Below are 48,981 nucleotides of genomic sequence, written 5' to 3'. Positions count from 1 at the left end.
ATCACCAGATCAGCACCGGCAAGCGCGTTGAGATCAACACTGACTGTGCAATTTGCTCGCTGCTGTTCTAGCGCCTGTTCACTGAGGCGGCCGGACTGAAACTGCTTGTTCAGCAGTGCTGTGATGCGGACAAGACCGGCATCTGCCGCTTCCTGTGTCGGCTCATAGCCGATAAGCTGATAGCCAGCGGCAAGGGCCGCAACCGCAATTGCCGAGCCCATCATACCCGTGCCGGCAATGCCGATTGTAGCAACCGGCCGTGGCACTGTACCGGCAGGCAGATCATGCTTTCCGGCTTCGCGTTCGGCAAAAAACACATGCCGCAAGGCTTTAGCTTCATCGCTTTCACGAAGGCGCAGAAATGTGGCGCGTTCTTCGGCCAAAGCTTGTTCGGCAGAGAGTGTTGCCGCCAGTGATACCAGACGCACGGCCTCGGTAGGGGCTAAACGTCCACGCGCTTTGGCAAGAATTTTTGCCGCTGTCTGTTCAGTGTTTGCAGGCTGAACAGACAAAGCCAATGTGCGGCGGGGTTCTTTGCCCGTATGGTACTGTGCTGCCTTTTGTGCCGCATAAGTCAGGTTCTCAGGTGTTGTGATTTCATCAATCAGGCCATTCTGCAGCGCTTCCTGTGCGGAAATAGTTTTGCCCGATGCGATCATGTCGATTGCAACATCAAGGCCGGTCAGCCGTGGCAGACGTTGGGTTCCGCCCGCACCCGGCACAAGCCCGAGTTTTACTTCTGGCAGGCCGAATTTGGCCTTTTCAACAGCCAGCCGGTAATGGCAGGCGAGGATAATCTCGCACCCGCCGCCAAGAGCAGCACCATTAATGGCGGCAATCACCGGCTTAGCGGATGCTTCAATCCGTGCTGTCACCTGTGGCAAAGTCGGCTTGCTCGGCGGCAGATCAAACTCTTTGATATCCGCACCGGCAGCAAAGAATTTGCCTGCACCACGCAGAGTGAGCGCGCGGATCTCGGCAGACTTCTCCGCCAAGTCCAGCACCTGCATTAGTCCTTCGCGGATGGCGGCTGAAATCGCGTTCACCGGTGGATTTGCCAGTGTGAGATGCAACACACCATCCTGCACCACACCGGTAACGGCAGATGAAAAACTGATCGGCTGCTGCGTGTCAGAAGGGCTGTGCATTATATGTCCTGTCCGGATTTTCAGTCGCTTACTCAGGCAATTACTTCAGTCTGGCACGACAGCTGTGGCCTGAATCTCGATCTTGGCACGATCTTCAATCAGCCCTGCCACCTGGATCGCCGCCATCGCCGGAAAATGTTTGCCGATCACATCGCGATAGGCCTGACCAAGGCCACGCATATTGGCTTTGTATTCCTGCTTGTCGGTGAAATACCAGGTCATGCTGGTAATATGTTCCGGCCCTGCACCATCTACTGCGAGAATGGCGACGATGTTTTTCAGGGTCTGGTGAACTTGCTCGACAAAATCATCGGTTTCAAATTCACATTGTTCATTCCAGCCGATCTGGCCACCGATAAAAATGGTGCGCCCGCGTGCCGAGATGCCGTTGGAATAGCCGATCGGGGCAACCCAGTTATCCGGCTGTAAAATCTTATGCATGAACTGTCTCCAGATGATTGAGAAGCGCGGCGCGGATATCATCGGGCCATGCGCGGGCTTTATGAGTTGTGCTTGAGGTGGCGACGAGCTTGTGTTTCGCCGTCCATAACAGATCGCCATTGGCGCGCACTTCATGGTCGAGCGAGAGCGAACTGCCGCCAACCGCAGTGACTTTAAGCGTGGAGTCCAGCAGGTCGGCATGGAAGCCGGGTTTTACAAAAGTCAGATCAAGCCGCACTGTTGGTGTTGCGATTTTCCGGTCATGATTGAGGCTTTTCCAGTCCGCGCCGATTGAGGCGAAGAAGTCTTCCAGAACCCCGATCAGAATATTCAGATAAGACGGAAAATAAGCGATGCCCGAAGGATCGCAATCGCCGAACCGCAAGGGTTTTGTGGTGTGAAAAGCCATGATCCGCCCTTTAAACCGTTTTCAGCAATTCGCGGGCGATAATCAGTTTCTGAACCTCTGTCGCCCCTTCATAAATGCGCAAGCTACGGATTTCCCGATAGAGCTTTTCGGTAATTGCACCGCTTTGCACACCACGTCCGCCAAACATCTGTAAAGCGCGGTCAATAATCATCTGGGCAGATTCCGTCGCAGCCATTTTCGCCATCGCCGCCTGTTGCGTGGTTGGCAGTTTCTGCACATCGCGACGCCATGCGGCGCCGTAGGTCAGCAGAGTTGCGGCCTCCAGTTCTGTCGCCATATCGCCAAGCGCTGCCTGTGTTAGTTGCAGATCGCTGAGTGTTGCGCCAAATATCTGCCGGTTACGCGCATGGTTGAGAGCTTCATCCAAGGCGCGGCGGGCAAAGCCAAGGGCGGCGGCTGCCACGGAAGCGCGGAAAATATCCAGCGTGCGCATGGCAATTTTAAAACCTTCGCCGCCTGCACCCAAACGCCGTGAAGCGGGGATACGGCAATTCTCAAAACGGATTGTAGCGAGCGGATGCGGCGCAATCACCTCAAGCCGCTCAGCAATAGAAAAGCCCGGATCAGTGGCATAGACCACAAAGGCCGAGATGCCGCGTGTGCCCGCAGCTTCACCTGTGCGGGCAAAGACAGTGTAAACATCCGCGATGCCGCCATTGGAAATCCAGGTTTTCTCGCCGTTGAGAATATAATCATCGCCGTCCTGTGCTGCGGCGCATTGCATGGCGGCGACATCGGAACCGGCTTCTTTCTCCGACAGGGCAAAGGCAGAAAGCCATTCGCCGGAAGAGATTTTTGGCAGAATATGCTGCTTTAATGCATCCGATCCGGCAAGGCCGATCGCGCCGGTGCCAAGCCCCTGCATGGCAAAGGCAAAATCCGCCAATCCGTCATGCCATGCCAGTGTTTCGCGCGCCAGACAGACCGAGCGGGAGTCAATCTCGGTCTTGCCGCTGTTGCCCGTAACACTATCGAGCAATCCGGCTTGCCCAAGCAGTTTCACCAGTTTACGGCAGGCAGCATCTGTGTCGTGGTGATCGATGTTTTTTAAAACACCGGATGCGGCAAATTCATCGAGTTTTTGTGCGAAGTCGCGTTGCTGCTGCTCAAAAAACGGTAGTTCCAGGTGTTCATGAACGGGGGCTTCGCGGCAAGCTGTATCTGACATGGTTCAGTTCCCTTCAAATTCAGGGCGGCGTTTGGCGGCAAAGGCCTCAAATGCACGGCGGAAATCCTGTGTCGCCATGCAGATGGCCTGCGCCTGCGCTTCCGATTCAATCATTTCATCAATACCCATCGCCCATTCCTGAGCCAGCATGGTTTTGGTAATGCCATGTGCAAAATAAGGGCCGTCAGCGAGGGTTTTGGCGAGTTTTTGTGCCTCTGCCAACAGGTTTTCACCATCATGCAGATGGTTGTAGAAACCCCAGTCTTTGCCTTCGGTGGCCGACATGAAACGGCCGGTATAAAGCAGCTCTGCCGCACGACCCTGACCGATAATGCGGGGCAGAATTCCGCAAGCACCCATATCCGCACCGGCAAGGCCGACGCGGGTAAACAGGAATGCGGTTTTCGCCTCATGGGTGGCAAGACGCAGGTCTGAGGCCATTGCCAGAATGGCACCGGCACCGGCGCAAATCCCGTCTACAGCCGCGATCACCGGCTGAGGACATTTGCGCATGGCTTTTACCACATCGCCGGTCATGCGGGTGAAGGCCAGGAGTTCCGGCATCGGCATTTTGGTCAAAGGTTCGATGATCTCGAAGACATCACCGCCGGAAGAGAAATTACCGCCCGCTCCGGTCACCACTACGGCACGAATATCCGATGCATAGGCCAAATCGCGGAACAGATCACGTAGCTCCGCATAGCTTTCAAAGGTCAGCGGGTTTTTACGATCAGGGCGGTTGAGCGTGAGGGTGGCAACGCGCCCGTCTTCACTCACCTCCCACAGAAAATGCTGTGCCTGATAATTTTTAAAAGCTTTCAGATGACTGTTCATGCTGATGATTTGTTCGCTCATCCTGCCAATACCTCGCCACCGGCAATTGCAATTGCCTGTCCGTTAATTGAGGCGGCATCAGGGGATGCCAGCCATAAGACTGTGTGTGCCACTTCCTCCGGTTTAATCAGCCGGTTTTGCGGATTGGCTTTTACAAAATGCGCCAGTGCTTCTTCTTCAGAGCGACCGGTTTTTTGCATGATCTGTGCAATGGCTTCACGGATAATCGGCGTATCGGTAAAACCGGGACAAACGGCATTGACGGTAATGCCTTTTGTTGCGAGCTCCAGCGCCAAAGCGCGGGTGAGGCCGATTACACCATGTTTTGCAGCGCAATAGGCCGAGACATAGGCATAGCCGGTCAACCCTGCCGTGGATGCAATATTGATGATACGCGCATTTGTGCCATAGGCCTTCAGATCGGGCAGCACGGCCTGTGCCACCTGAAAAACACCGGTCAGATCAACCGCAAGTACCTGCGACCACATCTCGAGGCTGGTTTTTTCAAAGGGTGCGGAGGGCGCTTCACCGGCATTATTGATAAGAATACTCACGGGCCCGAAAGCCGCTTGTGCCGCCTGCAAACCTGTGCTGATCGCCTGCGTATTCGTCACGTCAAAACCGCTGGCGACAAAACAGGTTTTGCGTCCCGCAGCCTGATCGAGTTCCGCGGCCAGTGCCGCCAGAGGCTCATGCCGCCTGCCGGACAAAGTGACATTGGCACCGGACAAAGCAAAGTCACGGGCAATTGCCGCACCGATGCCACTGCCCGCGCCGGTGATTAAAACATGTCTGCCGTGGAATTTATTATTGCTCATATCCGGTCTCATTCTGGTTATTTCAGTGCGGCAGCCGCAGCGGCTTCACGAGCCAGATTGGTTTCATACTGGGTTTTGCCGGAGTAATATTGCTTCGGCCATGGCACGGAGGTCAGCCCGATTTTTGCCGCTTCATGCAATACCCAAGCGGGGTCTGCGAGATGCGGGCGGGCCACGGCGCAAAGATCGGCACGCCCTGCGGAGATTACCGAATTGGCGTGATCGGCTTCCGATATCGCACCAACAGCAATTGTCGGGATGCCTATCTCATTGCGGATTTTGTCTGAAAACGGGGTCTGGAACAGACGGCCATAAACCGGTTTTTCATGTTTAACGACCTGACCGGACGAACAGTCGATGAGATCGGCACCGGCATCTTTAAACAACTGCGCAAAAATTGCTGCATCATCAGGCGTATTGCCGCCTTCCGCCCAGTCATGGCAGGAGAGACGCACCGAAATCGGCTTATCCTGCGGCCAGACCGCGCGAATGGCCTTGAACACTTCCAGCGGAAAACGCGCACGATTGGTGTGGCTGCCTCCATATTCATCTTCACGCTGATTGGTCAGCGGCGAGAGGAAACTGGAGAGCAGATAACCATGTGCGGCATGGAGTTCCAGCCAGTCTGCGCCGGTACTTGCGGCAAGCTCAGTCGCGCGCACAAAATCAGCAATTACCCGATCCATATCTTCGCGCGTCATAGGCTTCGGCTTCTGGCTGTTGACCAGATAAGGCTCAGCCGAGGCCGAAATCAGTGGCCAGCCGTTTGCTTCATCAACCGGCTGGTCAATGCCCTCCCATGCGGGTTTGGTAGCGCCTTTGCGCCCTGCATGACCCAGCTGAATAGCCACTTTGGCATCGCTGTTCTGATGCACAAAATCGACGAGACGCTTCCAGCCGTCGCGCTGCTCTTCGTTCCACAGTCCCAGACAATTCGGAGTGATACGCGCATCAGGGGAAACGCAGGTCATTTCCGCAAAGATCAGACCGGCACCGCCGAGTGCACGGGAACCGAGATGCACCATATGGAAATCATTGATCAGACCATCGGTTGCCGAATACATCGCCATCGGCGACATGACGATACGGTTCGCCAAGGTTACACCGCGCAGCTGATAGGGCGTGAACATCGGTGGCACATGACGTGTACTGCTGTTGCTCTCTACCGGCAGGCCTGATTTTTTGGCAAACCAGTTTTCATAGCCCTGCAACCAGTTTTTATCGCGCAGACGCAGGTTTTCATGGCTGATACGCTGTGAGCGTGTCAGCATGGAATACATGAATTGCTCCGGCTCAAAATGATCCGCATAGCGCCGGCCAACCACCTCAAACCATTCCATCGCATTGCGTGCAGCATTCTGAATGCGTGCCACATCCACACGGCGGATTTCCTCATAGGTTTCCAGCGCTGCAGGAATATGACTTTTGTCATGACCGTGCAGGTTAAACTGGTTGGTCAGTTCAATCGCATCATCAATCGCCAGTTTGGTGCCGGAGCCGATGGCAAAATGAGCGGTATGGGCAGCATCGCCCATCAGCACCACATGGGAATTGCCGTTATAATGGCTCCACTTGCCGCAGATCAGCCGGTTGAAATTCAGCCATGCCGAGCCGCGCAAATGCCGCGCATTGGTCATCAGCGGTGCACCTTCCAGCACTTCCGAGAAAAGGCTCTCGCAGAAAGAGATGGAATCCTGCTGTGACATCTCGTCAAGACCATGCGCCTGATAGGCTTCTTCTGTGGTCTCGATAATGAAAGTCGAGGTCTTGTCGTCGAATTTGTAAATATGCGCCTGAAACCAGCCATGATCCGTCTTGCGGAAATCAAAGGTAAAGGCGTCAAAGAGCTTATTGGTGCCAAGCCAGATATAACGGTTTGGCCGCACGATCATATCCGGCTCGAATATATCGGCATAGCGGTGACGGATTTTAGAATTCAGCCCGTCAGAGGCGATAATCAGATCAGCATCGGGATATTGCGTATCTGCATCCACATCGGTTTCAAATATCAGCTCAACGCCCAGATCTTCACAGCGTTTTTGCAGAATATTCAGCAGTTTTTTGCGACCGATACCGACAAAACCATGACCGCTTGTGCGCTGGCGTGTGCCTTTGAACAGCACTTCAATATCGTCCCAATGGTTGAACGCGTCCTGAATTTCCGCCGCACTGGTTTCATCCCAGACCTTCATCGCTTCCATTGTCGCATCGGAAAACACAACGCCCCAGCCGAAGGTGTCATAGGGTTTGTTGCGCTCGACCACGCGGATGTGATGCTCAGGATGGTTCTTTTTCATCAACAGGGCAAAATACAGTCCGGCCGGACCGCCACCGATACAAACGATACGCATGGTCAAATTCTCCCCTTGAATGCTCTGTTTCCCGTTATACGGCCACAGTCATTTTTATGATGTGCGGTGGTATCAGGTATCGGCGCATAATTTATTTTATACTTAAAACATATGGATGGAATGGATTTGGTCAAGTGATAAATTTGCATGATGCGCTCAGCCTTGCTTGCGCAGCATGAAGCGCTGGATTTTGCCGGTTACGGTTTTCGGCAGCGCGTCGACAAAACGGACAGAGCGGGGATATTTATAGGGTGCGATCAGCTTTTTAACGTGATCCTGTAAGGCTTTGACCGTTTCAGGAGATGGCTGAGCACCATTGCGAAGCACAATATGCGCTTCAACAATCTGGCCGCGCTCTTCATCATTCACGCCGATCACCGCGCATTCCTGCACATCTGCATGGGCGAGGAGGGCGGCCTCAACTTCGGGGCCTGCGATATTATAACCTGCAGAAATAATCATATCATCTGCACGGGCGGCAAAGTGGAAATAGCCGTCCGCATCCTGAAAGAAACTGTCGCCGGTCAGATTCCAGCCATCGCGCACATAGGCCTTCTGGCGTGTATCCGCGAGGTAACGGCAGCCGGTCGGGCCGCGCACTGCCAGACGGCCAATTTCCCCGCGCGGCACTTCCTGCATATTTTCATCAACGATTTTGGCCTGATAACCGGTAACGGGCTTGCCTGTGCGGCCGGGTCCGGAATCGCCTAAACGGTTGCTGATAAAAATATGCAGCATTTCGGTCGCGCCGATCCCGTCCAGCATCGGTTTGCCGGTCTTCTCTACCCATGCCTCATAAATCGGGGCGGGCAGGGTTTCCCCCGCTGAAACCGCAATGCGCAAGGATGACAGGTCGGCACCCTCATTCATTGCCTGCAACATCACGCGATAGGCTGTCGGGGCTGTAAAGCTGATGGTCGCCTTATAGGTTTCAATCAGCTCGATCATCTTAGGCGGTGTCGCCTGTTCCAGCAGTGCCGCGGCTGCCCCGAAACGCAGCGGGAAAATGGCCAGTCCGCCCAGACCAAAGGTGAAAGCAAGTGGTGGTGAGCCGACAAAAATATCGTCCGGCTGCACATTCAGCACTTCCCTCGCATAAGTATCGGCAATCAGCAGCAGATCACGGTGAAAATGCATGGTGGCCTTCGGCTCACCGGTTGTGCCGGAGGTAAAGCCCAACAGTGCCACATCATCGCGTCCGGTTTTTACCGCATCAAAACGCACCGGCTTGTTGAGAGCCGCATGGTCAAGTTCCGCATCGTGATTGGCGGTGCCGTCAAAGCCGATCACTGTTTTAAGAAAAGGGCTTTTTGCCGCGCAAATCTGCAAATCTTCCAGCAGTCGCGTGTCACACAGCGCCAGCGAGATTTCTGCTTTATTGACGATTTTTGTCAGTTCATCTGGACGCAACATCGGCATGGAATTGACCACGACCGCGCCGGCTTTGGTAGCTGCCAGCCAGCAGGCAACCATGGCCGGATTATTGGCAGAACGGATCAAGATGCGATTACCGGGCTGCACGCCGTAATCTTCAACCAGCACATGGGCAATGCGGTTGCTCCAGTCGGTGAGTTCCTTATAGGTGCGTCGCCGCCCGTTGCCGATCAGCGCTGTATGGTCGCCGAAACCTTTTTCCACCATGGCATCGGAAAGTTCATATCCGGCATTGAGCCATTCGGGATAGGTGATGCCGCCGGATGACAGTTCCGGCCAGTCCTCAACCGGAGGCAGGTTATTTCTGGTAAAATGGTCTGTATGCGCCGTTGGTCCAAGCATTTTTTGTTCCCCTGCGAGCTTTTGCCCGCGTCGTTATTTTTTAAAAAATGGCGGCAGATGATGTGTATTTTTCGTAACGGATATCCTGATTATTCGAATGTGCTGATGCCGGTTAAGCCAGATGGTCGTGCTCGTCCTGCAAGGCCAGCGCATGTTCGATTGTGTCGATCACTGTAACCAGTTCTGCCGATTGTGCCGGTGACAGCACGCTGAAAATCTCGCTGATCCACTGCTCATGGGCTGCGGCCATGGCTTCAAACTCTTCGCGCCCCTTCTGGGTAAGGCGCACCAGCATGGCGCGCTTGTCGCCTGCAACCGGAACCCGCAAAACGGAACCATCACTGACCAGCCGTTCAACAATACCGGTGACATTGCCATTGGAAACCCGCAAGGCCGCAGACAATTCAGTCATTTTGAGGCCGCTTTCAAACCGGTACAGCGCTGCCATCACGTCGAAACGGGGCAGGGTCGTATCAAATTCCTGACGCAGTTTTTCGCGGATGACCGCTTCAACATGCTTTGTCGATTTGAGAAGTTTCAGCCAGTTGCGCAGGCTTTGCTTATCGGAAGCACGCCCGCCTGCCACTGTTTGCTGCTGGTTTTCGGCACTTTTCATGGTTTCACTCCGTTGCCGCCTGCAAAGATTTCTGCATTCGCGGGGCGACTGATTTCTTTTATGGTGTCACTTACAAAAATAATTTCAAGTATGAAATTTCATGCTTGAAATTATTTTTTATTTATGGAGATATTTGAGAGGCAGTCATGACGGAGGAACGGGGAATGCAGATCAGAGCGGCAGAACCGGTTTTAAAAACCGCGCCCGCTGAACCGGATAGTCCAGCCAATAAAGACTGGGATCTGGCCTATTCGAATGTGCTGCATGTCCCGAATTCTGCGCAATTTCCTCCGCAATGGCAGCAAAGATCACAAAGTTTTCGCGAGCAGATGCAGGCACAAAACCGGCTGATCGCTGATGTGCGCTATGGGTCGGAAGAGCGTAATCTTCTGGATATTGTGATGCCGCAGGGGCAGCCGCGCGGGTTGGTTGTGTTTGTGCATGGCGGCTATTGGGTGCGCTTTGACAAATCCTATTTCACTTATCTTGCTGCCGGTGCCGTTGCACATGGTTTTGCCGTAGCGATCCCGTCTTATACACTTTGCCCGCAAGCGAAGATCGGTGAAATTACTGCTGAAATTGGTATGGCGATTGTGCAGGCTGCATCAATGGTTGCAGGCCTGTTACATCTGACAGGGCATTCAGCGGGCGGGCATCTGGTTGCGCGTATGGGAACAGTTACGACCCCTCTGAGCCGCAGCCTGCAACAGCGCTTGCGTAAAATCGTACCGATCTCGGCGCTGAGTGATTTACGACCTTTGCTGAATCTGAAAATGAATGATGATTTCAGGCTCGATTTGGAACAGGCGCGCAAGGAAAGTCCGGCTTTGCTTGAGCCTCTGAACGGTATTGATGTGACAGCATGGGTTGGCGCGGCGGAATTGCCGGAATTTATCCGGCAAAATCAGGCGCTGGCTAATTTGTGGAGCGGTTTTGATCTCTCAATTGATGAAGTGGCGGAACCGGACAAACATCATATGAATATCATTGACGGTCTGGCAGACGCAGACCATGTGCTGACGCGCAGATTACTCTGTTTATAAGGATACAGGCTTAATTTTGCTTCGGAAATGGCAAAAGCGGAGGGAGAAGCAAAAGCAGGCTTGTAAGTAATGGCATTTTATTATTGAACTGCATAATAACAATAATCGCGAGGGAACACTGATGAAACGAATTACTCTTGGCTTATCAACGGCCTGTCTTGGTCTGGGGTTGGCATTTTCCGGTTCTGCAATGGCTGAACCTCTGAAAATCGGCATGATCACAACGCTTTCCGGCGGCGGTGCCGGACTCGGCATTGATATTCGTGACGGCTTTCTGCTGGCGGTCAAACAATCCGGCAATAAAGATGTCAGTGTGATCGTTGAAGATGATGCACAAAAGCCTGAACTTGCTGTGCAGATCGCTGACAAAATGGTGCAGAGCGATAAGGTTGATATTCTGACCGGTATCGTCTGGTCCAATCTGGCCATGGCTGTGGTGCCAGGTGTTGTTGCGCAGGATAAAATCTATGTTTCCACCAATGCCGGCCCGTCTGCGCTGGCCGGTGCCAAATGCAATGCTAATTATTTCAATGCAGCCTATCAGAACGATAATCTGCATGAAGCTGTCGGCAATTATGCCAATACCGCAGGCTATAAAAACAGCTTTATTCTGGCGCCGAACTATCCGGCAGGCACCGATGCTCTGACCGGTTACAAGCGTTTTTATAAAGGCAAACTGGCCGGTGAAATTTACACCAAAGTCGGCCAGACCGATTATGCTGCCGAGATTGCTCAAATCCGTGCTTCCGGCGCCGATTCAGTATATTTCTTCCTGCCGGGCGGCATGGGCATTGCTTTCATGAAGCAATATTCACAGTCGGGCATGACCATTCCGGTCACCGGCCCCGGCTTCTCCTTCGATCAGGATGTGCTCGGTGCGATCGGTGATGCGGCTGTGGGTGTGAAGAACTCTTCCCACTGGTCAAAAGATCTCGATAATGAAGCCAATAAAGCCTATGTCGAAGCCTTCAAAAAAGAATATGGCCGCCTGCCTTCGCTCTATGCAACACAGGGCTATGATGCAGCCAATCTGATCCTGTCCGCTGCCGCTAAAGCGAGTGTGAATGACAAGGATGCTTTCCGCGCAGCAATGAAAGCGGCGGATTTCAAGTCTGTTCGCGGCAAGTTCAAATTCGGCAATAATAACCATCCTATTCAGGATATTTATATGCGCGAAGTGATCAAGGAAGACGGTGTCCTGACTAATAAGATCGTGGCAACAAGCTTTACCGATCATCAGGACAACTATGCAAAAGACTGCAAGCTCTGATGCAACCGGATGCGGCGACAGTGTGAACTGTCGCCGCTATGCGTTCAGACTGTCTTCAGCACCGGCCGGACTGTTGCCATAACAGGTCTTCGGGCGGCATAGGTGGCTTTTTTCAAAGATATTTTATGAGAACCAATCAACAGATCGGACGCGGTTTTGTCTTCTGCACTTTTAATTGAGCAGTTACTCAACGGGTTGCAATTCGGCGTTATGCTGTTTTTGATGGCAGCCGGCCTGACCCTGATCTTCGGGGTTATGGGTGTTATCAATCTTGCGCATGGCTCATTATTTATGGTCGGCGCATTTGCCTGCGCCGTTGTGGCTGCGGCAACCGGCTCTTTCTGGCTCGGGCTCATCGCCAGCCTGATTGCCGCCGCTGCTGCTGGTGCAATCATGGAAATGGTGCTGATACGCAGATTATATAATCGCAGTCACCTCGATCAGGTTCTGGCCACCTTCGCTTTAATTCTGATCTTCTCCGATGCGACGCGCTGGATCTTTGGTTCATTCCCGCTTTATCTGGATATTCCGCCGCTTTTGCAGGGTTCTGTTACGCTGCCCGGCGGTTCGCAATATCAGTTATATCGACTGGCGATTATCGGTGCAGGTATAGCTGTTGCCGTCGGGCTGTATTTTCTCATTGCAAAAACCCGTCTTGGTATGCGCATCCGCGCCGGTGAGGCAGACCGTGAAATGATCGGCGCATTGGGCGTTGATATTGCAAAGCTCAACACGATTGTTTTTGCATTAGGTGCGGCACTTGCAGGCCTTGCAGGTGCACTGGTCGGGGCGCTGCAATCCGTACAGGTCGGCATGGGCGAGCCGGTATTGATCCTCGCTTTTGTGGTGATTGTGATCGGTGGTATCGGCTCGGTTAAAGGCGCGCTGGCCGGAGCAGTTCTGGTCGGCGTGGTGGATACGATGGGGCGCTTTTTGCTGCCCAAACTGTTCGCAGTCTTTATGGAGCCGTCGCAGGCCGCGACAGCGGGAACCGCGCTGGCATCTATGCTGATTTATATTGTCATGGCGATCATTCTCACGGTGCGCCCACAGGGATTGTTTGCAGCCAATGGATAATTTCACAATGTTTTTTTCATGCTGTGATGCAGTTCGAATGCTGGCAGGTAAGACATGTCAGGAGCAGGCACAATGACACGCGAAACATTGATAAGTCTGGTTTTTGCGCTGGCATTGCCAATCATTGCATTGATTGCCAATCAGATGGGCGAGATATTTTATATCTCACTGGTGACGCGTATTGCCATTCTGGCACTGGCAGCCACAGGACTTAATCTGGTGCTTGGTCTTGGCGGTATGGTGTCTTTCGGCCATGCTGCATTTTTTGGCATCGGCGGCTATATTACCGGCATTCTGGCCAGCCATGCTGCTGACGGGTCGGCGCTGATGAACTGGCCAATGACGATTTCAGGCAGTGACCAGATGCTGATTATCTGGCCTGTTGCTATGCTGGTTGCCGGTCTTGTTGCGCTGCCAATCGGAATTATCAGCCTGCGCACATCGGGCGTGTATTTCATTATGATTACACTGGCTTTCGCGCAGATGATTTATTACTTCGCGATTTCATGGCCGGCCTATGGCGGTGAGGACGGTTTGTCGCTCGCATTGCGCAATAATTTTCCCGGCGTGAATACGCTCAAACCGCTGAGCTTTTTCCTGATCGCTTACGGCGTTTTGATGGTAGTACTGTTTCTGTTTTCACGTATCCGTAATTCCCGTTTCGGTGCAGCTTTGGAGGGTGCGCGGCAGAATGAATTGCGGCTGGCTTCCGTTGGTATTGGTCCGTTGCGTATCAGGCTGGTCGCCTTTGTATTGTCAGCGATGATTACGGCACTTGCCGGTGCTTTATTTGTTGACCTCAACCGATTTGTCAGCCCGTCCATGTTGTCATGGCATATGTCGGGTGAACTGATTGTGCTGATTATTCTTGGCGGTACAGGCCGTTTGTTTGGCCCTCTGATTGGCGCAGTGCTTTATGTATTGTTTGAATTCGCACTTGGCGGGATGGTTGAGCATTGGCAGCTCTTCTTCGGACTGATCCTACTTGGTGTTGTGATGTTTGCGCGTGGCGGCATTATTGGGCTTGTTGCAGGGAAAATCCGTTATGGCTGAGACTGTTCTGGACATTAAAAACCTGCGTAAAAGCTTTGGCGGGCTGAAAGCGACCGATGATGTCAGTCTGGATTTACGCAAAGGGGAAATCCATGCGCTGATCGGGCCGAACGGAGCCGGAAAATCCACTCTGATTGGTCAAATTGCCGGTACGATTAAGCATGACAGTGGCACAATCCGTTTTGACGGGCAGGATATCGGCTTGCTTGGCGTGACACAGCGTGCGCAGTTGGGGCTGGGGCGGACATTTCAGGTGTCCTCGCTGATGCCGGAATTTTCCGCCTTGCGAAATGTCATGCTGGCTTTGCAGGCATGTCAGGGTTCCAGTTTCCGCTTCTGGAAACCGGTGATGCAGGATGCGGCTTTAAAAGATGAGGCTGCGGCCATTCTGGATCGTGTTCATCTCGGATCACGGATGCTGGTGTCCAGCGCCGAACTTTCTCATGGTGAGCGCCGCCAGCTTGAAATTGCAATTGCATTGGCTCTGCGCTCCAAAGCGCTGCTGCTGGATGAACCGATGGCCGGAATGGGGCCTGAAGGCTCCAAACAGCTGACGGCATTTCTGGACAAGTTACGCCATGAAGTGCCGGTACTGCTGGTTGAACATGATATGGATGCGGTTTTTGCTTTGGCCGACCGGATTTCCGTTCTGGTTTATGGCCGTGTGGTTGCTACCGGCACTGTGGCTGAAATCCGCAGCAATGCACTTGTGCGCGAAGCCTATCTCGGGGAGGCGGTCTGATGTTGCTGGAACTCAATCAGGTAGAGACATTTTACGGCGCTTCACAGGCACTTTTCGGAATTGATCTGCATGTGGAAAAAGGTGAGGTCGTTGCGCTGATGGGACGCAACGGTATGGGAAAAACCACCACTATCCGTTCGGTTTTCGGATTGACGCCGCTACGTCAGGGCAAGATCAGTTTTATGGGGCGCAATATCTCCGTACTGCAACCCTATCGTATTGCTCGGCTGGGGCTGGGGCTGGTGCCGGAAGGAAGGCGCTGTTTTCCAAATCTGACGGTTACGGAAAATCTGCTGGCGTCTGCCCGCAAAGGGGAGTGGACGATTGAGTCTGTCAATGAATTATTTCCCCGTTTGAAAGAGCGCAGCCAGCAACAGGCGAATACTTTATCCGGCGGTGAGCAGCAGATGCTGGCGGTTGGTCGGGCGCTGATGACCAATCCGGAATTGATCGTGCTGGATGAAGCGACCGAAGGCCTTGCGCCAGTGATCCGGCTGGAAATCTGGAAGGCTGTGCGCGAACTGAAACGGCGCGGTCAGTCCATTCTGGTCGTCGACAAAACGCTGTCGGAATTGCTGCCGGTGGCGGATCGTTGTGTTGTGCTGGAGCGTGGACGCACGGTCTGGCAAGGCATATCCGGTGAAATGACGGCCGATATTCAGGACAGATATCTCGGCGTTTAATTTGTAGTGCAAAAACGGGTCTCTCCCCGAACATATTTGTTCAGAGAGAGACTGGTAAAATCTGCCAGCCGGTGAGAATGCAGTTTAGAGCAGTTTAGCGCTCATATTCGTCGTGGCGCCGGTTCCAGACATATGGCTCAGTCTGCGGCCATCCGGCTGGTGAATCTTCCCAAAACTCCTGACGACCATAAGGAGTCAGGTCCAGATAGGTCCAAAGGCTGCCGAGATATTCGACCCCGCGTGCACCGGTAAAATAGGTGCGATAGATATTTCCACCATCCCGCAGAAAAACACTGATACCGTGTATTTCCTGCAATTTGTCCGGTGTGGCCGGATCACTTCGTGTAGCACCCATATCCTGATTAAAATCGCTATGCTGTGATGAGTACCAGTTCGGATATTGCCAGCCCATGCGCTTCTGATAGTTTTGTAGTTTTTCTAACGGTGCGCGTGAGATTAAAACGAGCGATGTATCCCGTGCGTTGAGATGTGCGGGATGGGTCATTGCATCCACAACCCATGAGCAACCGTCGCAACCCGCCCGCCATTCAGGGGCAAACATAAAGTGATAAACAATCAGCTGTCGCCGTCCTTCGAAAAGGTCTGCCAGACTCACATCACCTGAAGGTCCGGTGAAGGAGTATGTCTTGTCGATTTTAACCATCGGCAGGTGCCGTCGTTGTGCATTCAGCTGATCGCGCGCGCGGGTAAAAGCTTTTTCCCGACGGATTTGCTCTTCAAGTGCGGATTGCCATTCATTCATCGAAACAATTTCAGGCAGCATTTCAATAAGCTCCTATTGTTGATGGTCTTGTTTTAAAATCTTCTCAGATACCGGGAGATAAGGTGGACAGGCCTGTATTCCAGCACAGCTGTGATCAAGGATCAGGATGTCTGTTGTACCAGAAATGCGAGCCGTTCACCACTGTGCTAAAAGAGCTGATATTAGCGCCGGAGAATCCGGCTGTTAAACAGCTTTGATGAGTATACGGCTCTGTTTTCTGCTGTTCATTAATGTTCTGCAATATTGTAAGAGCGGCCGCTCTAAGAACCAATATAGCAAACATCCGGCAATAATCGTTGCGCTGAAGACCGCGAGGTAAATAAAATGCGGACTGAACGAAACATATGCAGATATTTTAATCATCACTTTAGAGAACAGGCCGAGAAATGCCAGATGCGTCAGATAAATCGTGTAGGAAGCATCACCGATCAGGCTGAGAATTTTAAATCTCGTAGTCCGGAGCCCGTTTTTTTCATAAGACACCGCCCCCAGAATGAGCAGGCCGAAGCTGACAGCATAAATGATCTGGAGGTGCTGATAGCTGATACCGTGATTTTCCAGAATATAGACGAAAATAAACAGGACTAAACCGGACAGAAAAGCCGGCTTGAGATTGATGTTTGTCAAACGATGAAAGGCATAAAAGGCTGCCATTCCAATAAGGAAGTTAAAATTTAACGGTGAAAAATAAGTGGTTAAAGCCGATCTTGAGCCTTCTTCGGTATATTGAAAAACTATGCCACCGGTCATCAGCCATGCAGCCAGGATAATTATACCAAATGTTCTGTTTAGAATAAGCGTTGCAAAAATCAGGTAAAATGCAAGTTCGTGAATAAGCGTCCATGCCGGTGTGATCGGTAGTTCGAAACTATCGAGACGAATTAAAAATATTGTCGATATCCAGTTGCTGAAACTTTCCGGCACAATGCTCGCGCTGCCAAATCCTAACGCCACTAAACCACAGAAGATCGCTGTATAAAGCCAATAGACAGGAAAAAGACGCGTGAAGCGTTTCAGCAGATAGTCAGAGACACGCTCCGGCTGATTGATATCTTTGTGATGTGCAAAAACAATAATAAAACCTGAAAGTACAAAGAAGAAGTCGACACCTAATTTTCCGCGATGCATAAAGTTTAAAAAAACCGCATCATTAAGATAGCGGGGACTGCCGAGCAGCAAAGAAAGGTGGAACGCAACAACAGCCATCGCAGCCAAACCACGCCCATACTGTAAAGATTTGAGTTGAATCTGCGCATTCATGGTTAGTCCTCAAAATAAAATTATACTTTGAGTTTGATTATAATATAAATTTAGATGTGAAAAGTTATTCAAATCTTTTAATAAATATTTATATATTGTAATTTAATTTATATTATAAGTATTTATCTAATATTTTAGATTTTCAGATATTAAATATAATTAATTTACTATTTTAAATAGGTTATTATTTAATCAGGAGTATTTTCATGGTGCCGAAATATATGCGTTTACGTTACAATAATATATTTGCATGCCGCTATTATAGCGGCATGCAGTTAAATATCGAGCCGGAACAACAGGAAAGAGGGTGATTAACGGCTTTTAAAACGATCCTGTGCTGTCAGTCTTATTGACAGTGGTTCAGCATCTTTCCAGCGGTAGATTTCCGTTTGGAGATAGTGCAACTCGTCGGCATAATTGTCTTCGTCAACTTCAACCCACCACGCTTTGGGGCGGCCGTCATTGCCGTCAGACCACCTGTAGCCCCGTTTTTTCAGATGATCTTTCATGTCAAAGGGACTGTTTTCCGCATAAATTCTGACCCGGGCTTTGCGGCTGGATTTGAGCAACTCAGTAAAAGGAACAGTTGCTTCCGCCCCGACCGGCCGGATCAATACTTCCAGCAATGCGTGACAATCATCGGTTGCACGGTGGCCGTTGTGAAATAATCCGCTTTGGCCAACCAGGTAACCCAGTTTGCTGCCTTCAAAACCAAATCCCGCCCATTGTACTTCCGCAACGGAACATGCCCATGCTTTGGACGCGAATAATGGGGAAAGCTTTTCGCAGAACGGTCTGTCAAATCCGGCATTATGGGCAATGATGAGATCAGCAGGTTCGATCATCGCCTCCAGTGATCGGAGATCAAGTATCTGTCCCAGCACCATTTCATCAGTGATGCCTGTCAGGCGGGTAATCTCTGCCGGAATTGGCATTGTTGGTTGCTGCATTCCGTTGAATATGCCAACCACATCGCCAAAAGCACCGTCATCATTATAGGTAAAAGCAACAGCACCGACCTCGATAATCTGATCAGTCGTATGGTTCAGTCCGGTGGTTTCTGTGTCAATGAGAATTGCAAGCCGCTCAAACGGGCTGTCTTCCCTCTTGATAACCGGGCGCGGTGTCAGTTTACGGAGAATGCGAAAACGTCCCGTTTCTTCCAGCTGCTGCGCTAGGGCCTCTTCATTTGCCGGTATAGACTTACGATTAACGACAACAGGTGGCACATCAACCGGATGGCTGGTTTTCGCGTCAAACATATCAAACTGGATTGGTTTTGAATTCATACCGTAAATCTTATCACTGGGACTTTAGAATGCGCATATTCTAATTAATCTTGGCAATTAAAGTCAAAGTCCATTTGCCAGACAGGAATGTCGGTGTTTTTTTAAAAGAAGCCTGACTGAGACTAGGCGTAATGCGTAGCTCAGTTCATTGCTGTGAGAGCAGAGATTTCCACAGAATCCAGCGCATTGAAGAAATTGCATAGCTGCTATGCAAAAATGATGACTATTAGAAAGCCGGCGAAATTTCTTTCTAACTTATTGTTTTAATTATATTTATAGAATTTTTATGTGCTGATAGTTAATGTCTATCAATTTTATATGATTAATTGACTTTATAAATTGCGCTTTAGCCTCTATACGGAGCCCAGACAATATTCTGACAGGAGTGCACAATGGCAACCGTAAACACACAGATCAAACCTTTTATCGCGCAGGCTTACCGTCAGGGTAAATTCATCTCCGTGACTGAAGAAGATGTATTGGGCAAATGGGCCGTCTTTTTCTTCTATCCGGCTGACTTTACATTCGTATGCCCGACCGAACTGGGTGACGTTGCAGATCATTATGAAGAACTGCAGAAAATGGGTGTTGAGGTTTATTCGGTTTCCACCGATACGCATTTCACACACAAAGCCTGGCATGATTCATCCGACACAATCGGCAAGATCAACTACACCATGCTCGGCGATCCGAGCGGTGTTGTAACCAACAATTTCGGCGTTATGCGCGAAGGTCAGGGTCTTGCAGACCGCGCGACTTTCATCGTTGATCCGGATGGTATTATTCAGGCCATGGAAATCACTGCTGAAGGCATTGGCCGTGATGCTTCTGATCTCGTGCGCAAGATCAAAGCCGCTCAGTATGTGCGTTCGCATCCGGGTGAAGTTTGCCCTGCAAAATGGCAGGAAGGTGAAGCGACCCTTGCTCCTTCGCTCGACCTCGTCGGCAAAATCTGACGCGCCGTAAATAATAAAACGGGCAGCTGTTTCCCGCAGCTGCCCGATTATCTGTGATAGTTTAGCAAGAGGAACTCAGTATGCTCGATACGAACTTGAAAACCCAGCTGAAGGGCTATCTGGAACGTCTGGTGCGGCCGGTTGAAATCATCGCCTATGCCGGAGATGATGCCAAATCGCATGAGCTGCTGCAACTTCTTGAACAAATCCGCGAACAGTCAGACAAGATTACGATTAAGCGCGGCGATGTGGCCGGTGCACGTGTGCCGTCTTTCGCACTGACCTCACCGGGTGAAGACATTCATCTGGTTTTTGCGGGCCTTCCGCTTGGTCATGAATTTACTTCTCTGGTGCTGGCTCTTTTGCAGGCCGGTGGTTATCCGCCAAAGGTCGAGCAGGCACTGATCGACCAAATTCGTGGCATCAAGGGTAATTTCCGTTTCGAAACTTATTATTCTCTTTCCTGCCAGAACTGCCCTGATGTTGTGCAGGCGCTGAACCTGATGGCCGTGCTTAATCCGGGTATTGAACATGTAGCTATCGACGGCGCGCTGTTTCAGGATGAAGTTGCTGAGCGTCAGGTTATGTCGGTACCTTCCGTATTCCTGAATGGTGAGGTATTTGGTTCCGGACGTATGGGTGCCGAGGAAATTCTGGCGAAGATCGACACCGGCGCAGGTGAACGTGCTGCCGAAGCGATTAATGCACAGGCACCTTTCGATGTACTCGTCGTAGGTGGTGGTCCAGCCGGTGCAGCGGCAGCGGTTTATGCCGCGCGCAAAGGTATCCGTACCGGTGTTGTTGCTGATCGTTTTGGCGGTCAGGTGCTGGATACGATGTCGATTGAGAATTTTATTTCTGTTACCCATACAGAAGGGCCAAAACTTGCCCGCGCTATGGAAGCGCATGTGCGTGACTATGATGCCGAGATTATCAATGGCCAGCAGGCTGTTAAGCTGGAGCGGATTTCCGAAGGCTTTAAGGTGACACTGGCTTCGGGCGCATCTCTCACCAGTACTTCTGTTGTTTTGTCGACCGGCGCACGCTGGCGCAAAATGGGTGTGCCGGGTGAGGAGCAGTATATCAATAAGGGTGTTGCTTTCTGCCCGCATTGCGATGGTCCGTTGTTTAAAGGCAAGCGCGTCGCCGTGATCGGTGGCGGAAATTCAGGCGTGGAAGCCGCGATTGATCTGGCGGGTCTGGTCAGCCATGTAACGCTCATCGAATTTGACAAGGTTCTTCGTGCTGATGAAGTGCTGCAACGCAAGCTGAAAAGCTTGCCGAATGTGACTGTTCTTACATCTGCCAAGACCACAGAAGTGACCGGTGACGGTAAGCGTGTTACCGGCCTGACCTATGAAGACCGGATCAGCGGCGAAACCCGCTCACTGACACTGGAAGGTATTTTTGTGCAGATCGGTCTTATGCCAAATACTGAGTGGCTGAAGGATACCGTCTCGCTGAATGCGCGCGGTGAAATCATCACGGATCTATACGGTGCAACCTCGGTTCCGGGTGTATTCGCGGCAGGGGATTGTACAACTGCGCCTTACAAACAGATTGTGATTGCGATGGGTGAGGGGGCAAGGGCATCACTTGCAGCCTTCGATTATCTGATCCGGTTGCCTGCCGAGGAGCAGGCGGCTTAATGCGCGGTCTCGCATGAATCTCCGCGAGCTCGAATATCTGGTTGCGCTGGCTGAGCAGCGCAACTTTCATCGCGCGGCGGAAGTCTGCAATGCCAGCCAGCCGACCCTTTCTGCGCAGATCCGCAAGCTTGAAGAAGAGCTGGGCGTTATATTATTTGAACGCTCATCGCGCGGACTTATTCTGACGCAAGCCGGTGAAGCGGCAGTGAGACGCGCACGAATAATTCTTCATGAAGTGACGCAATTGCGTGATGAAGCTGCGGGGCATTGTGCTGACGGTACACGACGCTTGCATCTTGGTGTTTTTCCGACACTCGGCCCTTATCTTCTGCCGCATATCGTACCGCAGTTTATGCGTCATTTTCCATCGATGGAAATTTTACTGACGGAAGAAAAAAGCACCGTTTTATTGCAGCGACTGATCGACGGGCAGATTGATGCCGCATTGCTGGCATTGCCTGTTGAAGACCCGCATGTGACCGGACGCAAATTATTCAGTGAGCCTTTTCATCTGGCTGTACCTTCCGGTCATGCTCTGGCGGGACAAGACCGCTTATCGGCAGATGCGCTTTCCGGCCAGCGTCTGATGCTGCTGGAAGAGGGGCATTGTCTGCGCGATCAGGCGCTTACATTGTGCAGACGCTATGGCGCACATGAATATGACGGTTTTCGCGGTACCAGCCTCGAAACTTTACGTCAGATGGTTGTTGCGGGTATGGGGCTTACCTTATTGCCGCAATTGGCGTGTATCGGAGCAACTGCGCAAAACCACATCGCTTTTTTACCTCTCGAGGCCGACGGCTTTCAGAGAAATATTGGTCTTTACTGGCGCAGATCAAGTAATTCCGGTGATCTGATGGAAAAACTCTCATCCATCATCGCCGGTGTTGTAGCAGAACTTATGCCGCAACAGGCCTGAGATGCGCTGAACATATGGCAGCGCACCCTGATTTTAGCGTAAATTCCAGAGGCGATAATGCGGAATGAGCGAAGTTCGTACCGTGCTTTGTCACCACCATCGTTTCCGGTTGAGATCATCGCAGGATCATCATTATTCATCAGGCGCTGTATGAACGTGCTGAGAATTACAGGCGAGATTATGCCAACACAATCCGCCTTCCTAACTCATTATAGGGAGGATGAATTATAATATAAAATAGCGAGCCTGTAGTTGTACTTTAAATAATCTTTAAAATAGTATTTATTATTTAAAATAAAAACAATGAATTATAATTTTTATTAGACGTAATTGTTTATAAAAGAGGATTTTATGCAGTTAACAATAAAAATTATTATCGCGTCATTTATAGTATTTATGTCTGTTTTTGCTGCAAAATCAGCCACCGCCAAAAATAATCGCATTGCTATTATTGTGGAATATGTCGTGGTCGAAGGAAAAGAAGACAAGGTATTAAACATGCTAAAAAAACACGCGACACTAACTATCAAAGAAGAGCCCGGATGTCTGCGTTTTGAGGTGCTCAAACCTGCGTCTAAAGATGGTTCATTGGTTCGTAATCACATAATGGTGACGGAGCTATATGCTAATCAGAACGCGGCAGCCGCCCATGCGAAAAAGCCTCGTTTGGCTAAACTGCTTTCTGCGATCCGGCCAATGCTTACCTTTGAAAAAGTTACATCTTCAATCGTTTTAACGTCCCCTGAGCATTAATCACTTTAACAAAAAGCGTTTTATTTTCTGCCGGTCAGTTTGAGAGAATCCAATATGTTTAAAATTTTAACGTCTTTTGGCTTGGCGGCTGTGCTTTTCTTGCAAGCATTATCCGTATCACATGCGGCAACCGCTCGCGAGATACTTGATGCCCAACAGAAAAAAGTAGGAACTGCTGCATTCACATCGGCTAATTATAAATCAGGAACCATTCATCATATTGTATTATTCCGCTACAAACAGGGCATCCTGCCCAAGCAAGTATCGGAAGTCCGCCAACGTTTTTTAGCCTTAAAAACACAGGCCCGCAGAAACGGAAAACCATATATTGTTCGTATTGAAGAGGGCGTACAGAATAGCGGCGAAGGTGTCGATGGCGGCTATCAACAGGCATTTATCGTTACATTTCAGTCAGAAGGCGATAGAAATTATTATGTCGGCACGCCGGTCGTGACTAATTCCCGTTTTTTTGAGCCGGCACATGAAAGCTTCAAGCAATTTGTTGGCCCTCTTCTGGATTCTAAAAACGGCGTTTTAGTTTTTGATTTTTAAATAACGTCCTGTGCAGATTTTGCTTCAAATCCTTCGCTGTAAAGAAAGCAGCGTGGTTACCACACAGGGTATAATGAGATTTGAACCTGTCGTTTATAACTGCTTGTCTGTTATGAGCTTGTTTCAAGAGCTTTTGCAGTTTTATTAATTAGGAATCATAGATTAATGAAATATATTATTGAGTTAATATATTGATATTATTAATAAAATTAGCAATTCATATTTACCTCTTCCGGACGAAACGTCCAGTTTCAGATATATTTAGTTTGAACGCAAGGATCGGAGCGCGTTGTGCCAAACGTAAGCCTATCTTCGATATACAATAGATTGGGAAGGTAAGGTGATGAGGGAGATTATTCGCTTTGCGTGGGGAAAGAGCTTACTCAGTGATTGTATCGTCGCTATGACTGAAAAAGGTATCGCGGCACTCGAGTTTGCCTCTTCACACACGGCGATGGAAAGCGCGCTCCGCATCCGATTTTCTGACGCTGATCTGGAACGTAAACAAAAGAAACTCTCCGGCGGCATAAGACAGCCAAGCAGAAGTTCAAGGTCATGAATTGTTCGGTGAGTTTATCCGACAAAACGAACCGTGCGAAGGCGAGGGCTTTGGACGCCTCATTGGAGCCGGCGAACAGCGATTCAGCCAGAGTGCCATTGAGAATGGCTTTTCAAATCTTCGGCAGAAACAAGGGATGTGTATTTGAACAAATCCCGCATCAAATGATTGCCAAAATGGTGCAGTTGTTTGGCCGCTTCACGCAGCAAAATCCGCGCATATCCCGCCCATTCTTCTGCGTCATTGGTACGCCCGCGCGGCACAAGTGACAGAGTGTAGCGATGGAAATCATAGCCGCCACGGATTTCATTATAGAATGACCAGCCCTGTATATGCTTGTCATAGGGAGGCAAGATCACATCGCTTGGACGATAGAACTCGACAGATACAGGCCTATACATAGCACAAACACCTGAAACCCTCAAGGCAAACCGGTCTTGCATTGGGATAGGTTAAATAGTGTTATGACGCATAATTTACTGTGCCTGCATTACAAAATGGCCGGTTGTAATTTCTGAATATTGGCGCTCAGGCACTGCATATCCGACAGGGCGGATAGGGCTTCGTAATTCTTCCGTTTGTAACTGACGCTTCATATGACGTCTGGCCGGATCAAGCACTGGCACTGCCGCCATCAACTTGCGGGTATAGGGATGCTGCGGGTTTTCAAAGACGGCTGATCGCGGACCGATTTCAACAATCTCACCCAGATACATCACAGCCACACGATGGCTGACGCGCTCAACCACGGCCATATCATGACTGATAAACAGATAAGACAGACCAAGGCTTTCCTGCAAATCCATCATCAGATTACAGACCTGTGCTTTGATTGAAACGTCAAGCGCAGAGACAGCCTCGTCAGCAACAATGACTTTCGGATCAAGTGCCAGGGCGCGGGCAATGGCAATACGCTGACGCTGACCTCCGGAAAACTCATGCGGATAGCGCTTCATAATATCAGTGGAAAGGCCGACACGTTCCAGCAGTGCCGCTGCTTTCTCCTGAGCTGCGGATTTACTGAGTAACCCGTGCTGAATAAGAGGTTCTGCAATCGCATTACCGACACTCATACGCGGATTGAGAGACGCAAACGGATCCTGAAAAATCATCTGCACATTGCGGCGCGCCAGTCGCAGTTTCTCAGCATTCAGATTCAAAAGGTCTTCATCCTTGAGCAGGATTTCGCCGGAAGTTGCATTGGCAAGCCGCATGATTGTGCGGCCAATTGAAGACTTCCCGCAACCGGATTCCCCCACTAAAGCCAGTGTTTCGCCCGGAAAAAGCTGGAAGGAAACATTTTCAACCGCATGCACCGCACCGGTTGCTTTGCCCAGCAATCCGCCGGTCACATGATAACGCGTGGTGAGATTGCGGATATCCAGAAGTGGTTTTTGCATATCCACTTGTCTGCTAACCGGCACCGGCTCGTGTTTTTCGCCGGTGGCCATATCAATGACAGGGAAAGGCAAAGGTTCCGCAATACCGTTCATTGAACCCAGATGCGGCACAGCCGAAAGCAAGGCGCGTGTGTAGGGATGAGCAGCATGCCGGAACAGATCGGCGGTTGCGCCATTCTCAACCATTTCTCCGCGATACATGACGACGGTGCGGTCAGCGGTTTCTGCAACCACGCCCATATCATGCGTAATGAAGAGGACAGAAGTTCCTTCTTCCTCTTGCAGGGTTTTAATAAGGTCAAGAATTTGCGCCTGAATGGTCACATCAAGCGCTGTTGTCGGCTCATCGGCAATCAGCAGTTTCGGACGGCTGGCAAGCGCCATAGCAATCATCACGCGCTGACGCATGCCGCCGGAAAACTGATGCGGATAATCGGAAAAGCGCGACGCTGCATTGGGAATACGCACTTTATCCAGCAGGCGCAGTGTCTCGGCTTTTGCGGCTCTCGCATCAATATTGCCATGACAGGTCAAAGCCTCGGCAATCTGGCGACCAATAGTAAAAACCGGATTGAGAGAAGTCATCGGCTCCTGAAAGATCATTGCCATTTCACGTCCGCGCAGATTACGCATCTGATGTTCTTTAAGAGACAAAAGATTTTGCCTGTTGAGGAATATCTCACCGGAAATACGTGCGGTTTTGCTATCCAGAAGCCCCATGATTGACAGTGAGGTGACGCTTTTACCGGAGCCGGATTCACCGACAATGGCAACTGTTTCACCGGCATTGACATCAAAAGAAACGCCTTTGACAACCGGATTCCAAAGACCGCCATTATTAAAGGCTGTTGTCAGGTTGCGGACGGACAGAACCGGCGATGTGACTTGCTTCTGATCTGGCAGGGACATGACCGGCGCCTCCTCAAGCGGATCTAATTTGGGCTATTATACAAAGCGCTGCTGTTTCCTCTTATGCAGAAGCGCTTTGTTAGCTGGTGTTAAGTGGCTGCAGGATTGCGGGCTGATCCGATGGCAACAGGCTCGAAAGTGAAATCACGATCAAACGGAAATGTCGGATGTGCTTTACGCAAGCGCGGCAAGCGTTCAACAAACTGGTCAACTACACCTTGTGACAAGGCCATCAGGTTAGGATTGGCAATCGGTGCCAGTTCCGGAGACAAATAACCGGATTTAACCACAACGATTTTCGCCTGCGCAGGATCAAGGCCAAGCAGGGTAAAATCTGCAATATTATGATACGGGCGGCGTTTGGCACATAAAACCAGATCAATGCCGCCGGTGCGTATCACTGCCTGACGATCCGCCGGTTTATCGGCATCTTGCAGACGGATAATAGTGCCTTCTACTATAACCGGCTGGCTGCCTGCTGTGTCCAGTGTCGCGCCAATGGTTTGCTCAAAGCTTGTGCCTTCACCTGCCTCAAAACATTTTTCCAGTGCGGGAGCATCGGTAATACCGGCAAAAATCACGCCTTGCGCCTGCTGACTGATCAGTTCAGCCAGAACATCCGCGCGGTCACCAACGCCGCCGCCGGTCGGGTTGTCGCCGGATTCTGCGAGAATAACAGGTGCTGTTGTGCTGGCAATTGCACGGCTGACACAATCAGCAATCGTGCCGGTTTCGCAACCGAAGACAAAATCTTCACGGGCATCCCAATAAGCCTGTGCCAGCTTTTTAGCTTCGCGTTCAAGAACTGAGCGATCTGTGCCGGTGAAAATTGCAGCAGCGGTGGCGCGTGGTTCATCCGCCCAGACATAGCCCACCATCAAGGATGCATCCCAGATGCCATCGATTGCATCAATGTCCGGCAGGCGTGCATAAAGACCTTTGGCTGGTTCATCTTCCGTTGAAGTTCGCTCCCCCGGCAACACAACCGGCACCGGTGCCCAGATCAGACTAGGCTGCACGCCTGTTTTAAGGCTTTTCACCAGCATTGTGACCGAGCGGCGCATGGTTTCTTCAACATCAATATGCGGTGCTGTGCGATAGGTGGAAAACATATTCAGCGCATCAATAATCCGCTGGCTGACATTGCCGTGCAGATCATAGCTGGCAGAGATCGGGCAATCATCACCGACAATCATACGGGCATTGCTGATCCAGTCACCTTCGGCATCTTCCATGCCTTCAACAAACATGGCGCCATGCATGGCCAGATACAGACCGTCAATCGGCAGTGCTGCTTTCAAGCGTTCGGAAAACTCTGCTTTAAAGGCCTCATAGGCTGCACGGGAAACCGGCCCGCCAGGGATGGCACGGGCATGTAAGGTTGGTGCAAATTCCGCATCATAATCTTTGAGAAATGCAAAACGCGGTGCTTCAAGCAAGGCATCGCCGCGCAATACATCAAAATCCTTCTCTTGCGCGAGCACAGGATTATAAGTGCTGCATTCAGTATGAATTCCGCCTACGGCAATACGCATGAATAACCTCAATCAGATCGGGTTGGCGCGGGTCAATAGGGCCCTGCGGGATTAACAAGAAAACGATGAGCGGCAATGGCTGCGGCACCGCGTGCCCAGACATTATGATCAACGCGCAAAGTGCGGATATTGGTTTGCACCGCCTGTTGCGGCAGCACATTGGCTTCAATGGCTTGACGCATCACAGTGCCGAACAGTCCGTCAAAAGCATGTTCATCATGGGTTACAAGAATCTGCCCCGGATCATTCAGCTGAATGATATGTGCGATTGCTAAACCCAAAGCGGAACCGGCGCGATGCAGAATACGTATGGCCGTGCTATTGCCGGTCGCCGCCTGCACTTCAATGTCATCAAGTTGCTCGCAGACCATGCCTTCCGCACGAGCCGCTTCACGAATTGCATGCATGGATGACACAGTGTCCAGACAACCGCGCTTCCCGCAACGGCATGGCAAACCACCGGGTTCAATCGTCAGATGGGCAATCTCACCGGCACCACCGTGATTACCGCGATAAAGCTGACCGTCGATAAAATGCGCGCAGCCGATACCATCGCCAAACGACACCAGACTGAAATTGGTAATCTCACGGGTTTCGCCAAACAGCTTCTCACTGACAGCAACGGCCTTGGCATCATTCTCGATATAAACCGGCACTTCAACATGAGCCGCAACCATTTCCGCTAGAGGAACATTTTGCCAGCCGAGCAATGTGGACTGAATGCAATGACTTTGCGTTTCGTCAACAAAACCGGAAAGCGCAATGCCGATTCCTGCCAGTCGCTCTTTTGCTTCAGGGTTAGCGGTAAGCAATTGCGCTACAGCCTCAGTAATGCTGGTGGCAATGGTTGCAGGATCGCGCGACAGGGGAATGGTTGCCTGTGCAATAATTGTGCCGCCAAGATCGGTCAGTACTACGGGCGCTGGATCCTGCATCAGCGATACACCCAGCGTTAAGGCGCAATTCGGGTGAATATCCAGCAGCAGCGACGGTCGGCCGGAGCCGTAAACCGGTACAGTTTCCTGCAGAATGCCGCGATCAATCAAATCACGCACCAAGCCGCTCATCGCTCCCTTGCTGACGCCGAGTATAGACATCAGTGCGCTGCGGCTGAGAGGGCCGGATTCGCTGATGGCTCGGAGTATCTGACGTTGGGACGAAGAAAACATTGGTTCAACATAGCAAGAGGAAAGACTTCTTGCTTGACACTAAGTTCAATTAATGAACTAATCAATAGGGAATTAGTGCAAATTCGATCCAATTAAAAAACATTAGCGTGTTAAATAAGTAATAAGGGGTTACGCATGATGATGGGGCGAACATTCCAGAACCTGCACCAAAGTGCTGTGGGTGCCCGTAAGTTTGTTATGGCCGGTGTGCTGCTCGCAAGCGCATCTTTGCTGTCATTTCAGAGCTATGCAGCGACACTGACCGTGATGCAGACCGAAGCGCCGCGCTCGATGGATCCGGGTGATCAGACCGCGACCTATACCGCAGCGGTACTTGATCCTATTTATGAAGGCCTGTTGCGCCGCAGTGATACTGAGCCATATGCACCGTCGCTTGCCACCGAATGGTCAGGTGATGAAACAGGTCTGATCTGGACATTTAAACTGCGCGAAGGCGTTAAATTTCATGACGGCACGGCTTTTAATGCTGATGCTGTAGTGAAGAATTTCTCCCGTCATCTCGACACCAAACGCGGCCTTGCAGCCAGCGGCCGCCTGCGTCTTATTCTCGATAAAGTTGAAGCTGTTGATGACAACACTGTCAAAATCACGCTTAAAAAACGCTATCCCGCATTCCTGTCATTGCTGACAACCGCCTCCTGCTGGATGGTTAGTCCAACGGCTGATGAGGCCGGTACAATTGGTGCCAAAGCGGTTGGAACAGGGCCATATCGCTTTGCTGAATATAAATCCGGCGAATATGTGCTGCAGGAAAAGAACCCGGATTATTGGGGTGGTAAAACCGATACTGTTGATCAGATCAAATGGACATGGACATCCGAACCGTCGGTCATGAGCATGGCTGTTCAGACCGGTGATGCGGATATTGTCAGCCCTCTGCCGCCGGTTTTTGCTGCACAGCTTGGCAGCAGCGACGAGATTAAAGTTGAAAGCTCTGACGGTGCAGCCGTTTTCTGGGTATCGCTGAATACCAAGATGAAGCCGCTGGATGATGTTCGTGTGCGTCAGGCACTGAACCTTGCAACAGATCGTGACGGCTTGGTGCGGGCGATTATGCAGGGCTATGCAACACCGGCAAACTCACCATTGCCGCCGGTTTTTGCCAATTACGACAAGTCCCTGCCAGCGGCAGCTTTTGACATCGACCGCGCGAAGAAATTGCTGGCTGAAGCCGGTTATCCGGATGGTTTCAGCATGTCGACCGCCGTTCAGGAACCGGAAGCCCGTATCGGTGAGCTGTTACAGGCGATGTGGGCGAAGATCGGCGTTAAACTTGATGTGCGCCGTATGGAAAGCGGCGTGTGGAGCAAGGCCGCCTTTGCTGATGCTGCAGGCAAAGAAGCTGACGGTATTGGCTCTGTGATTGCCTCATGGTCAACACTGATGAACGGCAATGACCAGCAATTACGTCCGCTCTATTATTCCGCAAGTGCGGCACCGGCCGGTGCCAATCTCGGGTTCTTCAGCGATGCCAAGCTCGACAAATTGCTGGATGATGCCATTGACGTGCAGGATGAAGGCGAGCGCAGCAAGCTCTATAATGAAGCGCAAAAAGAGATCATCGATCAGGCACCGCATGTGTTGCTCTACACAACCAAAGATATCTATGCCCTGCGTAAAGGTATTGATCATGTCAGCGTCATTCCGGGCGGGCAGATCGTTGTGAAAAACGCCGTCAAGAACTGATGACTTTATGAGGCTTATGATGTGTTCCGCACATCATGAGCGCTCTGTGATTTTCTTTATGCCATCCGGAACGGGATATGTATGAAAACCTATATTATCCGTAAGCTTATCGGTCTGCCGCTGATCCTGATCGGCGTGTCTCTGCTGATCTTTCTGGCGCTGCGCGCATTGCCGGGAGATCCGGCGCGCCTGATGGCGGGACCGGAAGCGACGCAGGAAGCCGTTGATAATATGCGTTCTCGTCTGGGGCTTGATCGCAGTCTGCCGGAGCAATATGCGCAATTTGCCTATGGCGCAGTGCAGGGCGATCTCGGCACTTCTATCCGCTCAAAATTACCGGTGACCAGTGAAATATCCGAGCGTTTGCCATATACACTGGCTTTGACCCTGACAGCCTATTTGCTGGCGATGGCTATCGGTGTGCCGGCGGGTATGCTCGGGGCGATTTACCGTCATGGCTGGCCGGATCAAATGGTGATGTTTCTGGCCATTATGGGCGCTTCCATCGCCAATTTCTGGCTGGCTTTGATGGCGATGAACACGTTTTCGGTCAAGCTCGGCTGGCTGCCGCTGCTCGGTGCATCAAGCTGGAAAAGCTTTATCCTGCCATCTGTGACACTGGCTGTTCTGCCTGCTGCGCTTATTGCTCGTATGACGCGTTCGAGCATGATTGAGGTACTGGGGCAGGACTTCATTCGTACAGCACGAGCCAAAGGCGTCTCTGTTGCCGCTATTTATTGGCGTCATGCTCTGCGTAATGCGCTGATCCCGATCATCACCATTGTCGGGCTGAATTTCGGTGCTCTGATAGGCGGCGCTGTTGTCACAGAATCCGTCTTCAATTGGCCCGGTATCGGCCGTTTGCTGGTGGATGCTGTGCGCTATCGTGATTATCCGGTCATTCAGGGCGTTACACTTGTTGCAGTGACCGGTGTTGTCATGGCGAATTTCATTGCTGAGTTGCTGATTGCAACGCTCAATCCGCGCATAAGGTTTAACTGATGACAAATGCTAATCTTATCGCCGGATCATCGCGCCGCAGCATATTCATGCGCTGCATGCATTGGCTGGCACAGCATCCCAGCATTACTATTGGCGGCTTTCTGGTTTCGCTGATTGTATTATGCGCAATTTTTGCGCCACTTCTGACCGGTGCCGATCCCTATGAACAGGACTTGCTGAGTACAATGCTGCCGCCGTCATGGCAGCATCCGTTCGGGACAGATGACAGCGGACGCGATATTTTTGCGCGCGTGGTTTACGGGGCACGTATCTCTCTGCTGGAAGTCACGCTGGGTGTTGGTCTTGCTATAATCAGCGGTGTTCCGCTTGGTATCTTGTCAGGCATGGCAGGCAAGCGTGTTGATGCAGTTATCATGTGGTGCATGGATGTGCTGTTTGCCTTTCCGGGCATCGTACTGGCAATCCTGCTGGTTTCCATTCTCGGCAGCAGTCTGGTCAACCTGCTGGTGGCAATTGCGATTTTCTCCATCCCTGTCTACGCCCGCCTTGCCCGTAATCTGACCTTGGGGCTGCGCTCGATGGATTATGTGGAAGCGGCGATTTCTCTCGGGCTACGGCGCTGGCGGGTGATGACCCATTATATTCTGCCAAATGCCATCGGGCCGATTATCGTACAGTCCACCCTGACAGCCGGTACGGTAATTTTGTCGGCGGCCAGCCTTTCTTTCCTTGGCCTTGGTGCACAACCGCCTTTGCCGGAATGGGGAGCAATGATGTCGAGCGGGCGCAATTATCTCGGTGTGAATATTTATATGTCGCTGTTTCCGGGTATCGCGGTCATGATAACCGTTCTTGGTTTTAACATTCTTGGTGACGGCCTGCGCGATCTTCTGGATCCGCGCCGTTGAGGCACGCATCGATGCAGCATTCAGAAACTTCAAACATAAATCCGGTTTTCGCAGCGGATGTGGGCGGTTCGTTTATCCGTCTGGCATTCTCGCCTAAAGCAGGGGAGCTTGTGTCTCTTGATAAAGTGACAACGCCGGTTGATGACTGGTCAGGTTTTGTGCAGGCACTTAAAACATTGCTGAATAAGCATGGCGGAGATAATCAGGCACCACTTGCGCTGTCGATTGCGGGACTGATTGATCCGGCAGACGGGCGGGCATTCTCAGCCAATATTCCGTGTATCAATGGCCATGTGCTTGATCAGGAGCTTGAGCACCATCTCGGGCGTCGGGTTGTGGCTGTCAATGATGCCGACAGTTTGGCACTGGCCGAAGCTGGTGAAGGCGCAGGGGCAGGCCATCGCGTTGTGTTTTGTGCAGTTCTTGGTACCGGTGTCGGCGGCGGCCTTGTCAATGACGGGCGTCTGATACGTGGTGCCGGCGGCATCACCGGCGAATGGGGACATGGCCCGATCCTCAACACAATGTTGGAGTTAGAGGGTGAGGCGAACCCGCTTTATATACCGCGCTTTTCCTGTGGTTGCGGGCAAAAGGGGTGCGTTGACACTATTGGCGGCGCACGTGGCATCGAGCGGCTTCATCGGTATTTGCACAATGAGGAAAGTGACAGCCGCACAATTGTAACAGGCTGGGAGCAGGGGGCTGAAAAGCCCAAACGCACTATTGAGGTCTATCTGCACCTTATGGCTGATCCGCTGGCAGCCGTGATCAATATTACCGGCGCATCCATCGTGCCGGTTGGCGGAGGCCTGACAAGCGCTGAGAAGCTTATTCAGGCACTTGATCAGGCGGTCAGAGCACGCATTTTACGACGGATTGAACAACCGGTTGTTGTGCCCGGTCGGTTCCGCAGTGAAGGCGGATTGATCGGTGCAGCTATATCCGCGCGGCAATTATCATAGGGGCATAACATGAAGAAGATGCTGGAAATTTGTGTTGATGATCCGGAAGGGTTGGCTGCCGCACTTGAGGGTGGCGCAGACAGAATTGAACTCTGCTCCAGTCTCGATAGCGGCGGGTTAACACCAACGGCCGGATTGATTGCGCAGGCTGCTTTGGCGCCGGTTCCGGTCTATGCCATGATCCGCCCCCGTGCCGGTAATTTCTGCTTCACAGTAATGGAAACCGAAGCCATGCTGCAGGAAATAGATGCTATGCGCAAAGCCGGACTTGCCGGTGTGGTGCTGGGCGCTTCAACACAAGATAACCGGCTGGATATCGCACTGTTGCAACGCTTGATTGCGCGGGCAGAGGGGATGGGTCTCACACTGCATCGGGCTTTTGATTTAGTACCGGATCCGTTTGAGGCATTGGAACAGGCAATTGATCTGGGCTTTGAACGTATTCTGACGTCCGGCCGGCAATTAAAGGCAATTGACGGAGCTGATCTGCTGCTGCAGCTGGTACAGCGAGCAGCTGGCCGGATTTCAATCATGCCAGGCAGCGGCGTGAATGTTGAAAATGCGCGAAAGATTTTGCAGGTAACCGGTGCATATGAAATTCACAGCTCAGGACGCATCAGCCAACCTAATCCGGACGTGAGAAGTGTGGAACTGGGTTTTGCCTCGCCCGTCTTTTCACAAACCTCTGCTTCGAGTATCCGGCTGATAAAAGATCTCATTGAGACTACATATTAATGTTTTGCACGAAGTCGTTTTTGATAATTTTGTTCTCTCATTGAAACACTGGTACTGCCTCAGCTTCGAGAGTTGAAAACAACCAGTCAATGAAAACACGGACAATCGGTGCTGCACGTGCTTCGTGACGGCAGGTTACGAAAAACGCATCATTGGCAGGAACTGTGTAATCAAAAGGCACGATTAATTCGCCGCGGGCGATGAGATTGCTGACTGTCAGGGTATCTCCCAATGCTACGCCCTGATTATGTAATGCGGCTTCAATGGCAAGTCGCGCATCGCTAAAATAGTGCTGTCTGCCGCGAGGGACAGATTTAGCTTCTGCAACCGTAGACCATGTATTCCACTCGCGCCCGTCATCACCATGCAGGATCGTATGGTTCTGAAGATCACGCAAAGAGCGCAGCGGCTGCTTGTTCAGCAATGTCGGACTGATAACAGGAAACAGTTCCAGCCTGCTCCACAGGCGTGACCAATGATCACCGCATTTTCCGTCACCATAGAGCAGGCACAGATCAATATCGCGGCTTTGCAGATTGGCCGGATCATTGGACGGGACCAGTGTCAGTTGGATTTCTGGGAACTGCTGTGTGAATAAATGTAAACGCGGGATCATCCATAAGGAGAGCAGTGCAGGCACGCAGGCAATTTTTAACCGGCCGCTTGTCGCCGGTCTGGTGACGGCTGTTGTTGCGGCTGCAATTTCAGCAAAAGCATGGCTGACAGCAGGGAGAAGAAATGCGCCCTGCGCTGTAAGCTTGAGCCGTTTTCCGCCTCTTTCAAACAGCGTTACATCGAGGAAGAGCTCCAGTGCACGGATTTGATGACTGATAGCGCCGTGAGTAACATTCAGTTCCTGTGCTGCGGCCGTAACCGATCCGCAGCGTGCGGTTGCTTCAAATGCACGTAGTGGGTTGAGGGGTGGCAGGCGATTGGTCATGCAAAATCTCCCTCTCAAAATATGTGAGATATTCTCACACGAGGCATAGTGTTAATGTCAATTGATTTTCATCTGAAATTGCCTCCTAATTATCGAAAGATTTTAAAAAAGATCCGCGGGGACGGGCAAATATAAAAACGGATCAAATATCCGTTGATCTGAGCATTGTTGTTGATCCCCGTCAGAAGCGCTGAGGAGAACGGTAATGGCATGGGATGCAAATAAGCTGGATGAACTACGTGCTAAATATGGTGAAAGCCATGGCGGCGAAATGTTCGATCCGGTTTTTCAGAAAGTTGCAGCAAAAATATTTAACGAAAGCGGCACGCGTGTTGCGCCTTATGCTGGTATGCCAACACTGCTGACTGCGCCGCATTTGGCTGTCGATGCGGAAACACCGGATTTTGGCGATCTGCAGGTGGCGCTTCTTGGTGTGCCTATGGATCTTGGCGTGACAAACCGCACCGGCTCACGTTTCGGGCCACGCGCCTTGCGTACAATTGAGCGTATTGGCCCTTACAATCATGTGCTTGGCTGTACACCGCTTCATGAATTGCGGGTTGCTGATATCGGGGATGTGCCTTTTCGCAGTCGTTACCGGCTGGAAATGAGTCATGACGATATTGAAAAGCGCGTCAATCAGATTGTGGATGCGGGAGTTATTCCGCTTTCTGTCGGCGGCGACCACTCCATAACGCATCCGATCTTGAAAGCGGTGGGTAAAAAACGTCCGGTTGGTATGATCCATATTGATGCACATTGCGATACCGGCGGTGCCTATGACCTGACCAAATTCCATCATGGCGGGCCGTTTCGTAATGCGGTGCTGGACGGTGTGCTTGATCCGACCCGTGTTATTCAGATCGGTATTCGCGGGTCATCCGAATATCTTTGGGAGTTCTCGTATGAATCCGGCATGACAGTGATCCATGCGGAAGAAGTGACGGGGATGGGTATTCCGGCTATTATTGAGAAGGCGAAAGCCATTATTGGTGACGGACCGACTTATTTGTCTTTTGATATTGATAGTCTTGATCCTAGTATTGCACCAGGTACAGGCACCCCGGAGGTGGGAGGGCTGACAACACGCGAAGTGCTGGAACTGTTGCGCGGGCTGAAAGGCATTAATCTGGTTGGTGGTGATGTGGTGGAGGTTGCGCCACAATATGATGCGACGACCAATACAGCCCATGCCGGTGCGCAGGTTTTGTTTGAAATTCTCAGCCTGATGGTTTTCAGTCCTGCAATAACGGGTCTGCGATAATACGTCAGATAATGTGAGATTGATTTAAGTTAAAATTTATACATAAATTCACTGGGGAGACTGGCAGTTTATATCTGCCGCTGGGAGGAAGATAATGACGATTATGTCGATGAACCGACGCACTGTATTGGGCGCGGGTTTGGCTGGCGTATCAGTATTGGCCATGCCTGGTATTTTGCGCGCACAGGACAAATCCTTGAAAGTTGGCGTCTATGGCGGTTACTTCAAAGATTCATTTGATAAGAATATTTTTCCGGAATTCACCAAAGCAACCGGTATTGCGGTGGAGTCGATCGCGGAGCCTACAGGTGAGGCGTGGCTGGTGCAGCTCTCGCAGGCTGCCCGTGCCGGACAGGCACCGGCAGACGTTTCAATGATGTCGCAGGTGGCGATGCTGAAAGGTCAGGCCAATGAGCTTTGGGCACCGCTTGATTTAGACAAGATCAAAAACAGCTCGAACTTGCTGGACCGTTTTATCAATAAATATCCTGACGGTCGTGTTGCCGGTATTGGTGCTGTGTCGTGGTATATTACACTTGTCACCAATACGGACGTTTATAAAGAACCGCCGACTTCTTGGGCAGCACTGTGGGATCCGGCTAACAAGGATAAGCTTGGTCTGCTGGCTTTGGTTTCTAACTCCTTTTTGCTGGACGTGACTGCAAAAACCTATTTTGACGGGCCGGAAATTCTGGATACGGAAGAAGGTATTCTCAAGGTTTTTGACAAATTAGCGGAAGTAAAACCGAATGTCCGGCTGTGGTATCGGGATGAGGCACAGTTTGAACAGGCGCTGAAATCCGGTGAAATTCCGATGGGGCAATATTATCACGATGTCACAGGGCTTGCGGCCGCGGATGGTAATCCTGTCCGTTCAACCTTCCCTAAAGAGGGCGGCATTCAGGATGCGGGCAGTTGGGCATTATCCAGTGCATCCAAGAAGAGCGAAGAGGCGCATATTTTCATTGATTATATGTGTCAGCCTGCCATTCAGGCGACGCTTGCCCGTAAAGTCGGTACATCACCAACTGTCAAACGCGACAGCATGGATTTGACTGCTGAAGAATTTGCGGCAGTATCATCAGATATTGATCCGGTCATTCCGCGTTTTGCCATGTATCAGACACGCGCTGACTGGCTCAACCAGAAATGGACGGAAATGATCGCCGGTTAAAAACAGCGCGACATCCGTTTTCCGTCGCGTTTTGCATATTCATAATTCCCGTCAGGTTTTGCCCCTGACGGGAGCACCTTAAGGCAATGGCCAATATTCAATATTATGCGCGTTTGAGGGCAGGTAAGAAGGATAAGCATGTCAGGACTTGCACTTCAGAATATTGTGAAAGAATTCGGGAATTTTCGCGCAGTCAATAATGTTGATCTGCATGTACCGCACGGCACATTCGTTTGTATGCTGGGGCCGTCCGGCTGCGGGAAGACAACATTATTACGTATGATCGCAGGTCTTGATTTGCCAACTACCGGCAAAATTGCATTGGATGATCAGGATATTACCCGCATGCCTACCCATAAACGGGAGCTCGGCATGGTGTTTCAGTCACTGGCATTGTTCCCGCATTTAACGGTGGGAGAGAATATTGCTTATCCGTTGCGGATCCGTGGTGCAGGTAAGCAAGACCAGAAACAGCGTGTGGATGAACTTCTGGATATGATCCATCTCAAGGGGTTCGCTGACCGGCCTGTGGCCAAGTTATCCGGCGGGCAACGACAGCGCGTGGCTATTGCCCGTGCCTTGACGATAGCGCCAAAACTATTTTTGCTTGATGAACCACTCTCGGCGCTGGACGCAAAATTGCGTGAAGCAATGCAGGTTGAGTTGCGTCAGTTACAACAGCGGCTTGGCATTACGACCATTGTTGTAACGCATGATCAGCGTGAAGCAATGACAATGGCTGATACGGTTGTGGTGATGAATGGCGGCGAAATTCGTCAGGTTGCTCCGCCAATTGAAATTTATCGCCGTCCGGCGGATAGTTTTGTGGCCGGTTTTATCGGGCAAACAAATTTGCTGGAACTCGAGAAAGATGCCGCTCAGCGCGTGCTGGCCTTCGGGCAAGCGGTTGAGGCTGTCACTATGCCTGACGATCTTGCCAAGGGTATTCTATGTGTACGCCCTGAGGATATTGAGCTTATTGCGCCGCGCGAAGGAGTTCTGTCAGGGCAGGTGTCTTTCATTCGCGATCTGGGCGCAACAACAGAGACTTTTATCGATATTGCCGGCAGGCAAATCGTTGCTGTTTCAACGCAAAGAGAGAATACGCAAATTAAAATCGGGCAGATGGTTGGTATTGCGTTTGCTCAGGATAACAGCGTGGTGCTGCGCAAATGAGACGTGAGCCGCCACAGCATTTTAGGGATTATATGCCGATCCTGTTTCCGGCATTGATGCTGATTGTGTTTTTCGTGGTTCCGTTCGGAACAATGATTGCTGTGAGCTTTTTTAAGCGTCAGGCAGGCGGGTTTTATACAACCGATTTCGTGCTGGATAATTATGCCCGTTTCATATCAACGTTTTTTGGCGGTGTGCTGAGCTTCTCATTGGGGCTGTCAATTCTGGTCGCAGTTTGCTGCGTCGTAATGGCATTGCCTTTCACCTACTTATTAACGCGGATGCAGAAACAAGTGCAGGTCGTGTGGCTGGTAGCGCTGTTGTCAATTCTATCCTTGTCAGAGGTGATCATCGGTTTTGCCTGGTCAACTCTGTTCTCCCGCACGGCAGGGATAACCAATATTTTGGTTCTGCTGGGGCTGATGCAGGAACCTGTGGCATTGACGCCGAGTTTTGGTGCCGTTTTGACAGGCATCGTTTATCAGGCATTTCCCTATACAGTGCTCGTTTTATTTCCCGCACTTGTGCGTCTTGATCCGACGCTGACAGAGGCAGCACGAACACTGGGAGCGTCGCCTGTCAAAGCCTTTGCAACGGTCGTTATTCCTGCCTTGCGCAACACGATTATTGCTACATTGATTATGGTGTTTATCTTTGCTCTGGGAAGTTATTTGCTGCCGCAACTTTTAGGACGTCCGCAGCACTGGACCTTGTCGGTATTGATCACAGATCAGGCGATTTACCAGTCCAATATGCCGTTTGCTGCAGCAATGGCTGTCTTTCTGGTGCTGGTAACGCTTGGCTTGGTGGCGCTGACAGTGATTGCCGGTAAAAAAGGAGAAACAGCATGAGCGGATTTCTCCGAAAATTATATTTCTGTCTGATTGGCTTGTTTTTGGCACTGCCGTTGATTGTTGTGGCCGGCGTGTCGATTAATGAGAAACAAGCGCTGAATTTTCCGCCTAAAGGCATGTCATTGCATTGGTATGCCGAGATCTTCATGAATCCGGAATGGAGGAACGCAATGATCGCATCGCTGACTTTGGCGTTGTTATCTGCCGCTTTTGCCGTTTCAATTGCACTGCCATTGGCATGGTTCGTTTGGCGGCGAAAAGCCAAATGGGCAAATATTTTCCAACTCCTGGGAATTGCACCCTTTACGCTGCCGCCGGTTATTACGGCACTGGGACTGTTGACGTTTTGGGCAACGACCGGTTTTTACGGACAATCCTGGACGGCGGTTATCAGCCACGGTATTTTCTTTGTCACGCTGCCACTGGTAACACTGTCTCTGGGGTTCAGTTCTATCGACCGCTCTTTGGTCGAAGCTGCTGCTACAATGGGAGCGGAAGATCGGGTCATTTTCCGCACCGTCATTTTACCGTTGATTACGCCCTATATTGTTTCCGGATATGCATTCGCTTTCGTTTTATCACTCAACGAATATATCGTCGCATATATGACGGTTGGTTTCACCATGGAAACTCTGCCGATCAAAATCTTCAATTCTCTGCGCTATGGCTACACGCCGACAATGGCATCGGTCACTTTGTTGTTCGTACTGACTGCAGCAATTATTTTCGGCCTCGTTGCGCGCTTTGGTGATTTACCAAGGCTGTTGGGCGCAATGTCTGATCGCGATTGAGACCTGCAGAAAAATACACCGCTGAAACATTAAGGCTCTTCTCGCGGCTTTATCGCAAAGTTTTGAGTAAGACAGATGTGTGCTTATCTCTGAGCGCAATTATGCTGCGAACGCCGCAAAGAGCTGAAATGGCGAACGGTTGTCGTTGGCGAATTGGTTCTTGCGGATCATGTTAACAGCTTGATGCCAGCCAGATTGGCGTCGCTTTTGTAATGGGACCGCTCTCGGGACCGCCATTAGTTGCGATAGTTTTCTTGAAAAAACGCTGCGCTGCAGCCAATTTCTCTGCGGCCAGTGTTGGCCCAAAATCAAGATAGCATTCTCGGATCAAAGTCAGAGCATAATCACGGATACCATCAGACCCCTGAACATTAAAGGGGCACAGATATACGATAGCTGACAGAAGTAGCCCGGAGGGGATACCTTTAGGTTTGGATGCACAACCACGGATCAGGCTTTCTCTCAACGAACTCTTTCTTGATATGCTCGAGAGTGGCCTGCTGTCCGACGAATGGCAGCAAGGCGGTCGCCTCATATAAAGACAACCAACGAAAATCATCGTGTTCGTCGTTCAATTGCACGCTGCAGTCTGTCGGTGCAAAGGCGACAAATACCGGCGTCAGTGTGATCGCGTCGCGATCAGCTTCATAAAACTGTTCACAAATATCAGCGGAATACAGATCTGCCAGGCAGAGCCCGATTTCTTCCTCGACTTCCCGAAGTGCGGCCTGCCACGCGGTCTCACCATATTCGATGCCTCAGCGGCGTATCCGTCATTCTCGGCATCACCGCAATCGAAAGATTGGCCGGGCAGGCTTGCACCGAAGCCGAGGAGGCGCTGTTCGCCGATGTGGCGGAAAGATTGCCGCCGAACATCATCGCTAGGATGGAAACGCTGCTACGTATGGGACCGCGCACCCGTCAGAGTGGCGTCTCCTGGTTGCGGGAACCACCCGGAAAATCGGGAGATGCAGCCATGCGGGAAAACGGACTTTCTCTTGATGAGGCCGTCAATACGGTTGTCAGTTGGGAACAGTTGATACAAGCAACCGCAGCAGCAAAAGCCGCATCTCGTACCCGCAAGGATGATGACCTGATCGCCTACCTTCCAGCTCAATACGTGCGCATCCGGCGTTTCTCTGCCCTGTGCATGACTGCATTCACCTTCGAGGGAAATCAGCAGAACCGCGACTTCATAATCATCGAGTTGGAGAACCGGATCGCTGGCAACGAGATCTGGATCAAGGGGGCTCGCACTTGCCGAGCTCTCGACGAGAATATGATCTCGCAGCAGACCTATGCCATAATTAAAGCCGAGGCACCGGACCAAAAGTTGCGTGAGGCGGCGAACAGGCTAGAAGCCGGCAGAGGAGATACCCGTACCGGCGCGAAAGGCTTGCGGGTGCCGGCAGTCAAAACCACAGAGACCGAAGCTGCAATCGCTTTTGCAAGGCGGGTCGCGTCGGCCATGCCGCCAGTTACAGCAAATGGCAATCTGGCACTTAAGGGAGGAAACCTTTAGCCTGGCGCTCGCCCGGCTAATCGAGGCTCAGCATAATGTCCCGTTCGCGTTTGTATTCGGCTCGCACACCGTTTCAACGTCTGACGGTCAGCATATCTATCTCGGTGACGGCGGTGTTAATGATCTCGTCTTCGCATTTTGTTATGCACTCGACTTTACTTTCGTACCTCGTATTCCTGATATCGACGGGCGATGTCTCTATGGTTTCCGCGCCGCAAAACAGTACGGCATTCTCCAGAATGTCATGAGGGACCGTATCGACGCCGATCTTATCCGAGCACATTGGGACGACATTTTTCGCCTCATGACGTCGTTGCGTACGCGCACGGTCAGCGCATCCCTGATGCTGAAGCAATTGTCGGCGACTAGAAAGCAGAGCGATCTCGCCCAGGCATTGCGCCAGATGGGCAGGATCGAGTGCGCCCTGTTCACCCCCAACTGGATCAATGACGAGGAACTACGGAAGACCACCACGGCAGAATTGAACAAAGGCGAAAGCCGCAACAGCTTCGTACGCGCCGCCAATCCTCATGTCCTGGCCGTTTCCGCGATCGCAGACAGGAAACCCTGTCGATCCGAACGTCAAGCCTCAACCTGGTCGTCACCGCCATTGTTCATTGGAATACGATCTACACCGGCCGTGTTGTCAACGCGCTACATAACGCTGGACAAACTGTCCCCGCGCACATGCTCTCCAGTCTGTCACCGCTCACACGGGAGTATGTGAATTTGACCGGCGATTATCTTTGGGAAGACAAGCCTGACGTCGATGAAACTGGTTTCCGCCCATTATCATTCACCGTCTGATCTGCCTGTTGTATATCTGTACCCCTTTAATGTTTAGAGGCGTATAATTAAGGATATGAATTCTTCTCACTTTCTTCATAATTGAATATCATTAATCACTGATCAGTGGTGCTGCATGAGCATTGGTACACTAAGAAGACCAGAAATAATTCCTCCATTTGAAATTGATGAATTCATTATCCGTGAAGCCAACAAAGATGAAATGGATGAAGTATATTTGATGGGAATAGATGTTTGGGGAAAAGATTATAGTCTTGATGAATATATGAACGAATGCAGAGGTTCAATTAAATACCAAAAAGGCATTTGGTACATTATCGAGCATAACCATAAATTAGTAAGCTCAATTATAATTTATAGCCTTCCTTCATTAGACAACTTATTGGCTATAGGGCTAGGATCACTAGCAACAAAACACGATGAGCGCTTGCGTGGATATTCAAGTAAATTATTAAAACCAATAATTGAAGAATATCAAAAGAAATTAAACATTAGTATATTCGTTCTTCATGCCGAGATAAATACGAAATTCTACGAAAGATTTGGGTTTCAAGCTATAAATCAAAGTTTGCAAAAATATAATAATGCCACCTGTATGATTAGACACATTGGCTCTGAAAATTTTAGACAAATTGAAAAACTTTATGCAGAAAATTCAATTTGTTATTTTTAGTTAAGCTAAACCTATGCTGAAGTTGCGTGTATATTATTTTTATTTAATTTTAAACTGCTTAAAACATAATAACACCATAAAAAATCTCAGTAAAATGGCTAGTGTAGCCATTATTGTAACGGGATTAATTATGGTGAGTGTAGCAAGCGTTGAACATGAGAACAATGTGAAGCAGAATATAATTGAAAATTTGAAGCTAATAAACCAATTACAACTGGTCTGCCCCATTGGGTGATCTGGATTCAATGTTAGTGCATACTCGGTCTGAACTCTAGTACCGGAGTTGGAGTCAGATACCCAATGGGGCAGACCAAATATGTGCAAAATGGCAAAATGGCAAAATTTATCAAATGGCCGTGATGTTAAACAATAAGACAAGACGGTTCCAATAAGATTGTTATCTGTTCGGCGTTAGTGGGCGCTTTGTTCGAATTGAATAACCCCCTGCCTTGAACAAACTGGAGGGTGCCGGAACCTTAACTTTGATCCAGCATCACGGAAAAACCTACCACTTGGCCCTGAACCCTACGGTTCCTTTGAATGCATAACTGTCAGCAAAGTGGTTGAGAGAAGTGTTGATAGTGCCTTCACCATAGAGTGCATATTTGTTGTCAGCCCAGACATAGCTACCGCCCGCACCGATGCCGCCCCACGTCCTGTCACTGCCGGTTGTCATAGGCGTGCCGGCATAGTTTATCCGCGCGTCGCCCATGAGTTCCTGATAGAGATTGGCAATGCCATAGACGCTTGTATTGACTAACCGTCCGCCAGAACCCGTGAAGCTGTCAGCATAGTGGGCTGCAAGGCCGAGCCGGGCTGTCAGGCTGTCGCCGCTTCTATTGGAGATACGGGCGCCATAGCTATCGGTAAAAGTATCAAAATCCACCGCTGACCATATGAGCTGCGTTTGTGGTGTCAGTGACCAGCTCTGATCAATTGCAATGCGTTGGCCGGCTTCAAGGCTCATGGCATAACCGAAGCTCTTGTTTCCGTTTCTGAGGGTCGGATTAACAGCATCAATACCAAGATCGCTGTCATACCAATTGGCCTGCGCCTGCGCATCGACATAGAAGCCGGACGTATCGTACCACGTCGTCGTTGCACCAAGCCCCCATCCTTGCGTGTTGACAGAGCCCGAACCGTCGCCGGTCCGGTTGTCGATATGTGAGCGGGCGTTGCCATATTGACCGGTAATACCGGCAATCAGCTTGCCATTTTCATTCTCATAGAACTGCCCATCCACACCGGCCTGCATGATAAAGGTGTTGATCTCCTGATGCAGATCGCCTGCTGTTGAACTGTTTGCCTGACGGTTATGCCCGCCTTCGATGCGGCCCCAGACGGCCTTGCTGTCAGTCGCACCGGAGTTGATCTGATTGCTGCCGCCCAGATAGCGTTCACCCACACGTTGCTGCAGTGTCGGCAGTTTATTCAGAGCCTGCAGGGTGGCAGTGTAGGATTCATAAACCGGTGCTGCCGGGCTGAAGCGATCCGGATCGGGTGGTACAGGGCAGCTATTGGTCTTTTTGCAATCCGGATCGACCGGAACATCTTTGATCATTTGGCTGACCAGATACCAGTTGCCGTCATTTGGCGTGTTGATGCCACCCTTCTGCAGCGTGTAGGCATAGGCAGAGTCAGTCATGATTGCCTGCTTACCGTCTTTGGTCTTGTAATCGCCGTTAAGCGTAAAGATGCCGTCCGAATTGCCGTCAACTTTAATAATCTCGATGCCGTTGCTGGTCTTGCCGCCAAAGCCTTGGCGGTTGTTAACAGCAATCTGGCTGGTGCCGGATGTATCGCCATTAACATTCATTCGATCTGTCAGGGAATTGTCGTCGCCCAGTACCGCCGACATATGTAGCGTACCGCCATTGCCCGTGTAATTTCCCGCGACATTGAGCACGGCTCCGCTCGTACCGCCGAAATAAATATCACCGCCATTTGAGAGCGCAGCAAGCGTCGTATCAAAGCCGCCAAGTCTGATCGAAGCGCCGTTTACTACCGCAAAGGCGGACGCGGCCGAGAAACCGCCAACAGTCCCTTGTACCAGATCACCTTTGTTGACGGTCGTGGCACCCGAATAGTGGTTCTGGCCATAAAGTATCAGATCGCCATCACCGTTTTTGGTGATACCGCCAGTACCGGAGATCGAACCAGAGAAGTCGCCATGCAGGTTCTGATTAAGCGTGAGGGTGCCGAAACCGAGTGTGATATCACCGTCGCCCGACTGTTCGCCGATCAGATTGCCAACCGTTTCGTTAAAGCCGTCCAGATCAAGTTTTGCATCGCCTTTGATCGACACATTGCCCGAACCAAAGGCATTGTCGGCAATACCGGCTTTAGCGATGCCTTGCTCTACTGTCAGCCCGCCGGAATATGTGTTATTGCCGGCAAAGACCGTCGTACCAATGTTATCCTTTACCACCGCACCAATGCCGCTTATCCGGTTCTCGAGTGTGAAATTCTGTTCCTTATTGATCCGCAGATCACCGTGGTCGAACTGTGTGCCAGCAAGCACAATCTCGGGACTGTTGTCGATGCTGCCATTGTCACTCAGTTCCAGCGTGCCCTCATTCACCGTGGTCGTGCCGCTATAGGTGTTGGTGCCGGTCAGGTTAAGCGTGCCGTAGCCACCCTTAACGATTCCGTTCTGGCCCTCAAGCGCCGAGGCGATGGTTGCCGTCATATTACGGCTATCGGCCCGATCGCCATTGCCGACGAGAACCCAGTTATCCGCACCGCCAAGCGTGATGGAGCCATTCTCAATCCTGTAGCCGTCGACGAAGAACTGCATACCGCTGACTGTCGGCGTGAAACCCTGTTCGATGGTAACGGTGCCGCCTGTCCCCTGAAAGACAGCGAAATTATCGTTGCCCCATTGGCCATTTAAAATGCCGTCCTTGTCAGTCCAGCTGGTATTAGTGCCGTTCCAGATCCCGTTGCCACCCTGAATGATGTCATCATTGCCCGGACCTGCGCCATCCCAGAAATTGAGGATCAGGCCACCATCATTGATCAGATTGATCTGACCGTCATTGTCTAGCACCTGCAGTTCGTAATTGGGATTGCTGCCTGGAGCCATGTCCATGCCGTTGTTTGTCAGAATACCGTCTGTCTGGAAAATGCGGTAGAGGCCGGCGCCGAAATTGCTGTTCGGGTTGACCGTCAGCGTACCATTGACAGTCAGGTTGCCAGCAACGTGAAAAAGCTCATTGATCGATGCCCGGCCATGCAGCGTCACATCGACATTGCTGTTGGCATTGAGCGTCAGATCCTTGAGGAAATTGAGCCGTTGCCCGGTCTGACCGAACAGATTACCGCTATCGGCAACGGTGGTCATACCGCCGATCGTGCCATGACCGCCGAGCGAAGCGCCGGATGCAACATTAACCTTCCCATCGCCAAGTTTGCCACCGTCAAGGCGCAATGATCCGGTATTGATATCTGTATTACCTGTGAAGCCGCTGCTGTCACCCGACAAAGCCAGCGTGCCGTTACCTGACTTGGTCAGGCCGCCTGCACCGGTAAAGACATTTGACAGCGCAAACACATTATTGGCATCAGTGATATCGAAGCTGCCGCCATTTGCACCCCAGTTGATCGCATTATCCGTGCCTCGAAAATAGGTGCCGGTGACCCGTAAGGTGCCGCCGTCAAAATTGAGAGCACCTGAACCAAGGTTCGCTTCCTGTCCGACCGAGATTACTCCGGCCATGAAAAAAGTGTCGCCATAGCTGTTATTGCCTGAAAGCGTCAGCGTGTTGGTACCCTTTTGCGTCACATTCCCCGTGCCGCTGATCGCGGCATCAAGTGTTGTCGCGCCATTATTGTTGACGATCAGGTCGCCGCCGCCAAGAGCAATATCGCCGATAATCGAACCATCCGTCGTACCATCACCCAGTTGCAGGATACCTCCAAAAACCGTTGTCCCGCCCGTATAGGTGTTGTTCCCCGACAAAACCAGTTTACCCGCGCCAAGCTTGGTCATCGCACCGTCCGCACCCAAATTCTGACTGACGGTAAAGGTGTTGCCTGCATTGGCAATGTCGAAACCGCCACCCTGACTGCCCCAGTTGATCACGCGTGTGGTGTTATTGAATGTTGTGCCGGTGATCTGCAAAATACCGCCCTTGAAGCTGAGTGCCCCTGCGGCATCACCCAGATTGGTGTTTTTGCTCACCGACAGCGTACCCGCATCCAGAATGGTGCTGCCTGTATAAGTATTGTCGGCACTCAGAACCGTCGTGCCGCTTCCCCGCTGTGCAATATTGCCGGTACCAGAAATAACACCACTGTGAGGCAGCAAATCGGAATGGTTAAAAGCCAGTGTACCCTTCATCGTAGCATCAAGGCCGGTGTTGACATTCCCTGTGATGGTACCCCCTGTACCGCCATCGCCGATTTGAAGCACACCCTGTTTGATCGTCCATGACTCAGAGCTGCCGGTCAGCGACCATATACTGGCACCGGTCTTTTCATTGGTTTGAAAACCATAATATTGTGCGTTGCCATTGATTGTTATTCCGGAGGTTATGTTTCCGGCAAATGTCGCATCCGTATCGCCACTAAGCACAAATGTGTTTGTCGCACCGCCCACGGTTGTTCCATATACAATTCCGGTGATGTTTGAACCGGCATGAAGCTCAAGCCTGTTCGTTCCGCCTTGAAAGCGTATCGCGTATCCGTCTTTACCTGCGGGGCCATTTCCCTGGGCTCCCCCTTTGCCGCCGCCAATGGCACTGCTGTTCACAACCGTCAGATCAGAGCCGACAATACCGTCGCCGCCGTCGCCGGCACCACCAGTAACATGGAAACCTCCCGTGCCAGATGCGCCGCCGTCACCGCCGAGGATAATGCCCGTGTTTGTGATAGTCCCGCCTGAAGCATTGATCCCATGGCCGCCTTTGCCGCCCTTGCCGTTTGAAGCGCCATAGGTTGGTTCACAACAGTTTGTAACCGAACCGCCATTACCACCTTTGCCGCTGTCCGACATCAGCGCCCTTGAGACAAAACAGTGTTAATTGAGAAGAGAGGATTTTCGGCTCATGATAGCTCTATCAAAGGAAGCGAAGATGAGACAGAAACCTGTACCGCAGACATCGGCGGCTGAAAGGACGATCAAGGATATACGGCGCGCGACGCGCAAGCCCTACTCGTCGGAGGAGAAAATCCGCATTGTTCTGGAAGGCCTGCGTGGCGAGGACAGTATTGCCGCGATTTGTCGCCGCGAAGGGATCGCCGTGGACTTGTCCCGTTTTATTTCCGCCTCTTTATCTCGTTTCGGCGGTTATCTGTTCGAATTGAGCGGGCGATATTCC

The 48,981-nt window shown here is 51.1% G+C and carries 42 protein-coding genes and 1 pseudogene; 24 read left to right on the top strand and 19 right to left on the bottom strand.

What is annotated here, in order from left to right; translation table 11 throughout:
* The 9 genes from HBA93_RS16040 to HBA93_RS16000 all read right to left on the bottom strand — a co-directional run.
* Positions 1 to 1,148, bottom strand: a 1,148-nt coding sequence (locus tag HBA93_RS16040) for an enoyl-CoA hydratase-related protein (protein ID WP_221723910.1), incomplete at its 3' end; no start/stop codon positions are given.
* A 45-nt stretch (positions 1,149 to 1,193) separates the two neighbouring features.
* Positions 1,194 to 1,589 (bottom strand): RidA family protein, encoded by a 396-nt coding sequence (locus tag HBA93_RS16035; RefSeq protein WP_221723909.1) that lies wholly within the window; start codon positions 1,587 to 1,589, stop codon positions 1,194 to 1,196.
* Complete coding sequence (locus HBA93_RS16030; RefSeq protein ID WP_221723908.1) at positions 1,582 to 1,998, bottom strand: acyl-CoA thioesterase; 417 nt, start codon at positions 1,996 to 1,998, stop codon at positions 1,582 to 1,584. Before HBA93_RS16030 ends, HBA93_RS16035 begins: the two co-directional genes overlap by 8 nt.
* A 10-nt stretch (positions 1,999 to 2,008) precedes the next feature.
* Entirely contained in the window at positions 2,009 to 3,187 is a 1,179-nt protein-coding gene (locus tag HBA93_RS16025; RefSeq protein ID WP_221723907.1) for an acyl-CoA dehydrogenase family protein, read from the bottom strand.
* 3 nt (positions 3,188 to 3,190) lie between these two features.
* The gene (locus HBA93_RS16020; RefSeq protein WP_221723906.1) at positions 3,191 to 4,042 is read right to left on the bottom strand and encodes an enoyl-CoA hydratase family protein; all 852 of its coding nucleotides are present in this window, start codon (positions 4,040 to 4,042) and stop codon (positions 3,191 to 3,193) included.
* Positions 4,039 to 4,839 carry an SDR family NAD(P)-dependent oxidoreductase gene (locus HBA93_RS16015; RefSeq protein ID WP_221723905.1) on the bottom strand — a complete coding sequence of 267 codons (801 nt, stop codon included), beginning with the start codon at positions 4,837 to 4,839 and terminating at the stop codon, positions 4,039 to 4,041. The genes HBA93_RS16020 and HBA93_RS16015 overlap by 4 nt, the downstream gene beginning before the upstream one ends.
* A gap of 17 nt (positions 4,840 to 4,856) precedes the next feature.
* Positions 4,857 to 7,190, bottom strand: coding sequence for a bifunctional salicylyl-CoA 5-hydroxylase/oxidoreductase (locus HBA93_RS16010; RefSeq protein WP_221723914.1), 2,334 nt, complete (start codon positions 7,188 to 7,190; stop codon positions 4,857 to 4,859).
* Between the two features lie 156 nt (positions 7,191 to 7,346).
* Positions 7,347 to 8,966 (bottom strand): AMP-binding protein, encoded by a 1,620-nt coding sequence (locus HBA93_RS16005; RefSeq protein ID WP_121993211.1) that lies wholly within the window; start codon positions 8,964 to 8,966, stop codon positions 7,347 to 7,349.
* Positions 8,967 to 9,078: 112 nt separating this feature from the next.
* Entirely contained in the window at positions 9,079 to 9,582 is a 504-nt protein-coding gene (locus HBA93_RS16000; RefSeq protein ID WP_221723904.1) for a MarR family winged helix-turn-helix transcriptional regulator, read from the bottom strand.
* A gap of 164 nt (positions 9,583 to 9,746) precedes the next feature.
* On the opposite strand from HBA93_RS16000, the gene HBA93_RS15995 reads away from it, so the two are divergent.
* The 6 genes from HBA93_RS15995 to HBA93_RS15970 all read left to right on the top strand — a co-directional run bounded on the left by HBA93_RS15995 (position 9,747) and on the right by HBA93_RS15970 (position 15,450).
* Positions 9,747 to 10,625, top strand: a complete 879-nt coding sequence (locus HBA93_RS15995) for a hormone-sensitive lipase (protein ID WP_286201987.1) — start codon at positions 9,747 to 9,749, stop codon at positions 10,623 to 10,625.
* Between the two features lie 121 nt (positions 10,626 to 10,746).
* A complete protein-coding gene (locus HBA93_RS15990) occupies positions 10,747 to 11,895 on the top strand; it encodes an ABC transporter substrate-binding protein (protein WP_121993209.1) in 1,149 nt (382 codons plus the stop codon).
* A gap of 156 nt (positions 11,896 to 12,051) precedes the next feature.
* Positions 12,052 to 12,972, top strand: a complete 921-nt coding sequence (locus HBA93_RS15985) for a branched-chain amino acid ABC transporter permease (RefSeq protein WP_221723903.1) — start codon at positions 12,052 to 12,054, stop codon at positions 12,970 to 12,972.
* 72 nt (positions 12,973 to 13,044) lie between these two features.
* On the top strand, positions 13,045 to 14,025 hold the full coding sequence (locus tag HBA93_RS15980; protein WP_221723902.1) for a branched-chain amino acid ABC transporter permease: 981 nt from the start codon (positions 13,045 to 13,047) through the stop codon (positions 14,023 to 14,025).
* Positions 14,018 to 14,767, top strand: coding sequence for an ABC transporter ATP-binding protein (locus tag HBA93_RS15975; RefSeq protein ID WP_221723901.1), 750 nt, complete (start codon positions 14,018 to 14,020; stop codon positions 14,765 to 14,767). The genes HBA93_RS15980 and HBA93_RS15975 overlap by 8 nt, the downstream gene beginning before the upstream one ends.
* Positions 14,767 to 15,450: an ABC transporter ATP-binding protein gene (locus tag HBA93_RS15970; protein ID WP_502910128.1), complete on the top strand. Its 684-nt coding sequence runs from the start codon at positions 14,767 to 14,769 to the stop codon at positions 15,448 to 15,450. Before HBA93_RS15975 ends, HBA93_RS15970 begins: the two co-directional genes overlap by 1 nt.
* A 94-nt stretch (positions 15,451 to 15,544) precedes the next feature.
* Here the strand turns inward: HBA93_RS15970 and HBA93_RS15965 are convergent, their stop codons facing one another.
* From HBA93_RS15965 to HBA93_RS15955, 3 genes are all read right to left on the bottom strand, one after another.
* Positions 15,545 to 16,234 (bottom strand): DUF899 domain-containing protein, encoded by a 690-nt coding sequence (locus HBA93_RS15965; RefSeq protein WP_221723900.1) that lies wholly within the window; start codon positions 16,232 to 16,234, stop codon positions 15,545 to 15,547.
* A 183-nt stretch (positions 16,235 to 16,417) separates the two neighbouring features.
* Positions 16,418 to 17,494: an acyltransferase family protein gene (locus HBA93_RS15960; RefSeq protein ID WP_221723899.1), complete on the bottom strand. Its 1,077-nt coding sequence runs from the start codon at positions 17,492 to 17,494 to the stop codon at positions 16,418 to 16,420.
* A gap of 311 nt (positions 17,495 to 17,805) precedes the next feature.
* Entirely contained in the window at positions 17,806 to 18,783 is a 978-nt protein-coding gene (locus HBA93_RS15955; RefSeq protein WP_221723898.1) for a 3'-5' exonuclease, read from the bottom strand.
* A gap of 392 nt (positions 18,784 to 19,175) precedes the next feature.
* Between HBA93_RS15955 and ahpC the strand changes: the two genes are divergently transcribed.
* From ahpC to HBA93_RS15930, 5 genes are all read left to right on the top strand, one after another.
* Positions 19,176 to 19,739 (top strand): alkyl hydroperoxide reductase subunit C, encoded by a 564-nt coding sequence (gene ahpC / locus HBA93_RS15950; protein ID WP_221723897.1) that lies wholly within the window; start codon positions 19,176 to 19,178, stop codon positions 19,737 to 19,739.
* 80 nt (positions 19,740 to 19,819) lie between these two features.
* Positions 19,820 to 21,388 carry an alkyl hydroperoxide reductase subunit F gene (ahpF, locus tag HBA93_RS15945; RefSeq protein WP_221723896.1) on the top strand — a complete coding sequence of 523 codons (1,569 nt, stop codon included), beginning with the start codon at positions 19,820 to 19,822 and terminating at the stop codon, positions 21,386 to 21,388.
* A 13-nt stretch (positions 21,389 to 21,401) separates the two neighbouring features.
* Entirely contained in the window at positions 21,402 to 22,307 is a 906-nt protein-coding gene (locus HBA93_RS15940; protein ID WP_221723895.1) for a LysR substrate-binding domain-containing protein, read from the top strand.
* A 351-nt stretch (positions 22,308 to 22,658) separates the two neighbouring features.
* Positions 22,659 to 23,060 (top strand): putative quinol monooxygenase, encoded by a 402-nt coding sequence (locus HBA93_RS15935; protein WP_221723894.1) that lies wholly within the window; start codon positions 22,659 to 22,661, stop codon positions 23,058 to 23,060.
* A 54-nt stretch (positions 23,061 to 23,114) separates the two neighbouring features.
* Positions 23,115 to 23,612: a Dabb family protein gene (locus HBA93_RS15930; RefSeq protein ID WP_221723893.1), complete on the top strand. Its 498-nt coding sequence runs from the start codon at positions 23,115 to 23,117 to the stop codon at positions 23,610 to 23,612.
* Between the two features lie 642 nt (positions 23,613 to 24,254).
* On the opposite strand, the gene HBA93_RS15925 is transcribed toward HBA93_RS15930, so the two are convergent.
* The 4 genes from HBA93_RS15925 to HBA93_RS15910 form a co-directional block, all read right to left on the bottom strand.
* The gene (locus tag HBA93_RS15925; protein WP_221723892.1) at positions 24,255 to 24,572 is read right to left on the bottom strand and encodes a type IV secretion system DNA-binding domain-containing protein; all 318 of its coding nucleotides are present in this window, start codon (positions 24,570 to 24,572) and stop codon (positions 24,255 to 24,257) included.
* A gap of 75 nt (positions 24,573 to 24,647) precedes the next feature.
* A complete protein-coding gene (locus HBA93_RS15920) occupies positions 24,648 to 26,480 on the bottom strand; it encodes an ABC transporter ATP-binding protein (RefSeq protein WP_221723891.1) in 1,833 nt (610 codons plus the stop codon).
* Positions 26,481 to 26,569: 89 nt separating this feature from the next.
* Positions 26,570 to 28,015 (bottom strand): M81 family metallopeptidase, encoded by a 1,446-nt coding sequence (locus HBA93_RS15915; protein ID WP_221723890.1) that lies wholly within the window; start codon positions 28,013 to 28,015, stop codon positions 26,570 to 26,572.
* Between the two features lie 32 nt (positions 28,016 to 28,047).
* The gene (locus HBA93_RS15910) at positions 28,048 to 29,184 is read right to left on the bottom strand and encodes an ROK family transcriptional regulator (protein ID WP_122007636.1); all 1,137 of its coding nucleotides are present in this window, start codon (positions 29,182 to 29,184) and stop codon (positions 28,048 to 28,050) included.
* A gap of 135 nt (positions 29,185 to 29,319) precedes the next feature.
* Here HBA93_RS15910 and HBA93_RS15905 point away from each other — a divergent pair, with 135 nt between their 5' ends.
* From HBA93_RS15905 to HBA93_RS15885, 5 genes are all read left to right on the top strand, one after another.
* A complete protein-coding gene (locus HBA93_RS15905) occupies positions 29,320 to 30,891 on the top strand; it encodes an ABC transporter substrate-binding protein (protein ID WP_286201986.1) in 1,572 nt (523 codons plus the stop codon).
* An 81-nt stretch (positions 30,892 to 30,972) separates the two neighbouring features.
* Positions 30,973 to 31,893, top strand: coding sequence for an ABC transporter permease (locus HBA93_RS15900; protein ID WP_113944296.1), 921 nt, complete (start codon positions 30,973 to 30,975; stop codon positions 31,891 to 31,893).
* Positions 31,893 to 32,762: an ABC transporter permease gene (locus HBA93_RS15895; protein ID WP_221723889.1), complete on the top strand. Its 870-nt coding sequence runs from the start codon at positions 31,893 to 31,895 to the stop codon at positions 32,760 to 32,762. Before HBA93_RS15900 ends, HBA93_RS15895 begins: the two co-directional genes overlap by 1 nt.
* Positions 32,763 to 32,773: 11 nt before the next feature.
* On the top strand, positions 32,774 to 33,724 hold the full coding sequence (locus HBA93_RS15890) for an ROK family protein (protein WP_221723888.1): 951 nt from the start codon (positions 32,774 to 32,776) through the stop codon (positions 33,722 to 33,724).
* Between the two features lie 9 nt (positions 33,725 to 33,733).
* Positions 33,734 to 34,459, top strand: a complete 726-nt coding sequence (locus tag HBA93_RS15885; protein ID WP_221723887.1) for a copper homeostasis protein CutC — start codon at positions 33,734 to 33,736, stop codon at positions 34,457 to 34,459.
* Positions 34,460 to 34,496: 37 nt separating this feature from the next.
* On the opposite strand, the gene HBA93_RS15880 is transcribed toward HBA93_RS15885, so the two are convergent.
* Positions 34,497 to 35,399: a LysR substrate-binding domain-containing protein gene (locus HBA93_RS15880; protein WP_122007633.1), complete on the bottom strand. Its 903-nt coding sequence runs from the start codon at positions 35,397 to 35,399 to the stop codon at positions 34,497 to 34,499.
* Positions 35,400 to 35,604: 205 nt separating this feature from the next.
* On the opposite strand from HBA93_RS15880, the gene speB reads away from it, so the two are divergent.
* From speB to HBA93_RS15855, 5 genes are all read left to right on the top strand, one after another.
* On the top strand, positions 35,605 to 36,663 hold the full coding sequence (speB, locus tag HBA93_RS15875; protein ID WP_221723886.1) for an agmatinase: 1,059 nt from the start codon (positions 35,605 to 35,607) through the stop codon (positions 36,661 to 36,663).
* Between the two features lie 94 nt (positions 36,664 to 36,757).
* Complete coding sequence (locus tag HBA93_RS15870) at positions 36,758 to 37,837, top strand: ABC transporter substrate-binding protein (protein ID WP_221723885.1); 1,080 nt, start codon at positions 36,758 to 36,760, stop codon at positions 37,835 to 37,837.
* Between the two features lie 138 nt (positions 37,838 to 37,975).
* A complete protein-coding gene (locus HBA93_RS15865) occupies positions 37,976 to 39,013 on the top strand; it encodes an ABC transporter ATP-binding protein (RefSeq protein ID WP_221723884.1) in 1,038 nt (345 codons plus the stop codon).
* Complete coding sequence (locus tag HBA93_RS15860; RefSeq protein WP_221723883.1) at positions 39,010 to 39,864, top strand: ABC transporter permease; 855 nt, start codon at positions 39,010 to 39,012, stop codon at positions 39,862 to 39,864. The genes HBA93_RS15865 and HBA93_RS15860 overlap by 4 nt, the downstream gene beginning before the upstream one ends.
* Positions 39,861 to 40,658: an ABC transporter permease gene (locus HBA93_RS15855; RefSeq protein WP_221723882.1), complete on the top strand. Its 798-nt coding sequence runs from the start codon at positions 39,861 to 39,863 to the stop codon at positions 40,656 to 40,658. Before HBA93_RS15860 ends, HBA93_RS15855 begins: the two co-directional genes overlap by 4 nt.
* 425 nt (positions 40,659 to 41,083) lie before the next feature.
* On the opposite strand, the gene HBA93_RS15850 is transcribed toward HBA93_RS15855, so the two are convergent.
* On the bottom strand, positions 41,084 to 41,413 hold the full coding sequence (locus HBA93_RS15850; RefSeq protein ID WP_221723911.1) for an NUDIX domain-containing protein: 330 nt from the start codon (positions 41,411 to 41,413) through the stop codon (positions 41,084 to 41,086).
* 209 nt (positions 41,414 to 41,622) lie between these two features.
* Here HBA93_RS15850 and HBA93_RS15845 point away from each other — a divergent pair.
* Positions 41,623 to 42,987 (top strand): annotated as a pseudogene (locus tag HBA93_RS15845) (Tn3 family transposase); the annotation flags it as partial.
* A 115-nt stretch (positions 42,988 to 43,102) separates the two neighbouring features.
* Positions 43,103 to 43,660 (top strand): GNAT family N-acetyltransferase, encoded by a 558-nt coding sequence (locus HBA93_RS15840; RefSeq protein ID WP_221723881.1) that lies wholly within the window; start codon positions 43,103 to 43,105, stop codon positions 43,658 to 43,660.
* A gap of 505 nt (positions 43,661 to 44,165) precedes the next feature.
* Here HBA93_RS15840 and HBA93_RS15835 read toward each other — a convergent pair.
* Positions 44,166 to 48,656, bottom strand: coding sequence for an autotransporter outer membrane beta-barrel domain-containing protein (locus HBA93_RS15835; protein ID WP_221723880.1), 4,491 nt, complete (start codon positions 48,654 to 48,656; stop codon positions 44,166 to 44,168).
* A 79-nt stretch (positions 48,657 to 48,735) separates the two neighbouring features.
* Between HBA93_RS15835 and HBA93_RS15830 the strand changes: the two genes are divergently transcribed.
* Positions 48,736 to 48,981 (top strand): transposase (locus tag HBA93_RS15830; RefSeq protein ID WP_286201985.1); only part of this gene is annotated, 246 nt, incomplete at its 3' end.

The sequence above is a fragment of the Ochrobactrum sp. SFR4 genome (assembly GCF_019730395.1).
Lineage (GTDB): Bacteria > Pseudomonadota > Alphaproteobacteria > Rhizobiales > Rhizobiaceae > Pseudochrobactrum.
Note: the sequence above shows the minus strand (reverse complement) of the source record. Positions and strands in the feature narration are given on the sequence as shown.

What these genes read in the sequence shown, in the direction of transcription:
- HBA93_RS16035 (WP_221723909.1), bottom strand. Translation starts at nt 1,589, where the DNA reads ATGCATAAGATTTTACAGCCGGATAACTGGGTTGCCCCGATCGGCTAT.
- HBA93_RS16030 (WP_221723908.1), bottom strand. Translation starts at nt 1,998, where the DNA reads ATGGCTTTTCACACCACAAAACCCTTGCGGTTCGGCGATTGCGATCCT.
- HBA93_RS16025 (WP_221723907.1), bottom strand. Translation starts at nt 3,187, where the DNA reads ATGTCAGATACAGCTTGCCGCGAAGCCCCCGTTCATGAACACCTGGAA.
- HBA93_RS16020 (WP_221723906.1), bottom strand. Translation starts at nt 4,042, where the DNA reads ATGAGCGAACAAATCATCAGCATGAACAGTCATCTGAAAGCTTTTAAA.
- HBA93_RS16015 (WP_221723905.1), bottom strand. Translation starts at nt 4,839, where the DNA reads ATGAGCAATAATAAATTCCACGGCAGACATGTTTTAATCACCGGCGCG.
- HBA93_RS16010 (WP_221723914.1), bottom strand. Translation starts at nt 7,190, where the DNA reads ATGCGTATCGTTTGTATCGGTGGCGGTCCGGCCGGACTGTATTTTGCC.
- HBA93_RS16005 (WP_121993211.1), bottom strand. Translation starts at nt 8,966, where the DNA reads ATGCTTGGACCAACGGCGCATACAGACCATTTTACCAGAAATAACCTG.
- HBA93_RS16000 (WP_221723904.1), bottom strand. Translation starts at nt 9,582, where the DNA reads ATGAAAAGTGCCGAAAACCAGCAGCAAACAGTGGCAGGCGGGCGTGCT.
- HBA93_RS15995 (WP_286201987.1), top strand. Translation starts at nt 9,747, where the DNA reads ATGCAGATCAGAGCGGCAGAACCGGTTTTAAAAACCGCGCCCGCTGAA.
- HBA93_RS15990 (WP_121993209.1), top strand. Translation starts at nt 10,747, where the DNA reads ATGAAACGAATTACTCTTGGCTTATCAACGGCCTGTCTTGGTCTGGGG.
- HBA93_RS15980 (WP_221723902.1), top strand. Translation starts at nt 13,045, where the DNA reads ATGACACGCGAAACATTGATAAGTCTGGTTTTTGCGCTGGCATTGCCA.
- HBA93_RS15975 (WP_221723901.1), top strand. Translation starts at nt 14,018, where the DNA reads ATGGCTGAGACTGTTCTGGACATTAAAAACCTGCGTAAAAGCTTTGGC.
- HBA93_RS15970 (WP_502910128.1), top strand. Translation starts at nt 14,767, where the DNA reads ATGTTGCTGGAACTCAATCAGGTAGAGACATTTTACGGCGCTTCACAG.
- HBA93_RS15965 (WP_221723900.1), bottom strand. Translation starts at nt 16,234, where the DNA reads ATGCTGCCTGAAATTGTTTCGATGAATGAATGGCAATCCGCACTTGAA.
- HBA93_RS15960 (WP_221723899.1), bottom strand. Translation starts at nt 17,494, where the DNA reads ATGAATGCGCAGATTCAACTCAAATCTTTACAGTATGGGCGTGGTTTG.
- HBA93_RS15955 (WP_221723898.1), bottom strand. Translation starts at nt 18,783, where the DNA reads ATGAATTCAAAACCAATCCAGTTTGATATGTTTGACGCGAAAACCAGC.
- ahpC (WP_221723897.1), top strand. Translation starts at nt 19,176, where the DNA reads ATGGCAACCGTAAACACACAGATCAAACCTTTTATCGCGCAGGCTTAC.
- ahpF (WP_221723896.1), top strand. Translation starts at nt 19,820, where the DNA reads ATGCTCGATACGAACTTGAAAACCCAGCTGAAGGGCTATCTGGAACGT.
- HBA93_RS15940 (WP_221723895.1), top strand. Translation starts at nt 21,402, where the DNA reads ATGAATCTCCGCGAGCTCGAATATCTGGTTGCGCTGGCTGAGCAGCGC.
- HBA93_RS15935 (WP_221723894.1), top strand. Translation starts at nt 22,659, where the DNA reads ATGCAGTTAACAATAAAAATTATTATCGCGTCATTTATAGTATTTATG.
- HBA93_RS15930 (WP_221723893.1), top strand. Translation starts at nt 23,115, where the DNA reads ATGTTTAAAATTTTAACGTCTTTTGGCTTGGCGGCTGTGCTTTTCTTG.
- HBA93_RS15925 (WP_221723892.1), bottom strand. Translation starts at nt 24,572, where the DNA reads ATGTATAGGCCTGTATCTGTCGAGTTCTATCGTCCAAGCGATGTGATC.
- HBA93_RS15920 (WP_221723891.1), bottom strand. Translation starts at nt 26,480, where the DNA reads ATGTCCCTGCCAGATCAGAAGCAAGTCACATCGCCGGTTCTGTCCGTC.
- HBA93_RS15915 (WP_221723890.1), bottom strand. Translation starts at nt 28,015, where the DNA reads ATGCGTATTGCCGTAGGCGGAATTCATACTGAATGCAGCACTTATAAT.
- HBA93_RS15910 (WP_122007636.1), bottom strand. Translation starts at nt 29,184, where the DNA reads ATGTTTTCTTCGTCCCAACGTCAGATACTCCGAGCCATCAGCGAATCC.
- HBA93_RS15905 (WP_286201986.1), top strand. Translation starts at nt 29,320, where the DNA reads ATGATGATGGGGCGAACATTCCAGAACCTGCACCAAAGTGCTGTGGGT.
- HBA93_RS15900 (WP_113944296.1), top strand. Translation starts at nt 30,973, where the DNA reads ATGAAAACCTATATTATCCGTAAGCTTATCGGTCTGCCGCTGATCCTG.
- HBA93_RS15895 (WP_221723889.1), top strand. Translation starts at nt 31,893, where the DNA reads ATGACAAATGCTAATCTTATCGCCGGATCATCGCGCCGCAGCATATTC.
- HBA93_RS15890 (WP_221723888.1), top strand. Translation starts at nt 32,774, where the DNA reads ATGCAGCATTCAGAAACTTCAAACATAAATCCGGTTTTCGCAGCGGAT.
- HBA93_RS15885 (WP_221723887.1), top strand. Translation starts at nt 33,734, where the DNA reads ATGAAGAAGATGCTGGAAATTTGTGTTGATGATCCGGAAGGGTTGGCT.
- HBA93_RS15880 (WP_122007633.1), bottom strand. Translation starts at nt 35,399, where the DNA reads ATGACCAATCGCCTGCCACCCCTCAACCCACTACGTGCATTTGAAGCA.
- speB (WP_221723886.1), top strand. Translation starts at nt 35,605, where the DNA reads ATGGCATGGGATGCAAATAAGCTGGATGAACTACGTGCTAAATATGGT.
- HBA93_RS15870 (WP_221723885.1), top strand. Translation starts at nt 36,758, where the DNA reads ATGACGATTATGTCGATGAACCGACGCACTGTATTGGGCGCGGGTTTG.
- HBA93_RS15865 (WP_221723884.1), top strand. Translation starts at nt 37,976, where the DNA reads ATGTCAGGACTTGCACTTCAGAATATTGTGAAAGAATTCGGGAATTTT.
- HBA93_RS15860 (WP_221723883.1), top strand. Translation starts at nt 39,010, where the DNA reads ATGAGACGTGAGCCGCCACAGCATTTTAGGGATTATATGCCGATCCTG.
- HBA93_RS15855 (WP_221723882.1), top strand. Translation starts at nt 39,861, where the DNA reads ATGAGCGGATTTCTCCGAAAATTATATTTCTGTCTGATTGGCTTGTTT.
- HBA93_RS15840 (WP_221723881.1), top strand. Translation starts at nt 43,103, where the DNA reads ATGAGCATTGGTACACTAAGAAGACCAGAAATAATTCCTCCATTTGAA.
- HBA93_RS15835 (WP_221723880.1), bottom strand. Translation starts at nt 48,656, where the DNA reads ATGTCGGACAGCGGCAAAGGTGGTAATGGCGGTTCGGTTACAAACTGT.